This is a genomic window from Methylophilus sp. DMC16, assembly GCF_056314045.1.
Genome location: NZ_JBQUZC010000001.1, coordinates 1322629 through 1380299 on the forward strand (window position 1 = coordinate 1322629; position 57671 = coordinate 1380299).

Here is a 57671-nt window from a genome sequence, read left to right on the forward strand (position 1 = left end):
ACGGGCACATTTACCAGCAAAGGCGACGTGCGTAATGGTGAAGTCTACGATAACGGTATGTATCATAACTACCAATCAGACCTGAATGCGTTCAACAACGCTGGCACCTTTGTGCAAGATGCTTCCGGTAAACAAACATCTATTGGCGTCGCTTTTAACAACACAGGTACCGTCAATGTAAAGTCAGGTTCGCTTTACATTCAGAATCTGACTAACTACGACCAACCAACCCAAGCACTCACTGGTGGACGTTATGAGGTGCAGAATAATGGCACGCTTGCAGTCAATCTCATTAATAATCTGCAAATTAACAATGCTGAGATAACATTACGTGGCGCTAATGCGAAGTTACTCAACAGCACCAATAACACCAACGCATTAAGCACCCTCGCAAAAAACAATGGCTCAATCGCTTTAATGCAAGGTGCTGCATTAAGTACTGGCGCATTCACCAATACAGGCGCTGTGTTGATTGGCAATGGTAGTAATTTTGCAAGTACAGGCGATTACACGCAAACGTCTGGTAGCACTGTTGTCAACGGCTCACTTTCTGCAAATGAAGTGAATGTTGCAGGAGGTAGTTTGTCTGGAACGGGCTGGGTCATTGGTAATGTGAGTAATTCGGGCCTCATCGGTCCTGGTGCTTCCCCAGGCACGCTCAATATCGACGGGGACTACACGCAGCTTTCTAACGGCTCACTGTTGATGGAAATCGGTGGCAACCTGCAAGGCAGTAGTTATGATTGGCTTAACATTACTGGTAATGCTACTTTGGGTGGCACCCTTAACCTGGTATTTGCGGCTAACTACCTACCGGTTTCAAACAGTATTTACAATATTCTGACTTACGGGTCATGGAGTCAGACAACTTTTAATCTTGTTACGGTGAGTGGCCTGAACTTAAACCAGTTTAGCTATAACACCATTTATAGTGACAAAGGCGTATCCATTAGTGTGTCAGTGATTCCCGTACCAGAGCCTGACAATATTGCATTGATATTTGCTGGCTTAGGCTTGATCAGCTTTATGGCAAGACGTAAAAATAGCTAATTTATATTAGTTGGCGATCCGCTCGAAAACGCCCTACCATTTAAGAGTAGGGCGTTTTTTGTATATGAATTTAAAGCAAAATGACACTGCGATTGTGTTCCCCAGCAAGCGACTCGCAAAAACATTCATCAGTCGCTGTTTAAAGGCAAACTGTCATAAGTTACACAAGGGTTTTCACCCACATTTGTGCAGTAGACAGCGTCTTAATACAACGAGATACTAATACAAATACTTGGTATGTAATTTAAGTATTTTGGCGAATGCGGATTTGATAAAGCGGCACTTTCGTAGCCTGTTGACACCGAAATTATCTACAGTCGTAAAGACTAAATTAAATAACGCTTAACGGTGAGGTCAGTACTGATTAACGAAATAAGCCGTTAAATGCCCATTTTAAACATCTAATTCAGATTAAGAGTAACTCATGCATTTTACTCAGCATCAATTCGATGGCCTTGTCTCTTCGCTATACGAAGCAGTAGAGCATCATCAATCATGGCAGCTATTTTTTCAACGGCTGAGCGATCAAGTGGGGTGCAGCATCTATGCCTTGGCTATAGATAAAAAGCATGGTGCATTGTCTTATAGCGAAGGCGCCAATTTGCCTGATGAAGGTGAGCTTGGGTATATTCAAAAATATCAGGCGATTGACCCGCGCTTACCACTGTTGCTACCGCTCCCAGTCAACACTTGGTTACATGACCACCTTTTGCTTGATGAAGCATTCGTGGCCAGCAATACGTTCTATCAGGAATTTTTGATTCCCTTAGGCATGCGTTATGTCTCCGGGATTAAAATCATTGATGATGAAGATGTCACCCTGATATTTTCTTATTTGCGGTGCCCACAGCAAGGGCCGGTACCAGACGATATCATTGCTTTCACCAACCGATTAATCCCCCACATGCAGCGCGCAGCGCGTATGGTGGTAAAAAACTTTACTTATTCCACACAGGCCTTGGTGGGCCTTGCCTTAGTCAATAAACTGCAACAGCCTGTGATGCTCACCTCCATTAATGGCGAAGTCATACACACCAATCAAGCCGCGCAGCATTTACTCCAAGCAACCGCCCTTATTTCGATTAAAGACGGCAAATTGGTGATGCCAGCAAACTGCATGCAAGCGTTTTTGCAAGAAGCAGCCATGACCGAGAAAGCCATCAAAGAAAACAGGTTCTCAGCTGAGTCTGCATACAGCTATCAAACCCTGCAACTTCACAACAACGAGCACTCAACCACCACAGAAAAACTGTATGCTTTTTACAGTGTGCTGATTCCACAATATGTGCTGGGCACCTTTGGCTTGCGTCCGCTTATGTTGCTGATGTTTTATCATCCAAATTCGGCTCCACCTACCGATGTCGCACTCTTGGCAGCGGCATTTGATTTAAGCCCGGCCGAATGCCTGATTGCAAGCTTGCTTGCTGACGGAAATCCCATTGAGGAAATTGCGACACAATTAGGGAAAAAACAAGATACGGTTAGAAAACAATTGCAATCCATCTACCAAAAAACTGCAACTAGCAGACAACCCGAATTGATGCGTCTGCTGCAACACTTACCCGCCTACTTTGAATAAATTGCAAACATGCAAAATGCCGACTTACACTTTGATCGCCTGGTTCACCTGATTTACGAGACCATTAACGACATCAGTCAATGGGATGCCGTATTTTCAGCGTTGCGAGAGGCATTGGACTGTAAAGTCGTTCATGCCGTTGCCATCGACAAGCAACACGGCACCATGTCATTTAGCACAGGCGCTAACTTACCGGCAGATGGGGAATTAAGCTATTTACAGAAGTATCAATTTATTGACCCGCGCAGTAAGTATTGGAATGTCCTGCCATCGCAGGAATGTTTTCATGACCATGAAGTGTTTGATGATGACTACGTTGCAAAGAGCGAGTTTTATCAAGCATTCTTGTTACCTTATGGCGTACGTTATCTCACTGCGCTGAAGGTAATCGAAAGTGATGCAATCTCATTTTCAATTGGATGCTTACGAGGCCCCGAACAAGGGCCTCTTTCAAAAGCATCTGTCGAATTGGCGAAGCAGCTTCTGCCCCATTTGCATAGGGCAGTCAAAATCAATGCCAGCCATTTTACTTACTCAACCCAAGCACTCATTGGCCATTCGCTTGTCAACAAAATGAAGCAGCCGGTATTGCTCACCTCAATGAGCGGCAATATCGTGCTTGCAAATCAGGCAGCCTATACTTTATCCAATATCTGCAATTTAATCTCGCTATCCGATCAACGCCTGCAATTACCAGAGCCAGCCATGACGCAATTGCTAGCTGGCTTTGCCAAGATTGAGCAACAGATCAAGCAGGGTGAATATGCGCATGGCAAAGACTATGGCTATCAGGCGCTTAGAGTCAGTGCACCGGTTGCAGCGAAAGACTCAACAAACATGCTGGTATTTTATTTGCCACTCGTGCCGCAATTGACACTTGGCGTGTTTGGCATGCGTCCGCTCATGATGCTGATTTTTTATCACCCCAATATGCCAAACGAGATGAACGACAATCTGTTACTGAGTGCGGCATTTGACTTGAGCCCGGCCGAACTTAAAATTTCCGCCATGATTGCAGACGGGTTGACAGTAGATGAGATTGCTAAAAGGTTAAACAAGAAGCCCGACACAGTTCGCAAACAACTGCAATCTATTTACGAAAAAACTGCCACCAATAATCAAATCGAGTTGATGCGCCTGTTACAACATTTACCAGACAATCGACTCTTCACCCATCTGAATTCCAGGTTTTAGAAGAGGTAAGCATGAATATCACCCAAGAACGCTATGACCAACTTGTAAACCTCGTATACGAAACCATTGAAAATAACGCTGCTTGGGATCAACTATTTGCAGCATTGCGCGAAACGCTGGAGCTTAAGGTGCTGCAAGCCTTTGCTTTTGACAAACACCACGGCATGCTCTCATTCAGTGGTGGTGCCAATGTACCGGTTGAAAGTGAATTGAGTTACCTGCAAAAGTACCACTTTATAGACCCCCGCGCTGCAGCCATCATGGCGCTCCCCCCGCTGGAGTGGGTGCATGACCATGAAATGCTAGATGATGACTTTGTCGCCACCAGTGAGTTTTTTCAGGACTTTTTGCTGCCACTGGATTTACGCTACCTCTCAGGCTGCAAAGTGGTCGAAGATGAAACGCTGTCATTCATGATTGTCGGCTTACGCAGTCAGGCACAAGGGCCGCTTGCTAAAGAAGGGGCGGCATTTTTAAGCAGGTTATTGCCACATCTTGCCCGCGCTGCCCGTATAGGTGTGAATCACTTCATTTACTCTACCCACGCATTAGTCGGGCATGCACTCGTCAACCGCTTAAGCCAACCAGTTATTTTAACCAACACCACAGGCAAAATCATACACATCAATCAGGCAGCCAAGCATCTGCTAGATTCGACCATGCTTATCGCGGTAAATGGTAATGGTCAACTTGAAATGCCCAAACAAGTCCTTAACAGTTTTCTAAAAGACTGCGCCGAGATAGAGCGCCAAATCAAACTAAACGGTATTGCAGAGGCCGCCTCGCAACAATACAAACCACTACAAATTCACTCAGCCACGCACAACCAAAACGCAGAAAAGCTCTATGCGTTTTATACGCCCTTGCTGCCAGAAAAAGTCATGGGCAGCTTTGGCCTCCGGCCACTCATCATGCTGATGTTTTATCACCCCGAATCCACCACACCGATTGACAGCAACCTGCTTGTCGCCGCTTTTGGTTTATCCCCAGCCGAATGCAAAATTGCCACGCTGCTAGCAGAAGGCTACTCAGTGCTTGAGATCGCGCAATCTCTTAATAAAAAAGAAGACACCATCCGCAAGCAGTTGCAGTCGATTTATCAGAAAACCTCGACTAACCGGCAGCCGGAACTAATCAAGCTGCTATTACATTTGCCTACCAATCCCAACAAGCTTGCAGACAATTCGTTAAATCACCTCCTCTGAAAACTGTCCATACAAAGCTTTATTCAGATACATCCTTTGTGAGGTTGCCGCAAAAGGTAGCTCAGGTCATTCCATGTTTATGGAATATCTATCTAGTAGAGAATTAAATACACTGAGTATTCAAAATTTAATTTTCTTACATCTACCCATTGAAAGGTCTCAACATGCCTGGTCTTTATTTGTATAAATCTATCAAATTCTCTTTTTCAGGATTACTGATTTCTCTCGCAGCTTTCAGCACTAATTCAAACGCAGCACTAAAAAGCTACACTACTAACGGCGTAGATTTAGTTTACAGCTCTGTCAGTGACGTGACATGGATGAAAGATGCCAACTTGTTAAAAACCATGATGGCGTCAGATAGCAGTCTGGTGAATAAAATATTATCGGCCAGCCCCAAATTAATTTTTGAATATGGGAACTCCTCTTATTATGACCCTTTGGATGGTTTTGCCAAACTTGGCTACAAAGTCACAACAAGTGACTTTAAGGCGGATGGTCAGGCAACATGGTTTGGTGCCAATTTATTTATCAACTATCTCAACACCATTAACTATGCTGGTACAAATAACTGGCAGCTACCTACATTTTCAAATAAATGGTTGACTGGACAAGGTCCAAACTATCCCGTTCATAATGAACCATCGAACGGGACTGCAAAGGGAGATGAGTTTATCGAGCTTTTCTACAGTGAGTTAAACAGTACACCAGCATACTCAAAAGGTGAATCCCCAAGTTTTGATCCTCCAAACCCCAATGCAGGTTTTAACAACTCAAATAATATTTTTACTCTCGCCCAACAAAGCAGCTCATTCTGGAGTGGTACTGAATCACCAGCACCTGAATTCTATTGCAATAATGGCGATAACTGCTTAGCTAAAGCATTTACTGATGATGGTGGTTCTTTCGCTATGTTAAAACAAAATTTCTCTTATGTTTGGGCAAACACACAAGGTCAAATCTCCGCTGTACCCGCCCCCGCTGCTGCATGGCTGTTTGCTACTGGCCTACCTATCGTAGCGGCCGCCACTCGTCGCAAAAAACAAAGCGTTTAACTCTATTAAAGCCAGACTTGTTCTGGCTTTTTGTTTTCAACCGATCTATTCCATGTTTATGGAATAGACATTCGTCATGACCTGCATAAAACTACTAGAAAATTTATTAGAAATAACATCATGCTTGCAAGACTTTTTAAAGCCCCGCGCCAATCAATATCAAGTGCAATCACGACTGCATTCCTTTGTACACTGCTAACAGCCTGTAGTTCAACACCATATGTTGGACAACAATCGAATATGGGTAAAGCAACTTTTTTTGTTGCTTTATATTTTTTCAGTAATCAAACAACTCAAAAAAAGAAATCAATAAGTTGCTTTCATCTAATTTAGAAACTAATATGTTTCTTAAATTTAAAAAGGAAGCATATATGTTGACAAATTTGGGCTCGCTACTCGAACAGATCAAACAACGACGTTTATCGCTGCACCTTAAACAGAATGACATGATGTTACGCGTAGGCGTTTCTCGTCAGCAGTATCAAAGACTGGAATCTAAAGGGAACCCACGGCTGGATACTCTGGCGTTGATAGCAAAGGGCTTGCATTGCGAGCTGGTGCTGGTCCCCAAAGAAAAACTCAACGCTGTGTTAGCAGTGCTAGAACAGGAGGATTCAGCCTCAAACCAGACGCATGCAGTCACATCGACAAAAACAGAGGCCAATAAAAATCTTTCAGACAATCCATGGCAGGGTTTGCTTGGGGATGAAGCATGAGCATAGACCATGGAGATGAAGTCAATCTTCTCACGCTCCGCTTGCATGGCAGGCTGGTGGGTTATTTGGCTGGCAATCAAAGTGGTAGAAATGTGTTGAGTTTTAGCGAGGAATTTAAGCTGGATGCCAATCGCCCGACATTCAGTTTGACGACGCATCCAGCTTTTCCTCGTGCTGATACATTAATGGCGGAACACTGGATCAGACACCAAAGGCTACATCCTGTACTGTCTAATTTATTGCCAGAAGGTGCCCTCAGAGCGTTAATCGCACAAGGGCTAAAAGTGCATATCGACAACGAGTTTCATCTTCTCGCTTACCTTGGCGCGGACCTGCCGGGTGCCTTGGTGGCTGAACCAATGGAACCAGAGGATGTACCAGCACATATTCTTAGCGCGCATGGTAAAGCGCGAGCCATCAAATTTGACAAAATGTCATCAGAAAATAAATTCTCTCTGGCTGGCGTGCAGATGAAGTTTTCCATGAAGGAAAAAGACGGTCGCTACAACCTCTCCAACGGGGGGGTGTTGGGTGATTGGATTGTAAAAACACCTTCTACCAAACATAAAAATGTACCAGTGAACGAATATACCGCCATGAAGCTTGCGGCATTGGCTGGCATAGAAATACCCGAAATCAAACTGGTGGAATTAGACAAGCTGGATCAGCTTCCACAGATCAATTTGCCAGATGAAAAACTAGCCTTCGCAATCAAGCGATTTGATCGCAATAATAATTTTAGAATCCATATGGAAGATTTTGCGCAGGTATTGGTGAAGTACCCGCATGAAAAATACAACTCGGCAAATTATGAGCAAATAGGCAACATTATTTACACGTTTTCTGGTGATGGTTTAGCTGATGCGCAGCAGTTTGCCAGGCGATTGTTGGTCAATATCCTGCTAGCTAATGGCGATGCACACCTCAAGAATTGGAGTTTAATTTATGCTGATAAAATTACGCCAAGACTTTCACCAGCTTATGATATTGTGACCACGAGCGTATATATCGATGGTGAAAAGCATTTCGCACTGAATTTAGGCAAAACAAAAGACTGGTATGACGTTTCACCGGCAAACTTTCAGCATTGGGCAGAACATGCCGGAATCCCGTGGAGAGCCATTAAACCCCATCTGGATGATGTCATGGATAAAGCAAGGAATCTTTGGCCAGGTGAACTCAAGAACCTTCCAATGAATGAGGCACATAAACTAACACTGACAAACCATTGGCGAAATTTGCAGGATGACTTTCGAATCATATAATTGAAAGGTGACTTGAAGTGTTTGCATTTGAATTCAATAGGTACAGATTTTTCTCCTGAATCTGATGTGGGGGTTTTTTCATATTTAAAGTCATAGAGATGCTCAAAGATTGAATCTCACAAGTGCTTATCGCTATAATCAATTAAAAATATAAAAGCGATATTGTTTTGACTAAGACTGCCTTAAATAAGCTTTACTGGCTAACTGGTTGCGGATTGTGTTTACAGTCCGATTTTGCTTTATCTGAAAACATTGAACTCCCTCCTATTAGCATCACCGCACAAAAACGCATTCAGCCCGTAGATGAAGCGCCCATCGCGGTTACTGTCATTAATCAGGAAGCATTAAATCAACGGCACGCAAAAACCTTGTCAGAAACCCAAGGTTTGGCACCTGGCGTTTCGGTGATTCAAAATGGGCTCACTAAAGCAATTTCTATTCGTGGGATTGGCGGAGGAGGTAGAAATATTGGATTCGATACGCGCACAGGCGTTTATATCGATGGCGTATATGCTGGCCAGGCACCTGCGTTAGAGTATCCCATTTTTGAGATTGAGCAAATCGAAATTTTAAGAGGCCCGCAGGGCTTTTTGTTTGGGCGCAACACAGATGCAGGTGCGGTAAACATTACAACCAAGCCACCTTCCGAGTTTTTTGATGGATATGTGAGGTCCGGGATTGGCAACCTGAATTATTTTGAAAATGCCATGATGGTTACAGGGCCAATCAGGCAGGATGTGTTAGGCAAAATCACCTTAAGTTCTGAAACGCGTGATGGTTTTATTGAAAATACAGCCACAGGCAATGAATTAAAGAATATCAATCGTTTTGCGTCTAGAGGTCAGCTTAGATACCTAGCGACCGAGCAATTAACCATAGATGTAAGTGCTGATTACGCTAATATCCATCACACTGATTTTTTACCTCAAGCGACGTCCGGGTTGTTTGACGCGCCTTTATCAAGGGTTGATAAAAATAAAGTGAGTGTAAACAATCAACCATTCGCTAAAAACGAAATATTCGGTGGCGCACTTAAGGCCGAATATTTAATGGATAGAGGCCATACGCTGACTTCTATCAGTGCCATGCGCCATACAAAGAACCTTCAGCGACTGGATAACGATTACAGTACAGTCGATTTGATTCATACCGACTTTGCAGATGAGTTTACTCAAACATCTCAAGAAGTACGTATTAACTCGCCGCAGAATCAAAGCATTAGATATTTGTTTGGCATTTATGGTGAACATGAAGCTGCAAAAACGCATAGAATGGCATTTTTTGGGCAAGACACTTCCACCCTCGTTCAACTACCTGGCATAGGCCTTGTGCCATTTGATGCGGCTTTTGGAATTGCACCAAATGCCCGAGCACCTCATGTAGGCAAAGTGACAACTGACGCAATTGCACTATTTGGCTCACTTGATGCGGATATTAGCCAGTCAGTCACACTGAATCTGGGAGGACGCTATAACAGCGAACATAAACAATTAGGATTTAATAGCGATGGCACGCAAAGTGGTGCACTAAATCTGGCTACCTTAAATAACTACAAAGACCACAGGCGAGATGATTTTTTCTCGCCAACGATTGGTGCAACCATTGCTCTATCCAATCATTTAAAAGCTTATACAAAATATGCTAGAGGCTTTAAAAGCGGTGGCTGGAATGTTGACTTTTTATCTACGGCACAAGTGAATGATGGCTTTAGATTTGATAAAGAAACCGTTGATAGTGTTGAAGTTGGTCTGAAAGGTCAATCTGAAGATCACCGCTGGCAGTATGATGCCACTCTTTTTCAGCAGCGTTATCATGACTTTCAGGTGTTTCAATTTGCGGACTTAGGCACAGGCCAAACTGTTTTGCAATTGAGAAATGCAGCTCAAGCTGAAACACGCGGTTTTGAGTCAAGCTTTAGGGGATTAATTGGATCAAGCTGGCATCTATCAGGAACATTTAGCTTTCTAGATGCTCGTTTTACTGATTTCCCAAGCGGATCAAACGCAGGAAATGCAGCAGGTCAAAGATTGCCTGACGCCCCAAGATTTAGCGCAAGGGCAGCAGTTGATTACACATTGAACGCCCCTTCACTGAATGGGAAGTTTAATTTTTTTATTGAAGATGCCTACCAGACTAAAACATATAGTGGTTTAAGTAACGATCAGGAGACCAGCGAGTTGGAAAGCCGACATCTCATTAACGCCCAAGTTAAATTCATAACTAATGACCGTCATTGGGAACTCGGTCTTTGGGCACGTAACCTTTTTGACAATCATTATGCCAAAACCAAAGGCAGAGACTTCTTTGGCAACCGTATTGCATTTTACGGGGATCCAAGGTTTTTTGGCGCCACCGGACAATATAACTTCTAGTAAAACAAAAAACGATTGTATTTAAAGACGCCATTTTTAAATTAAGCCTCTTCGTTTTTAAAATGTCTGCGCACATACCAGGCAAAGAAGATCAATCCGAGGGCAGCAATCACATAATGCGACTCATGGAAGTACACCTTCAGGTCTTCCCAATGCTCGCCGGCCTTCATACCCACGTAGCCCAGCACAAAACACCAGATCAGTGAGCCGACAAAGGTGTAAGCCACAAACCGCGTCATGTTCATGCGCGCCACCCCTGCCGGGAAAGCGATAAATGTGCGCACGGCAGGCAACAGGCGGGCAATAAAAATAATGATTTCACCATGATCTGCAAACCAGCGGTCCGCCATGTCGAGGTCTTTTTTGCTGATCAGCACATATTTACCGAACTTCTCCACCAGAGGACGACCGCCGTACATGCCGAGGTAATAAGCAGGGATCGAGCCGACGACGCAACCGACAGCGCCTGCCAGCGCAATACCCCACAGCGTTAAATCGCCTTTGCTGACCAGGAATCCGGCAAACGGCATGATGATTTCAGAAGGCAAAGGAATACAGGCGGATTCAATCGCCATCAGCAACACAATGCCGCCATAGCCCATGCTGGCAATCACGGCAATAATCCAGCCCGCCACGGCAGCCACTAATTTTTCTAACATTACATAAATTCCTTCAAAAGGGTTTTCACTAATTCTACACGGTGATTGAGGTTGCCTAGCTGCACCGTGACACGTAATTTATCTGGCCCATTCATGCGGCAGCGCTTGTCGCGTTGCAGCAGATTGATCAGCTTGAGCGGATCGAGGTCGGCTTTGACATTAAACTGCAACTGAATGGCTGCGTCAGAGGCGTCGATTTTAATAATGCCCAAGGCTTTGGCGGCGATGCGCAAACGGTGGCAGGCAATCAGCGCCTCGCCGGGCTCAGGCAACAGGCCAAAACGGTCGATCAGTTCTTCCTGCATGGCATCCAGCGCGTCGTCGTCGTCGCAGTTGGCCAGGCGTTTATAAATCACCAGCCGCTCGTGCACGTCAGGACAATAATTGTTGGGCAACAAGGCTGGGGTATGCAGATTGATTTCGGTGGTCACCCCCAGTGGCGCATCAAGGTCAGGCTCTTTGCCGGCCTTGAGCTGTTTAACAGCATGATTCAGCATATCGGAATACAAGTTAAAACCGATTTCCTGCATTTCACCGCTCTGGCTGTCGCCCAGCAATTCACCGGCACCGCGGATTTCAAGGTCGTGCATGGCGAGGTGAAAGCCTGCCCCCAGGTCTTCGAGCAGTTGAATCGCGTCTAGCCGTTTTTGCGCCTGCGGCGTGATATTACGGTGCGGATCGGTCAGCAGATAGGTGTAAGCCTGGTGGTGACTGCGACCCACGCGGCCACGTAACTGGTGCAATTGCGCCAGGCCAAACATATCGGCCTTGTTGATGATCATGGTGTTGGCAGTGGGCACGTCGATGCCGGTTTCGACGATGGTCGTACACAGCAACAGGTTGGCGCGTTGCTGGTAAAAGTCGCGCATGACGTGTTCCAGCTCGCGCTCGCGTAACTGGCCATGACCGATGACGATACGGGCTTCGGGCACGATTTTCTCCAGCTTTTCCTTCATGACATAGATGGTATCCACCTCGTTATGCAGAAAATACACCTGGCCGCCACGCTTGAACTCACGCATGACCGCCTCGCGGATAATGCCGTCCGAATACGGGGTATGGAAGGTTTTAATCGCCAGCCGTTTTTGTGGCGGGGTCGAAATCACTGAGAACTCGCGCAGGCCTTCCATGGCCATGCTCAAGGTACGCGGAATCGGCGTGGCGGTCAGGGTCAGCACATCCACCTCGGCACGTAGCGCTTTCATCTGTTCTTTTTGTCGCACGCCAAAACGGTGCTCTTCATCCAGAATCGCTAAACCCAGATTCTTGAATTTGACGTCTTTCTGAATCAGCCGGTGCGTGCCAATAATGATGTCTATGCTGCCATCGGCCAGTCCCTTGATGGCTTCGGCCTGCTCTTTGGCGGTGCGGAACCGGGAAATTTCGGCAACCTTGATTGGCCACTCGGCAAAGCGGTCGACAAAGTTCTGGTAATGCTGCTCGGCCAGCAAGGTGGTCGGCACCAGCACCGCCACCTGGCGGCCACCCATCACTGCGACAAAAGCGGCACGCAGCGCGACCTCTGTTTTGCCAAAGCCAACATCACCGCACACCAGGCGGTCCATGGGGCGGCCAGATTGCATGTCTTTGATGACGGCTTCGATAGCATCGAGCTGGTCTGGCGTCTCTTCAAACGGAAAGCCTTCACAAAAGGCCTCGTAATCATGCAGGCCCAAGGTAAAGGCATGGCCTTTGCGCGCAGCGCGTTGCGCATATAGGTTAAGCAACTCGGCTGCGGTATCGCGAATCTGTTTGAGGGCTTTTTTCTTGGCTTTTTCCCATTGGCCGCTACCTAGTCTGTGCAATGGTGCACTCTCGGGCGGCCCACCGGAATAGCGTGAAATCAGGAATAATTGCGATACCGGCACATACAGTTTGTCTTCGCCAAAATACTCAATCAGCAACAGCTCAGTCTCGCCCTCGCCAAAATCGATATTGACCAGGCCCTTGTAACGCCCCACCCCGTGCTGCTCATGCACCACCGGGTCATCCAGCCGCAGTTCGGACAAGTCTTTGAGCATGCCTTCGGCATTACGCGCTTTCTCCTGATTGCGGCGGCGCTGCTGGCGCACGGTGCTGGCATACAGCTCAGCCTCGGTGACCACCGCCAACGCGCCCTCGCGCGCATCCTTGTCCACCATGCCCTGATGCAAGGGTGCCACGCCGAGCATGACCGGGAAGTTGGATTGTGCAAAGCCGGCCCAGTCTTCAGCCAGTGAAAAACTCAGGCCATGATCGCTGAACAGTTGCGCAATGGTCTCGCGCCGGCCCAGACTTTCTGCGGCAATCAGCACCCGCCCGTCAAATTGCTGGATAAAGGCTTGCAGTTTGTGCAAGGGCTGCTCGGCACGTCGATCTACATCGACAGGCGGTAAAACGGTTTGTTGGGCAATTTGCTGAGTAACCAGCGCGAAGTCATGCGTGCGCTTAAAAAATTCATCGGCTTTTTGCAGCAATGTTTCCGGGCGCAAGATGGGCTTTTCTGCATCATAAGCCATCAAGCGATGCCGTGTACTGGCATCGGCCCAGAATGTTTGCGCGGCCTTATCCAGATCCCCATGCAGGCAAAGGACCGTTTGCGCGGGCAAATAATCAAATAGCGTGGCCGTGTGTTCAAAAAACAGCGGCAAATACCATTCGACCCCACCGCTGGGCGTGCCTTTACTCACATCCTTATAGATTTTGGCGCGCTGCGGGTCGCCCTCAAAGTACTCGCGAAACTGGCTGCGGAAGCGCGTAATCGCCGCTTCATCCATGGGAAACTCGCGCGCAGGCAGCATGCGGATTTCAGGCACAGGATAGACACTGCGCTGGGTGTCGATATCAAACGTGCGTATGGTTTCGATTTCGTCATCGAACAGGTCTATGCGGTAGGGGAAGGCGCTGCCCATGGGGAACAAATCCACCAGCCCGCCGCGCACGCTGAACTCGCCCGGTGCCATCACCTGGCTCACGTGGTGGTAACCCGCCTGCGCACACTGGTTGCGCAAGGCCTCTACATCCAGCCGCTGGCCTTTTTTGAGCATAAACGAGTGCGCGGCCAGGTAAGCCACCGGCGGCAGGCGCAATAATGCGGTCGCCATCGGCACAATCACCACATTGCTCTGGTTTTGGCTCAGTTGATACAAGGTTGCCAGGCGCTCAGAGATTAAATCAGGATGCGGGGAAAACACGTCATACGGCAGCGTTTCCCAGTCTGGCAGCAAATGTACGGCAATCTCTTTGCCAAAAAACGGGATTTCGTCCATCAGCCGTTGCGCTTCAAACGCACTCGCCGTTAAAACGACCAGAGGCGTGTTTGTTGCTTTTAAACCACAAGCCAGCTCGGCTAATGCCTGGCTATCCAGGCCCTGACTTTGAAAAGAAAAGCGCTGCGGATGCCCGATCACGGGGAGTGAAACTGCCATAAAAAATTAGACTCTTATTGCTCAGGTTAGATGAGTATTTGTTGGCGAATCTGCCGAGTTTGCTATTATAACTGCAAGCGTCGATCGGCTGTCATGGAATGACACCTAAGACGCCCGAGCGAATAAAATGTATGACCCCAGCACGGAGATGATAAAGATGAATGACAAACAAGCCGTCGCGCTGGAAGCTGCCAGCTACGTCAAAGACGAGATGATCGTAGGCCTGGGCACAGGATCTACCGCCAATTACTTTATTGAAGCGCTGGCGCAACGCCAGCAGCAAGGCCTGCGGGTGACCACGGTTGCCAGCTCCACCATCAGCATGATCAAGGCGCAAAGCGTTGGCTTGACCGTGCTGGGCCTGCAACAGCTCAGCCAGATAGATCTTTATGTGGACGGCGCGGATGAAATCACGCCCGACAACACCCTGCTCAAAGGCCGCGGCTATGATCTGGTCATGGAAAAACTGCTGGCCAAGGCGGCCAAACAGTTTATTGTTGTGGCAGATAAGAGCAAGCTGGTGCCTCATATTGGCCAGAACTATCCTATCCCGATTGAAGTGATGCCTTTTGCCTGGCAAGCGGCCAAGCGCAGCATTGAAGCCATCGGAGGCACGGGAGAGCTACGGCCTAATGTAGCCAAAGACGGCTTGTGCATGACCAGCCACGGCAGTCTGGTGCTGGATATGCGCTTTGAGGCTGGCCTGGATGCACATAGCCTCAACGCAGCACTGAACAATATTCCCGGCGTGGTTGAGCATGGTATTTTTGCCAAACTAGCTACAACCATCCTGATTGCAGATCAGGGCCAGATCGCAACACGGGTTTAACTGGCGGCATTTCACTGCCGCTTTGCTGGCTCATGCGTTTTCTCTCTGCCCATTTGGTTCGCGCCGCATGGTTAACGGCCCTGCTCTGCCTGGGGCTCAGTGCGTGTAGCGATAATAGTGATACAAAGCCAGCCACACGCGCCAAACCCAAGCCGGATCCTTACACCATTCGCTTTGTCACGATCAATAGCCCCAGCACCTACTTTATCGACAGCCAGAACAATTACGCCGGACTGGAATATGACCTGGCCAAACGCTTTGTCGAGTTTTTGGGGCCGCCGTATAAACTCGAATTCGTGGTGGTAGACAGCTTTTCCAAAGTGTTCCCTACCCTGCTCAAAGGCGACGCCGACATTGCCGCCGCCGACATCAGCATCACCCCTGCGCGTAAACGCCAAGTGCTGTTTGGACCGGCGTTTAACCAGGTGCAGTCCATGGTGGTGTTTAACCGCGACAAAAACAGTGAGCCGACTCATGCCAATGCGCTTTTGAATAAACGCATTGTGCTGCCCAAAAGCACCAGTTTTGTTGAACGCATGCGCGAGCTGCAGGCCAAGTATCCGGGCCTGACCTGGAAAGAATCCGACAAAATGAGCTCAGAGCAACTGATTGAAGCCGTGGCACGCAATGAGATCGACTTTACCGTGGCAGACAATCACCTGCTGGCGATCTTGCAATATAACTATCCGCAGCTGGATGCTGGCATGATGCTGGGCCAGGCCGACAAAATCGCCTGGGCGCTAAACAAACTGCATGGCGAACCGCGGCTCAAACAAGTACAGGCTTTTTTCAAGCAGATCGAAAAAAATGGCGTACTGCGCAACCTGGTTGACCGCTATCACGGCCATACCAAACGTTTAAAACCGGTCGATGTGGTTACCTTCCTCACAAAATCGCAAACCTTGCTGCCCAGGTATATCCGCCTGTTTAAAAACGCGCAAGAAATCACCGACATCGACTGGCGACTGCTGGCCGCGCTCAGCTACCAGGAATCTCACTGGGATAATTACAGCACCTCGCCCACCAATGTACGCGGGCTCATGATGCTCACCGAACAAACCTCTAACATGATGAACGTCACCGACCGGCTCGACCCCAAGCAAAGCGTGATGGCTGGCGCCAAGTTTTTTCTATGGATGAAAGACCGCATTCCCGCACGCATCCCAGAACCTGACCGTACCTTTATGACTCTGGCTGCCTATAACAACGGCGTCGGCCACCTCGAAGATGCCCGCATCATTGCCCAGCGCCTGGGCCTCAATCCCGATAGCTGGGCAGACGTCAAACGCGGCTACCAACTGCTCAACGATCCCACCCACTACGTTAACGCCAAACATGGCTACTGTAGCTGCGGCGCGCCCGTGATCTATACCGAGCTGGTCCGAAGCTATTACCAGATCATGCAAAAATACTTCCCGCCCTACGACCCTGGCGTAGACCCATACAAAATCGCAGACATAAAAATGCCCTGGTTGTTAGCCAGGGCATCATAAAAAATTCAAACCATTAAGTTTTGTTGCATTCAACCACCAAATGGTGTTCTGTTGGCATATAAAAACCATCCCCCGCATCTGGGTGATCGAGCACATGATGTTCCACCAACTTGAAATCACTGGCGCATAGGTCTTTGGCCTTGGTTTTGCACTCCTCTAAACTGCTATTGAATTCACTGCAAGTCAATTTAAAACCTTGTTTACCATTGCCTGCGTCAAACGGGGTAGATTGCACGCTGGCGCAAAAAATGAACAATGATAAAGGGATAAAACGTAGTGATGTTTTCATGATCTCAGCTCCTGTTTAACAAATTTCATAGATTTGTCATACCAATGTCATTTTTCTGTGAATGACATGTACGTATGTGCTTAGGAGTTAAGTAAAGTTGCATGAAATTTTTGTGACATGCAGTTTCTGATAATAAGTACAATTTTCTGAGTCATTGATCGCAACAATTGATGCCATGTAACACATACTAGTTAGAAATAAAAATGCCTTGGCTATCAACCAAGGCATTTTAAAAACAGCGATTGAATCTATTAACTAAGCAGGGTCTTTCCGCCCATATAGGGTTGTAATGCTTTAGGAATATTCACCGTGCCATCAGCGTTTTGGTTATTCTCCAGCACAGCTACAAGCGTACGGCCGACGGCCAGACCAGAACCATTCAAGGTATGCAACAACTCAGGCTTGCCATTGGCATTACGGAAACGGGCCTGCAAACGGCGCGCCTGGAAGGCTTCGCAGTTGGAAACAGATGAAATTTCACGGTAGGTATTCTGTGCGGGCAACCAGACTTCGAGGTCGTAGGTTTTCGCAGCGCCAAAGCCCATATCGCCGGTGCAAAGTGAGACAACGCGGTATGGCAGTTCGAGTGCCTGCAAAATCGCCTCGGCGTGGCCGACCATGTCCTCCAGCGCCTGATAGCTGGTGTCAGGGTGCACAATCTGCACCATCTCGACTTTATCAAACTGGTGCTGGCGGATCATGCCTTTGGTATCTTTACCATAAGACCCGGCCTCTGATCGGAAGCATGGGGTATGCGCGGTCAGCTTGATCGGCAGGCTGTCCATGGCGACAATTTCATCCCGCACCGTGTTGGTCAGCGTGACTTCTGAAGTCGGGATCAGGTAGAGCTTGCTGTCATTGTGGGCGGTAGAGAACAAATCCTCTTCAAACTTGGGTAATTGGCCGGTACCAATCAGGGTTTCACGGTTGACCATATACGGCGTATAGCACTCGGTATAGCCATGTTTCTCGGTTTGGGTATCCAGCATAAACTGGGCAATCGCGCGGTGCAGTTTGGCTATCTGGCCCTTCATAAAGGTGAAACGCGCGCCTGAAAGTTTAGCTCCTGTATCAAAATCCAGCCCTAATGGCGCACCGACATCAGCGTGGTCTTTGACGGCAAAGTCAAACTGGCGTGGCGTACCCCAGCGACGCACTTCGACGTTTTGGCTTTCATCCTGCCCGACCGGCACGCTCTCATGCGGCAGGTTAGGCACGTTTTGCATAAGCGCCAGCATGCTCGCTTGTACTTCATTGAGTTGTGCCTCGGCCGCTTTCAACTCATCGCCCAAACCAGCTACCTCAGCCAGAATTGCACTGGCATCTTCGCCTTTGGATTTGGCGATGCCGATTTGCTTGGAGGCTGCATTCCGCTTGGCCTGCAGGTTTTCGGTATTGGTCTGAATGGTTTTACGGTGGGCCTCGAGCGCTTTAAACTCTTCTGCGGGGAATACAAATTTCCGTGCCGCCAGACGGGCAACCACGTTATCCAAATCATTTCTAAGCTGTTGAATGTCTAACATTATTTTTTCGCTTTGCTTTTTAAGTATTGCTGATCAAGGTCTTTAAGTTGATTGAGTTTCTCGCTTATTTTACCTTCCAATCCACGCGGTGTGGGCTGGTAAAATTGTGGCGGATCCATGTCATCAGGGAAGTATTGTTCGCCTGCGGCGTAAGCACCAGGTTCATTGTGCGCATAGCGGTATTCTTTGCCATAGTCGAGCGCTTTCATGAGTTTGGTGGGCGCATTTCTCAAATGCAAGGGCACGTTGCGGGACTTGTCTTGCGCCACAAACGCCTTGGCCTGATTGTAGGCCATATAGCCCGCATTACTTTTAGCTGCTACGGCCAGGTAAATCACAGCTTGCGCCAGGGCCAGTTCGCCTTCTGGGCTGCCCAACCGCTCAAACGTCAAAGCGGCATCATTCGCAATCTGCATGGCGCGTGGATCAGCCAATCCAATGTCTTCCCAAGCCATGCGGATAATGCGACGGGCCAGATACAGTGGCTCAGCGCCGCCATCAAGCATGCGCATGAGCCAGTACAAGGCGGCATCCGGATTGGAGCCGCGCACGGATTTGTGCAGGGCAGAAATCTGGTCATAGAACGCCTCGCCACCTTTATCAAAGCGGCGCAGCTTGCTGGCCATGGTGGACTGCAAAAAGGATTCATCTATGCGATCGACTTTGGCTGCAATGGCGCCGTTAAACAGGCCTTCAGCAAAATTAAGCAGGCGTCTGGCGTCACCATCGGCATAGGCGAGCACCTGTTCTTGCACCGCCTCATCTAGGGCAACAGCAGGTGCGACTTTTAAGCGCGCACGCTCAAGCAATTGCGCCAGCTCGTCTTCATTAAGTGCATTGAGTACAAACACCTGCGCCCGGCTCAGCAACGCGCTATTGACTTCAAATGAGGGGTTTTCGGTGGTGGCGCCAATAAAGGTGATCAGCCCACTTTCGACATAAGGCAAAAACGCATCCTGCTGCCCTTTGTTAAAGCGGTGAACCTCATCGACAAACAGGATAGTATTGCGACCCGTTTGTTGCAAGGTGAGTTCTGCACGCTCAACGGCTTCGCGGATATCTTTAATGCCGGATAGCACGGCAGAGAGCGGCACAAATTCGGTATCCGCAGTTTGCGCAATCAGGCGCGCCAATGTGGTTTTACCCACCCCTGGTGGGCCCCATAAAATCATCGAGGGCAACTTGCCGGATTCAAATGCGCGTCGCAACGGCTTGCCCTCACCGAGCAGGTGGGTTTGCCCGACCACTTCAGACAATGTTTTTGGTCGTAGCTGCTCAGCAAGTGGAATACTGGAGGGAGTTTGCGGTTCAAACAGGGATGACATGATGATTCTGGCGCGGTCTACTGGCTACTCGCCAACGACATCCACCCCTTTGGGCACAGTAAACAAAAACTGGTTGGCGTTGAGGTTGGGGTTCACTTCCACGTTTGAAAACACGATATGCGTGCTTTGACCAAACGCATCCACCAGACGCATTTCAGCCAGCTTGCCTTGGCTGAAGGAAATGATCACCACCTGAAAACCACTGTCTTTTTGAATTGGCTTGGCCTGTACCCGTTGCAAGCCCTCAAAATCGAGCAAACGCGTGAGACGGAAGCTCTCTTCGACATTAGGACCACCTGCCAGCAAAGCCGCGGGACTGGTGCCTAATACTTTATCTACCGTACGCAGGGTGACTTGCTGCAAGTCGACATCAAACAAAAATACCTGACGGCCATCGCTGATGATTTGCTGCTCGTAAGGCTTTTGATAATCCCAGCGGAATTTGTTGGGCCGCTGCAATAGCATGGTGCCGTTGACCTCTTGCAGCTTGCGGCCTTTCTGGTCAAATACGGTCTGCTTGAAGTTGGCGCGCATGGCGTGCGTGCTCTGATAGAACTGCTTTAAATCATCGATGCCATCGGCAAATGCTGTTGAAATGAGACATACGCTGCATAACGCCAGCAGCACTCGGGTAAATACTTTATTCATGGTCTCCTCCGGCTTTCACTAATACCTCACGGTTGCCATTGCTTTGCATGGCAGAGACCAGTCCGGCACGTTCCATATCTTCGATCAGGCGGGCAGCGCGGTTGTAGCCTATGCGCAATTGACGCTGCACCGATGAGATAGAGGCGCGGCGTGTTTTGAGGACAATCGCCACTGCTTCATCATACAGCGGGTCTTTTTCGCCACCCGCACTGGCCTCGCCACCTCCCAGGCTATCCAGGTCGCCGCCTTCGGTCTCATTGGTGAGAATGCCTTCAATGTAGTTTGGTTCGCCTTGCGCCTTGAGGAAGTTAACCACGTTATGCACTTCGCCATCACTGACGAATGCACCGTGAATCCGTTGCGGGTAGCCGCTACCGGGCGGCAGATACAGCATATCCCCCTGGCCGAGCAAAGTTTCGGCGCCCATTTGGTCGAGAATGGTACGCGAGTCTATCTTGCTCGATACCTGGAATGCCACGCGTGTGGGCACGTTGGCTTTAATCAGGCCGGTAATCACATCTACCGAAGGGCGTTGCGTTGCCAACACCAGATGAATGCCTGAGGCACGGGCTTTTTGCGCCAAGCGTGCAATCAGTTCTTCTACCTTTTTGCCCACCACCATCATCAAGTCAGCCAGCTCATCAATCACAACGACGATCAACGGCATTTCATCGAGTGGCTCCGGCTCGTCCGGTGTCAAACTAAATGGATGCGGGATCGAAGTACCCTGTTTTTTCGCATCGACAATTTTCTGGTTATAGCCAGCCAGGTTACGCACACCCAGCGTAGACATCAGTTTATAGCGACGCTCCATCTCGGCCACACACCAGTTGAGAGCATTGGCGGCCTGGCGCATATCGGTCACCACCGGCGCCAACAAATGCGGAATGCCTTCATATACAGACAATTCCAGCATTTTCGGGTCAATCAGGATCATGCGCACGCGGCTGGCTTCCGCTTTGTACAACAAACTCAAAATCAGCGCATTAATCGCCACCGACTTACCAGAACCGGTGGTCCCCGCTACCAGCACATGGGGCATTTTCGCCAGGTCGGCCACAATCGGCTTGCCGGCAATGTCTTTACCCATGGCAATCGCGAGCGGCGAATTTAAATCGGCATAGGCTTGGCTACCCATAATCTCGGTGAGTGACACGATCTGGCGTTTGGGGTTAGGGATTTCCAGCCCCATATAGCTTTTGCCAGGAATCGTCTCGACCACCCGCACGCTGATCACAGACAAGGCACGCGCCAAATCTTTAGACAGGTTAGTGATCTGGCTGCCTTTGACACCAGGTGCCGGATCCAGCTCATAGCGCGTAATCACCGGCCCGGGTTGCGCAGTGACCACCTTAACCTCGATGCCAAAATCCATCAGCTTGCGCTCAATCAGGCGCGAGGTGAAGTCCAGAGTTTCTGCCGATTGCAACTCCACCGACTGGTTAGGCGCATCCAGCAAATGCAACGGTGGCAGGCCTTCGTGTTCTATGGCCTCAAACAACACCGCCTGTTTCTCTTTGACCACGCGCTCGCTTGGCGCGATGGCAACCTCGGGCACAGTAATCTCCACCGGCTTGCGGTCTTCAATACGCTTGCGTTCCGCTTCGACAAACTCTTCACGCGCCTGCAACACCTGGCGGCCAACTTGACGGTCTTGCCAGTCCTGGTATTTCAATACGCTCCATTGGTAAAACTGAATGACCCACTCACCGAGCCGTTCGCTCATGGTGATCAGCGACCAGCCAGTAAACAGGCTAAAGGCCGTGGCAAATAACACAAGCAACAACATGGTCGATCCGGCAAAACCAAACATATTGCGCAGGAGATGGTCGATGCCGCTACCGATCACCCCACCCTGCTTGAGTGGAAAATCAGCAGGCAAACTCACCAGATGCCCAGACTCCAGGGCTGCAGAGGCAAGCAGCATCAAGGCAAACCCTACTGCATTCAACCACCAATCCTGTTTTTCGGCCGCATTCTGGTGCAGCCGCTGATACATGAGCCACACCACAAAAAAAGCTAACACCACAAACCACCAGGAAGAAAATCCAAAAAGAGACAGAAAAATATCGGCCATCCAGGCGCCTACCGTGCCACCTGCATTGTGAATGCGGTCACTATCGCCCACCGCGTGCGTCCAGCCTGGATCTTCATGCGAGTAAGTCAGTAAAATCACCGCCAAAAAAACACCGAGTGCCGCCAGCGCAATCCAGGCAACCTCACGGATAAGCTTGGCGTCGCGCAGCTGTTTTTCCGTCGAGACTTTTTCCAGACGGACATTAGCGGCTTTTTTCTTATTAAAAAACAATATGTTGTCTCTTTCTCTGCAAGAGTGAACTTAAATGATTATAGCAAAATCAAATTGCAGACAGGGGAACGAGGTTCTAAAATACCCTAATCACTCACAAGGAGAGCTCATGGATATCGGAATTAACAATGAAAACCGCCAGGAAATCGCGCAAGGCTTGTCCAAGCTGCTGGCAGACACTTACACGTTATATCTCAAAACGCACTATTTTCATTGGAACGTCACTGGCCCGATGTTCAATACCTTGCATTTGATGTTTGAAACACAATACACCGAGCTCGCATTGGCCGTAGACCTGGTGGCTGAGCGTATCCGTTCACTGGGCGTGTATGCGCCAGGCACTTACGCACAATTCTCCAAGTTGACTTCCATTGAAGAAACCGTGGACGTGCCTAAAGCCAACGATATGATCAGCGAACTTGTGGCTGGTCACGAAGCGGTTTGCCGCACAGCACGTAGCGTGTTCCCGGCAGCCGACAAAGCCTCCGACGAAGCCACGGCTGACTTGCTAACCCAGCGCCTGCAGGTTCATGAAAAGACAGCTTGGATGCTAAGAAGCTTGTTGGAAAAATAATTCCGAGCAGTCTTTCAGTGTAGGCTAACCTGCTGGTGATATCGGAACTAAAAAACTGAATGGATGTTACGTAGCTTATTAGAAAAATAAGCTACGGATGCAGTCTTTCGTTGTAGGCTCACTCGGCGTAGCCGATGTTAAGCAAAGCGGCCTAAGCCAAAAAACTGCTTGGATGCTAACAAGCTTGCTGAAAAAATCTTTATATATTGATCACTTGACTGGAATATGACCATTTAAAAATCGATGGTCATCCCCATCTGAATAAAAATAACCTTCCTGAATGGAATTTTCACCATGGCAACTAAACACGCCCGTTTAATGATTCTTGGCTCCGGCCCTGCCGGGTATACGGCAGCCGTCTATGCGGCTCGCGCCAACCTTAACCCGGTTTTAATCACTGGTCTCGCCCAAGGCGGCCAGCTCATGACCACCACCGAAGTCGATAACTGGCCTGCAGATGCCAACGGCGTCATGGGTCCGGAACTGATGGCGCGCTTTCAGCAACATGCCGAGCGCTTTAACACCGAGATGATTTTTGACCACATTCATACCACCCATCTCACAGAAAAACCGATTCGTTTGGTGGGCGACAGTGGCGAGTACACCTGCGATGCACTGATTATTGCAACAGGCGCTTCTGCCAAATACCTAGGGCTGCCCAGCGAAGAAGCGTTTGCTGGCAAGGGCGTGTCTGCCTGTGCCACCTGTGACGGTTTTTTCTACCGTAACCAGGAGGTCGCCGTAGTGGGTGGCGGCAACACCGCAGTGGAAGAAACGCTTTATCTGGCAAACATTGCCAGCAAGGTTACCCTGGTTCACCGCCGTGACAAATTCAAGGCCGAAGCCATTCTGGTGGATAAGCTGATGGAGCGCGTGAAAGAAGGCAAAGTGGTGCTGGAAACCTTCCAGACGCTGGATGAAGTGCTCGGTGACAACACGGGCGTGACTGGCATGCGGCTGAAAGACGTCAATTCTGGCACCACCAAGGACATTCCCCTCAAAGGCGTGTTTATTGCGATTGGTCACCAGCCGAATACGCAAATCTTTGAAGGCCAACTGGAGATGGAGGGCGGTTATATTGTCACCCAGGCAGGCCGCCAGGGCAATTTCACGGCCACAAGCATCCCCGGTGTATTTGCTGCGGGCGATGTGCAAGACCATATTTACCGCCAGGCAGTCACCAGCGCCGGCACCGGTTGTATGGCCGCCCTGGATGCCGAGCGCTATCTGACCAGTCTGGAATAAATCCAGCAGCAATCGTGAAGAAGCGCACCCCGGTGCGCTTTTTTATTTTAAAATCGGGTTATGTCACAAGAATATCCGGACAACGATGAAAATGATGTGTCACTGTTTTACGAAGCAGTCAAAGGCGCACGTCCGGTCAAAACCAACCGCGTTTCCCATGCACCAAAAAAACCCAAACCGATTCCGCGCCAACTGATCCGCGATGAAAAACAGGCACTGATCGATTCGCTCAGTGACCACTACATCCCTGCCTTCGAACTCGAAAGCGGAGAAGAATTACTGTATTTGCGCGAAGGCCAATCGCCGATGGTGTTAAGCAAACTGCGCCGCGGCCATTGGGTGGTACAAGCGCATATAGACTTGCACGGCCTGATCAGTGATGAGGCCAGGGTCACAGTCTCCGAATTTATTGCCGGCTGTAAAAAGCGGGGGCTGCGTTGTGTACGCATCGTGCATGGCAAAGGCCTGGGCTCGCGCAATAAAGAGCCTGTGCTTAAACACAAATTACGCAACTGGCTCATGCAAAAGGATGAAGTGATTGCCTATGCCCAGGCACGGGCCAATGATGGCGGCAGCGGGGCCGTGATCGTCTTGCTCAAAGCATAAACGCGCTGCCCTCTCTGGCAACGCGTCATGAGCCTCAATCAGAAACTTACCAATATTGTGGAGATGGATGGTGGCGCGGACCATGTCCTCTCATGGCGGCTGGACGGTAGACTGGTGCTGGCATCGGCTGTACCTGTGCGACATTTGGCCTCACCATCACAGCCACTTCCAGCGTTGGGCCGGGATCGCGGTCCATCATGGTAGCGTATTGGCGGCCCTGATATTCATAATTCACCAGATAGCCCGTGGTCACGGTTTGCCACTGGTCCACCATCACACATTGCTGCACGGGGCGGGTGACAACACGCTCATTGCCATAGGGATTATGGTTGTCCACGCGGTCACCGACAATGGCGCCTACCCCGGCACCAACAGCGGCAGCAGCCACACGGCCACCACCCCGGCCTATGGTGCTACCCAGCAAACCACCTGCTACGCCACCAATAATGGCGCCGGTGTTAGATCGCGCCGGCGCCTGATAAACACTTTCATTAATGTACTCAGTCCGGCACTCCTGACGTGGCTGATTGACTTGTTGCACCTGGGGCGCCACAGACAGCACCCGCGCCCGGTCTATATATTCGGCATCGGCAAATGCAGCCTGGCTGGCCAGCAACATCCAGGCACTGATTGCGATAGTTTTACGCACGTTGTTTCTCCTCTCAACATTCACACTGCATGTGGCAGTTGAGATTGATAACGTGCAGGCTGTGCAGTGCGATGACGCACAGACAGGACGCCGTGAGCAAAATTTTGTATCAGCGTGGATACAAGCAGGTTATTGATTGCTATTGGCCAGCTTGAGTAACTCGCCGCGTTGCTGGATTTCAATCACGCCGCGTCCCATGGTCAACCAGCCTTTTTGTTCCAGGCGCTTAAGCTGGCGGCTGATGACTTCACGCGCGGTGCCCAATTCGTCAGCGATCTGCTGATGGGTGCGCTGTATGGTGTTATTGCCCATGTCCAGCAACCACTTGGCCAGGCGTGCATCCAGCGTCTGAAAAGCGACTTCATCCAGCAACACAATGAGGTCGCTGATCAGTGCGCCGTAGTTCTGCATGACGTACTGCCTGAACACCGGCGAATCAATCATGAGTTTATGAAAAATGGCTTCCGGGATAATCACATCCTGAATGTCATCTTCAACCACGGTAGAGGCCGGATATTGGCTGTTGCCTAACAGGCAAGTTGTCGTGATCACACAGGTTTCACCGGCACCCACGCGATAAAGCACGATTTCACGCCCGCTGGCTGACATTTTATAAACGCGCGAGCGCCCTTTTAAACGCAGCACATAGCCGCCGCAATGGTCACCTTCGCGATAGCCAATCGCACCAACCGGCGCCTCTACAATGCGCGCATACTGCGAAACCAGTTTTTTTGCAGAGTCTTCCAATGCTTCCAGTTCTGGAAACAGACTGATCCATCCTAATGATTGCATCATCCCAATATCCCCATTCGTTCATTTTTTTGCTTGTCATACCTGCATGACAGCCACTTTTTTATGTACTGCACTTTATCACAGTTTGATTTGCATCCCTGTTTCAGATGGATTTGGCATGTGAACGTGCGATGGCAACTTGGTAGAGGTCGAGGGTCATCGTCATATGATTGACCGCAAGCTTGCCCAAAAAATATGCAAATTGGATTAAGTTGATAACGCACCCCGTCAGTCCATCATCCGCAACACACAAAAAGTCATGCCCAGATAAGTGTTAAAGCGTACACAATCTGTGACAACAGGTTTATGATTGAATTTCAACGTACAAAGAAAATAAAAATATAAATGATTATGCAAGGGGTAATATGCAAACTTCAGAAATTGCGGTGGATCTGTTTGATCAGCTAAGGGCCTCGGCCGATCAAGCCAGTCAGTTAATGAAGGCCATGGCCAATACAGACCGTTTGATGCTGTTGTGCCAACTGTCACAAGGCGAAAAATCCGTCAGTGAATTAGAAGCCTGCCTGAATCTCAGGCAGCCCAGCTTGTCACAACAGTTAACCGTGTTGCGCGAAGCGCAGCTGGTGACCACCCGCCGCGAAGGTAAAAACGTGTTTTACCGCATAGGCAGCCCCGCCGCGCTTGCGGTGATCCAAGTGTTACACCACGAGTTTTGCAAATAATCCGGCGGGGACCATGCATGATTGCCGAGGACGTCACGATGAATCTCAAACAAATCGACCAACATTACAGTATCAGCGACCAACTCACGCCTGAAGATTTAAATGCGCTGGCTGTGCAAGGCACGACCTTGGTGGTCAACTTCAGGCCTGATGGCGAGGGCGGCGAATCGCAGCCTGTCAGCCAGGCCTTGGCCTCGCAAGCAGCAGCGCTAGGCATAGCCTATGCGTACATCCCGGTAGTCCCCAACCAGATCTCAACCGAGCATGTGGCTCAACTTCAAACCTTGCTGACCATCCACCCGGGACCCGTCGTCGGCTTTTGCCGTACTGGCAACCGGGCCAATCAAGTCTACCAACTGGCCTTGCAGTCGCCCGCTGTGGCTGCCCAAAGCAAACCTGCTTGTTGCGGTGGATCAGCGGAGACCAAAGAGGGCTTACTGGATAAAGTCAAAGGCTGGTTCAAAGAATAAAATCAATAAGAGAAGACGGTTTCACACCATGCAAAAAAATAACTTTGATATTGTGATTGTCGGTGGTGGCGCGGCGGGTTGCGCTATGGCTGCCAGTCTGAAAAAGCGCGATAACACACTTGCGATTGCCATTATTGAGCCGGCTACGCAGCATTATTACCAGCCTGCCTGGACCTTAGTCGGCGCGGGCGAGTTTGACGCAGCGAATACGGTACGCCCCATGGCTGAATGCATCCCGCATGGTGTCACCTGGCTACACGCGGCAGCGACCGGCTTTATGCCTGAAGAGAAACACGTTGTCACTGACCGCCTGGGCAAGATTCAATATCAACAACTGGTGGTTGCCGCAGGCCTTAAACTGCATTGGGAGGGCATTAAAGGTTTGCCAGAAACGCTGGGCAAACATGGGGTGACCTCAAACTACCGCTTTGACCTGGCTCCTTACACCTGGCAACTGGTGCAGCAATTACAGTCGGGCAAAGCCCTGTTCACTCAGCCCCCCATGCCAATCAAATGTGCAGGCGCACCGCAAAAAGCCCTCTATCTTTCTTGTGCAGAATGGTTGGCGCAGGGTCGGCTAGGCCAGATCAAGGCCTCGTTTTACAGTGCCGCACCCGCTTTGTTTGGCGTGAAAGAGTATGTGGAGCCGCTGATGCAGTATATCCGTCGCTATCAGGTGGATTTGCATTTGAATAGCACGCTGGTAGAAGTGGACGGCCCCAACAAAACCGCCTGGTTTAATATCAAGGATGCCGACGGCAACGTGCAGCGCATCAGCGAAACGTTTGACATGCTGCATGTGGTGCCGCCACAAACGGCGCCCGACTTTATCAAGCAAAGCCCGTTAGCGAATGCGGATGGCTGGGTGGAAGTCGATCAGCACAGTTTGCAACATGTGCGCTATCCAGATATTTTCGGCGTGGGTGACTGCACCAACACCCCCAATGCCAAAACCGCAGCGGCTGCCCGCAAACAGGTAGTCATTGCCGCAGAAAACCTGTTGGCGGCGCGGGCGGGCCTGGCACTGCCCTCGCGTTATGACGGTTATGGTTCCTGCCCGCTGACGGTTGAAAAAGGCAAAATCATCCTGGCGGAATTTGGCTATGGTGGCAAAATTGTCCCTACCTTCCCTTGGGATTCAACCAAAGCCCGCCGTTCTGCCTGGTGGCTCAAGAAATACCTGTTACCAAAGGTCTATTGGCACCTGATGCTGAAAGGTCGCGAATGGCTGGCCAGATGCGGGGCGTGTGGCTAGCACGCACGCCCAAATTAACGTTTAGCTTTGCTGGCGAGAAACTGCTTGAGCCATTGCAAGGTGAGGGCCACACCAAAGCCATTCACCTCACTGGCGACCGCACCCAAACCGTCCTTGTGTGTATAAGACGATAAGTCTATGTGGCACCAATCGACCTCATGCTCGATAAACTTGCCTAAAAACCGCGCGGCAAGCATATGGTCCGCATCACTGTCGATTGTGCACTGCTTGATGTCGGCAATCTCGCTGTCCAACTCGCTGTCGTAATCTTCTGCATATGGAAACGCCACCACTCGCTCGCCACTCTCAGTACCGGCCTCGACCATCTGCTGCGCCAGGCTGGGCTGGTTGGCAATAATGCCGCTCATGCGCGACCCCAGCGCGGTTTGCATGCTGCCGGTAAGTGTGGCGTAATCAAGGATGACATCCGGTTTGCTGCGGCTGGCCAGGGTCAGGGTGTCAGCCAGCACCATGCGGCCTTCGGCATCGGTATGCACGATTTCGATAGTCATGCCATTGAGCGCCGTAACCACATCATTTTGTTTGTAAGCATTGGGGCCAATATGGTTTTGCGCCAGCGCCAGCCAGCAGTCCACATTCACAGCCAACTGTTGTGCGCTAATCGCCTGCAATACACCAACCGCCACCGCGCTGCCGTTCATGTCCTGATGCATGCCTTGCATATATTTGGCCGATTTCAAATTATGGCCGCCGGTATCAAAGCAAATGCCCTTGCCCACCAGCGCCAGCGTTTTTTTCGCCTGCGGATGGCGATAGCTCAACCTCACAATCGCGGCATCCTGCGGCTCCGAGCCTTGCGCGACGGCCACAAAAGCACCTGCGCCCAACGCCCTTAGCCTATCAATATCAAACGCCTCATATTGCCACCCTTTTTCGCTGGCCATCGATTGCAAGCACTGTTGATACAGCGTTGGCGTCAACATATTAGGCGGCGTCATGGTCAAGGCGCGGCACACGGTATTGCCAGCGACCAAGGCGGTGACTTCTTCCGTCCAGTCCAGGGCATCGACACCAAACAGGCCGATTTCTCGTAAGGACTGACCCTTGTGCTTTTTCTTGAGCATCGGCAAAGCTTGCGCATTCACCAGCGTGACATACGCCGCCTGCCGGGCCAGCACGGTGGCCTGTTTTTTTGCATACACACCAATAGCGATGCGCGCAGGATGCTCCTCCAGCAACGGCTTTACCGCACTGCGTAACAGGCTATTCAACGCAAAACGAGGACTACTGGCCTCGACCTGTACCAGACTCACCAGGCGGCCATCTGGCCATTCAAGCGTGACCGGCTTTTGTGCTAAATCAGCGGCAGTGAGGCCAGCCCGCGCCAGTTTTGCGGCTAGTGCTTCACCAAATGGCAGGGTAGAAAAGTATTTTTCTTCAAATACCAGCAAAATATGCTGCGCAAATGCGGACAACACGGTTGAATTGACTTCAGAATTTTGGGACCACTCGATGCGCATACAGTCAGAAAACACTCTTATATAAAATATTAAATAAACGTAGCAAAAGCCAGTAGACAAGCGTGTCTAGCTGATGCAAAACTTGACCAAAAGCGTCAAAAAAGAGACACTTACAGCTAATTGATAGCTTGCTGAGACTCATCACTTGAGTGCAGCAACGTGATACCATAAAAGTAGTGTCCAATTTCGGAATCCCTTCTTGGTAATCAACACTTTCTCAGCTCTAGGCATTGCTCGAAGCTAGATTATACGCATAGCGACTTAAAACTCGGAGAATCCTCACGCATGGCAACGCATTCGCAAGCACACCTCAATGAAACAGACGCACAAGAAACCCAGGAGTGGTTAGAAGCCCTCAGCGCAGTCATTGAGAATGAAGGGCCAGAACGTGCCCACTTTCTGTTGGAAGCAATGATTGATCAGGCCCGCCGTTCTGGCGGCCATTTGCCTTACAAAGCGACCACCGCTTATGTGAATACCATCCCCACCCACTTGCAGGCTAAACTGCAAGGCGATCCCGAGATGGAGCGCCGTATCCGCGCCCTGATTCGCTGGAATGCGATCATGACCGTGTTGCGTGCCAATGAAAAATCGCCCGGCATTGGCGGTCACATCGCCAGCTTCCAGTCGGCAGCCACTTTATATGATGTGGGCTTTAACCACTTTTTCCGTGCAGCCAACGAGAATTTTGGCGGCGACTGTGTGTATTTTCAGGGCCACTCCTCGCCAGGTGTGTACGCACGTGCCTTCCTTGAAGGCCGCATCACTGAAGAGCAGATGGATAACTTCCGTCAGGAAACCGGTGGCAATGGCCTGTCCAGCTACCCGCACCCGTGGCTGATGCCTGACTTCTGGCAGTTTCCTACCGTGTCCATGGGTTTAGGCCCATTGGCCGGGATTTACCAGGCACGTTTCCTCAAGTACCTGCATAACCGTGGCATTGCCGATACCTCAGACCGCAAAGTCTGGGTATTCTGTGGCGATGGCGAGATGGATGAGCCAGAATCACAAGGCGCGATCTCGCTGGCGGCGCGTGAAGGCCTGGATAACCTGATTTTTGTCATTAACTGTAACTTGCAGCGCTTGGATGGCCCGGTACGTGGCAACGGCAAGATTATTCAGGAATTGGAATCCAACTTCCGCGGCGCGGGCTGGAACGCGATCAAGGTCATTTGGGGTTCTTACTGGGATCCGCTGCTGGCCATGGATAAAGACGGCCTTCTGCGCAAACGCATGGAAGAGTGCGTGGACGGTGAATACCAGAACTTTAAACAAAAAGGCGGCGCCTATACCCGCGAGCATTTCTTTGGCAAATATCCAGAACTGCGTGAAATGGTGGCTGCGATGTCTGATGCCGATATCTGGCGTCTGAACCGTGGTGGTCACGATCCGCACAAAGTGTTCGCAGCTTACCAGGCCGCAGTGACTCATAAAGGTCAACCTACTGTCATCCTCGCCAAAACTGTTAAGGGTTATGGCATGGGCGAAGCCGGCGAAGGCCAGAATACCACCCACCAGCAAAAGAGCATGGATATTGCCTCACTGAAGGCGTTCCGTGACCGTTTTGACCTGCCATTGACTGACGAGCAGGTAGAAAACCTGTCTTACTACCGTCCGGCTGAAGACAGCCCGGAAATCAAGTACATGATGGAACGCCGCGCAGCTTTAGGTGGCTTTGTACCTAGCCGCCGCCGTAAAGGCAACGAGCTGACTGTGCCTGAACTGTCCGCGTTTGAAAACATGCTGGGCGCCACCGGTGACCGTGAAATCTCCACCACTATGGCCTTTGTGCGTATCCTGTCTACGCTGGTACGTGACAAACAAGTCGGCAAATATGTGGTGCCTATCGTGCCGGATGAAGCGCGTACATTTGGCATGGAAGGCATGTTCCGCCAACTGGGCATTTACTCTTCGGTGGGCCAGTTGTATGAGCCACAAGATTCTGATCAGGTGATGTTCTACAAGGAATCACAAAGCGGCCAGATTTTAGAAGAAGGCATTAACGAAGCTGGCTCTTTTGCCAGCTGGCTAGCCGCGGCGACGTCTTACAGCGTTACCGGCACCCAGATGATTCCGTTCTACATCTATTACTCCATGTTTGGCTTCCAGCGTATTGGCGACTTTGCCTGGGCCGCGGGCGACAGCCGTGCCCGTGGTTTCTTGCTGGGCGCGACTGCTGGCCGTACCACCCTCAACGGTGAAGGCTTGCAACATGAAGACGGCCATAGCCACTTGATGTCCGCGACCATTCCTAACTGTATCTCCTACGATCCTACCTTTGCTTACGAGCTGGCTGTGATCATCCAGGAAGGCATGCGCCGCATGGTACAAAATCAGGAAGATGTGTATTACTACATCACCCTGATGAACGAAAACTATAGCCATCCGGCTATGCCGGAAGGCAGTGCCGAGGGCATCCTCAAAGGCATGTACAGCTTCAGCAAGTCGAAAGCCAAAGGCCCGAAAGTACAATTGATGGGTTCCGGTGTGATTCTGCGTGAAGTGATTGCTGCCGCCGAGTTGCTGGAACAAGACTGGGGCGTGTCTGCGGATGTTTGGAGTGTGACTAGCTTTACCGAGCTGCGTCGCGACGGTATTGACGCCGAGCGTCACAACCTGCTGCATCCAGAAGCGAAACCTAAACTGAGCTATGTTGAAGCCTCGCTGCAAAAAGCCGAAGGCCCTGTGATTGCCTCTACGGATTACATGCGCAGCTTTGCCGACCAGATTCGTCCATTTGTACCCAACAGATTTGTGACCCTGGGTACAGACGGTTACGGCCGCTCTGACTCCCGTGAAGCCCTGCGCAGCTTCTTTGAAGTTGACCGTTACTATGTGACGCTGGCCGCACTGAAAGCCCTGGTGGACGACGGCAAACTGCCAGCCAGCAAGGCCGCCGAAGCCATTAAAAAATACAATATCGACATTAGTCGTGCCAACCCGGCTACGATCTAAGGTCACGACATAAGGAACATACACAATATGTCTATCAAAGAAGTACTGGTGCCGGATATCGGCAACTTTGACAGCGTCGACGTCATTGAAGTCCTGGTCAGCGTCGGTGACACCGTCGCCAAGGAAGATTCATTAATCACCGTAGAGTCTGACAAAGCCTCTATGGATATCCCCTCCTCGCTGTCTGGCGTGGTCAAGGAAATTCACATCAAAGTGGGCGACAAAACAAAGCAAGGCGCCCTGATTCTGACACTGGACACCGCTGGCGAAGCGGCACCGGCAGAAAAAGTGGCCCCGCAGCCGACCGCCACACCCGTGGTGGCTACTGTAACGGTGGATGAAGCCAAGGTTGCGATTCCTGAGCCTACCCGCCCGGTGGCTGAAGTTCCCCAAGTCATCCAGCCGCAAGCCACGCCTAACCCGGTGGCTGCCAGCACCGTAGCCAGCAGCGGCAAACTGGCACATGCCAGCCCGTCTGTCCGCAAGTTTGCGCGTGAACTGGGGGTGAGCCTGTCACTGGTGAAAGCCAGCGGCCCTAAAAACCGTATTTTGCAAAGTGATGTACAAGCCTACGTCAAAGGCGAACTGTCTAAACCACGGTCTGAAAGCATGAGTACTAGCGGTGGTTTAAGCACCTTGCCCATGCCGGTCATTGATTTCAGCCAGTTCGGCAATATCGAGACCAAACCACTTTCCCGCATCAAGAAGCTGTCTGGTGCCAACTTGCACCGCAACTGGGTCACCGCGCCGCATGTCACACAGTTTGATGAAGCTGACATTACCGACCTCGAAGACTTCCGTAAGTCCATGCTGGCCGAAGCCGAGAAGCGTGGCGTGAAATTGACTTTGCTGGCTTTTCTGATGAAAGCAGTGGTCAACGCCCTGCGTACTTACCCTAACTTTAACGCCTCCTTGTCCCCTGAAGGCGATAGCTTGATCCTCAAGCAGTATTACAATATTGGCTTCGCCTGTGATACACCGGACGGCCTGGTCGTGCCTGTGGTACGTGACGTGAATCAGAAAGACGTGATGGACATTGCTCGTGACCTGGCGGACCTGTCTGCCAAGGCCCGTGAGCGCAAGCTGAAAGTTGAGGAAATGCAAGGCGGCTGCTTTACCATTTCAAGCCTCGGTGGCATTGGCGGCACCATGTTTACGCCGATTATCAACTGCCCTGAAGTCGCGATTCTGGGGGTTTCCCGCGCGGCCATGCAGCCGGTGTACAACAAAGACACGGGCGGCTTTGACCCACGCCTGATCATGCCGTTGTCATTGTCATACGATCACCGCGTCATCGACGGCGCGGACGGCGCACGTTTCACCAGCCATCTGCGTGTGATGCTGAGTGATGTAAGACGCTTGTTACTCTAATTTTTAGTCGAGTAAAAAACACAAAGGGCGCTGAAAGCGCCCTTTGTGTTTTAAGCCATCTGTATCGGCTGCATAAAGTCCCCGGTCACTATCCTCGCCTCATCTGCTACAGGCCATTGGTAGAGATAAATCCATACTGGCTCAAGCAGCTGATCATCTATCGTGAGAATCTGTGTTTGAACCCGTTGATATTCCGCGGGTTGTGCATGCCGGGCACTGCATTCTTCATACTCATCCAGCATGGTCAACACACTTTGCGTATCTCGGAGGCGATATACCTCTCCATATACACGATGACAGTGGTCGTTAGAAGCCACAACGCCAGGATAGAAGCTGATCTGATACATCAGCCCCTGAAACCAGCCATAGGCGACAAAATCAGCCTGCTGAGCCAGATACAGCGCCATCGCATTAGTATTGCCCTGACGCAGGGTGCCATAGACAAACAATAAATCATTCATGCTGCGATATTAACTGCGTTTAATGCGCTGATCCATGGTCAGCCTGCATCAGGTCTTGCCTAAATTATTTAAATGCGTAATTTGCAGTCAGTAACAACATTTGCGGGTCACCGGTAAAACAAACGGATTGGCTGGAGCAGCCAGCAATATAGCGTTTATTGGCCAGATTTTTGCCGTTGAGTGCAAAACGCCATGCGTCTAGTGTGTAATAAATGCCCGCATCAAACAAGGTGTAGTCGGGAACATCAAATGTGTTGGTCTCATTGCCCGCTTGTTTACCGATATGACGCACCCCTGCTCCGACGCTTAAGCCAGGCAGAATTGCACTCAGTTTGTAATTAAGCCAGGCATTCGCCATATGATTTGCGACCAGAATGGGCCGCTTGCCCAGATTGGTCGAGTTGCTTTTGGTCACTTCCGCATCAATGTAGGTATAGCTGGCGACCAGGTTGAGATCATCAGTCACTTGTCCCGTCGCCTCCCACTCAAAACCGCGGTGGCGCTGTTCGCCTGTTTGCACACTAAAGCTGGCGCCATTAACCGGATCATTGGTGGTCACATTCTGCCGCTTTAACTCATACACAGAGAAGGTTGTGGAAAAGCGCTGATCAGGAGAGGCGTACTTAAGACCGGCTTCTTTTTGCTGTCCGGTTTCTGGCACAAAAGGTGTTCCCGCAAAGGTACTCCCAACCAAAGGCACAAACGATTCACTGTAACTGACATAAGGCGACCAGCCATTTTCAAACGCATATAGCAGGCCCAGCTTGCCAGTGGTTTTGTGTGCATTGCTTTGGCTATTGTTGCCTGTAATCCGGTTCTGATTAATCTCGGAGCGGTCATGACGCAAACCCAGTTGCAAATTCCAGCCTTCCCCAAATTTAACCAGATCTTGCCAATAAAGGCCCTGCTGAGTCAGCTCATCCGTACCAGTACTATCGGCTTTAGTCACAACATTACCCAGCACTGCTGCAGAATAATTAGGGCTGTAAAGATTTAATGGCGTCACGCTGCGATTGGCATAGTAGCGATTAAGATAGTAACGTATGTTATCAACCCCGAATAACATCTGATGCTTGAACCCAGCCAAATCAAAATTTGCTGCTAATTGGTGATCAATCGTCCACATTTGTGCGGAGAGTTGGCGAATAGAAATTGCTCGTCTGTAATCTTGCTTGTTAGCTGATAAACCCTGATTACTAGGTTCAGTAAATGTGCCATCAAGATTGAGGGTGTTATAGCGTACGTTTTGCCTAAAACTCAAATGCGCATTAAAAGCATGCGAGAACTCATAACCGAGCAAAGTTTGTTCTGTATCGTAATGGTCCAGGCCGGGCACACCGACAAAACGTTTGAAGGAAATATCGCCATTTATGTTAGGCAAGATGGTGCCATCGGCAGGTAATCCGCGTATCGGCACATAACTGCTCTTTTGATAGCTGGTCAATACCGTCAAACTGGTATTGTCACTGATATCCCAAGTCAGTGAAGGGGCCACATACTGGCGTTTTCTATCGACAAAATCGACCTGGTCATCACTGCTGGCAGTCAAGGCCACCAAGCGGTAACGCAGGGTTTTATCCTGATTCAGCGCATCAGAAATATCTGCCGTGTATTGCTGTTGCTGATAATTGCCAAAAGCCATGCCAAAACGGGCCATAGGGGTATCGGTTGGACGCTTGCTGACTAAATTGACAAAGCCGCCCGGACCGGTCTGGCCATAAAGCACAGAAGAAGGCCCTTTAAGCACTTCTACCCGCTCCAGACCGAAAGGCTCAGCTTGTATCCAGGAGAGGTCATACGCCATCCGCATCCCATCTCTGAGCACATAATCACTTTGCACAAAGCCACGAATCGAAAAGTCATCCAGCCCGCGCCGGCCTCGTTGCCCGGCATCCACACCCGCCACAAAACGTAGTGATTCTGCCAGTGTTTGTGTCGCTTGATCTCGCATTTGCTCACTGCTAACCACCGAGATGGATTGGCTGGTTTCGTTAATTGGCAGATCAGTTTTTGTTGCGGTACGTGCCTGACTGGCCCGATATTTTTTAATCGGGGCAGTGGTTGACTCTGCGATTTTGTTTGTTTTGACGGCCACTTCTGGCAAGGTTTGATGGTCGGGCTGCAACGCTTCTGCACTTGCCATGGATGTAGACAAGGTGGCTGCGACCAGGGCCGCGGTCTGGAACTTCATGGATCACTCTCTATATTAAATAATAATCATTATCATTCAATATATTAACATAAATCCAACTAACCACAGCGTAAGCGCTACTTAAATACTTTCCAAGCAATGGTTACAACATCGCCAGTGTCAACCACACGCCCACTATCAAAGAACTCCCCATCAATCCCGCCAATATCAATCTTGACTGACGCATTTTGGTCCAGAGCAATACACCCGTGATAGACAACACAATCAGCCCACCCGCCAACGTATCAGCCATAAGTACCCAACCCATACTTGCGCCCGTCCCTTTGTGCAGGTTGGTCAAAAATCCCCAGGCATTTACCTCTTCCTTGCGTACCAGCGCATATTCATTACCCACCACGTACTCTGCGGTGAGTTTTAGTTGCGGCATACGGAATTCGACTTCCCATTTTTCTGGCTGCGCTAAGGTTTTACCCATAAACCGTGCGGAAGATTGGGTCTTGAATGCAGGCTTGGCCTTCTTTTGAAAAGGCGCGTGGTCAATCTCAAATGTCTGTTGCAGGTATCGAACAAAGTCCTGCTTTGTCGCGGTATAAGCAGCAGGGACTGTCAGCTGAATTTCTTTTTGCTCGATTTGAACTGCAGGGATTTTAAGGGTATTGCGGTGATCCAGCAGAATCCCGGTGACGCCAAACAGCAACCCCAGTAATGCTCCCCATAAACCTAACCACCCATGCACCTGTCGTAACCAGCGAATGGTTTTTGCACGTTGGGCATTGGCTGAGAGTTGGCGTGGATGTTGCACTAAGCGCTTTCTGAGAATGATGAGAAAATCTCAACCAGCGACAATCGTGTCTTTCGATAAAACATTTCGGGTTGCTATTAATTGAGAATAAGACGCAATTATATCTCAATCAACGCATACCGACGATAGTGATCAATATTTTTTAGAACAATGAGAATTGCTGTTGAAGCTTAGTAGCACGCCCCCAGCTAGGATCTGCAGAGAACAAATCCGTGCGCAAATCAAGCCGCTCGCCTGACATGCCCAATTTCTGGCAACTGAGTTTAAAACGATGCGCCAGCAGGTCGGCAAATATGCCCTCACCACGCATGCGCTGACCAAAACCACTTTGATAGGTTTTACCGCCGCGGCTTTGCTTGATTAAGCTCATGACATGGTCGGCCTTGAGTGGAAAATACTGTTGCAACCACGCCTGGAATAAATCACTTAATTCATGCGGCAAGCGCAAAAACACATAGCCCGCCTTGCGTGCGCCTGCCTGATACGCCTGTTCAAGAATCTTTTCCATATCACAGTCTGTTAAGGCCGGAATCACCGGCGCCACCATCACGCCGGTTGGAATACCCGCCGCACTCAGTTTACGCAGCGTTTCAAAACGACGCTCAGGCGCGGCTGCCCGCGGTTCCAGTCGTCTGGCAATCTGACGATCTAACGTGGTAATACTCAGATAAATACTGGCCAACCCCTTGGCAGCCATAGGCGCAATCAGGTCAATATCACGCTCAACCAGTGAGGACTTGGTGACCAGGCTAAACGGATGATTGGCGTCGCTCAGCACCTGAATCACCTGGCGCGTCAGTTGATATTCACGCTCTATGGGCTGGTAGCTGTCCGTATTCATACCGATGGCAATCGGCGCACAGCGGTATTTGGGGTGTGCCAATTCTTTTTTCAGGAGCTCGGCAGCCTCCGCCTTCATAAGCAAGCGTGACTCAAAATCGAGGCCGGGAGAAAGCCCCAGATAGGCATGCGTGGGTCTGGCATAGCAATAAATACAACCATGCTCACAGCCACGGTAATGATTCAGGGTACGATCAAACGGCAGGTCTGGAGATTGAATGTAATTGATGACGCTTTTAGCCGCATCCAGCATGACTTCTGTGCGTAAGGCCGGCGCCTCTTCATCCAGACTGCCCCAGCCGTCATCAATGATTTCGCGGCGATGTGGATCAAAGCGGCTAATCTGATTGCTGCTGGCCGCACGCCCTTTGTAGATGAGGGGCTTTTCCGCCCGCTCGGGTGGAAAAGCATCAAGATGGTCTTGCGTTGCTTGGTCTACTTGCGTTCCGATATCCACTGGCATGCCAATGCACTCCAGTACGGCAGGGATTGCAGCGCCAGCATGGAAACCCACAATTGCGCATCCAGGTTGCTAAAACCGCGCGAATACAGCATGGCTGCTGCGCTGAGCAACAGAGAGATCAGAATCGTCAACTCCTCCTTGATTGGCGCGATCAGCTGCCAATTACTAAGTTTGGCTTTGGTTTTATTCGTCACGACAAAGACGCCTGCCTTGTGTGTCAGGCCACTGATGATACCCCGAGCAATGGCATGTGATAAACCCAAGCTGGCCAGTGAAGCGCCAAAGATATCCATCCAGCTGCAATGCATGGTTTTGCGGTACAAGACTGGTCCCAGAATGGCCTTGATCGCCAGGAAACACAGTATGGGAACAATCATGACCACCACTGGCAAACTGAAGTATTTAGGGAATGCCAACATGGCAATCGTCCAGCCGATAGAACCGATGGTGAATATCAGTTGCAAGGCCTCCCCAAACCAGCCAAACCAGCCAGTCAAAAAGTGGTAGCGCTGACTAAAGTTGAGTGATGATTTACCCAACAACTTTGGCATGTGATGTTTAAGTATTTGCATCGCCCCAAATGCCCAGCGATTACGTTGTGATTTCAAGGCTTTGAAGTTGGCCGGTGTTAAGCCACGCCCAAAGGTTTCATCAATATAACGCAACTCCATGTTTTTCTCGAGCAATCGCAACCCAAGTTCGGTATCCTCACAAATACACCACTCAGACCAGCCGCCCAGCGTTTGCAACGACTCACGGCGGATCAGTGTCATGGTGCCATGCTGGATCAGCGCGTTGCGTTCATGGCGGTGATGCATGCCAATGCGGAAAAAACCTTCAAACTCCCAGTTACACATGCGGTGGAAGAAATGATTTTCCCATTCGCGGTGGGCTTGTGGTGCTTGTACGACCGCCACTTGCGATTCCTGAAAATGAGGGACGAGGTCGGACAACCAGTCTGGTGTCACCACATAGTCAGCATCGACTACCCCCACCACTTGCGCATCCGGGTGGGTTTTATCCAGCGCAAAATTCAGCGCACCCGCTTTAAAGCCTGGCCAGGAAGGCAAGTGATAAAAATGGAAGTTATCCGGCATATTTGCCATATAAGCCTCAAGCGGCTTCCATTTCGCCTCATCCTTGGTGTTGTTATCCACCACGATCACCTCATAATGCGTGTAGTTCAGATTGCGCAGGCTATCAATCGTGGCAATGACCATTTCTGGCGGCTCGTTGTAACAGGCCAGGTGAATAGAGACAAATAACTCCTGATCGGCAGGTAATGGCTGGGCGCGTTTAAAGAACCGCCGCCAGTAAGGTTTAAACATGACCTCACTAAACTCGGCGGCGTAGATCATCAACACCATCGAGGTCAGTGCAATACCCAATATCAGCCCGATCAGAACCACAAAATCGCGCAAGGTGTAGTAGTAGTCACCTGGCAGATTCCAGGCAATGGTCAAGGTCGTGATACAGGCCTGAAACAACACCGCCATCGACAATACGCCCCCTATGCCCCAGTGTTTAAAGCGCCAGGCAATAAACATCATCGGGATAAATGCCAGCACCGTAGACCAAGTGGCTTTGGCAATCCAGCGCGTATTCGGTGGTACCGCGTCTTGCAGAGAGTATTTCTGGTGACGATCAGCGTTATACATGCCCCAATAGGCACCCGCCCAGCCTTCCAGCGCAACTTTCCAGGGCTGGTCAAACGCTTCCATCAGGTAAAAATCCAGATCCTCAATGGAGTTACGGGCCAGGAACTCGCGGATAAAACGCGCCTGGTTGACTTCGCTGGCGACAGAAGCGCCAATCGCTGGACCACGACTGGGCCAGCCTACCTCGGTGATCACGATTTTTTTACGGGGGTAAGCTTCCATGAGCTGGTTATAGCGTTCAATGGTGTATTGCACAGCTTTTTCAACCGGCACGCCTTCATGGTAAGGCAGCAGGTGTACCGCAATATAATCCACATGCTTCACCAACTCCGGGTGTTTGAGCCAAACATGCCAAGGCTCGGCGGTAGACACCGGCACATTGCTATGTTCGCGGACAAAATCCAGGTATTCAATCAAGGACGGAACCGGCAAATCGTTACGCAACAGCGATTCGTTGCCAACAATCACACGGTCAATATTGCTGTAGTTTTCCAGCTTTTCGAGCAAGGCAGACACTTCCCGCGTATTTTTCTGCTTGTCTGCATCTATCCAGGCCCCCGCAATCACATTCATATTGCGCTTGGCGGCCAGCGGGATCACCTCGTTCAAATCCAGTGATGAATACATACGAATGTGGCGCGTATGTTTATGCATGAGGTCGAGATCTTGCGCCAGTTCGGCGGTGTTCGGATGCTGCCCTTCGAGCGGGCTTTGGTTGGCCCGGTAACCGGTATAGGCAAATCCATTGACTTCCGGCTTGACACTGATCAGTGGCAGCGCCCGGTTGGCCAGCGTCCAGAGGCCAAAATGCAACGCTGAAAAGACTATCGCAAACGCCAGACTTGGCAGCAATTTTTTAAACCATGAAACGATCACTTCTCACACTTCCCGTTATTGATGAGTTATTGTTTTAAACTGAATGATACGCTGAATCAGCAGCGTTGGCTGTCAGCGGAATACCTACTTGTAGGCTTCTGAGAGGTAATATCAGCAAGGCAACACCGCAGACAGCAGTCCACCACCAGGCCATGGTATTCCCTGGCTCCATGATCGCCACGGCCACGGCGCAATTGGCAGCCATGACCAGCAGTGCAGCCACCAGCCAGAATCCAGCATTGACGGCCCCTGTTTGACCAGTCTGAGCGCGTGGCATCAATAAAGAAATCGTGATCGCGACCAATGGCAGGCAGACCAAGATGATAGGGAAATCCAGATAGCGCCCATTGACGGCAAGCGCGCCACTGGTCAGCAAGAATCCGACCGCCAGCAGTCGGAGCGCGGCTTGTTCCAGGCAAGCTTTTGCGTTCAACCCCAGCCATTGCCTGAGTTGCAAGCCAAGCAGGCCCCACCCCAGCACGGCAAGCCCAGCCAGCATGCTCAGCTCTAGAGAATTACGGGCCGCCAAGTGTACATATTCCAGTTGCAGATAGGCATGCAAGCCCAGCAGCATGCCGCTTAATGCGAGTACAGCCAATTGATTCGCTGGGCGATGGCGATAAAATCCATAGGCAACGAATAGCAGCCCCAGCCCGAGCGCGGGCAGATAGGGTTGCAAGCCATCTGCACGCTCAGCCATCGCTCCCTGCAAGCTGAATTTGGGTTTTAGGTCCGTATCAAGCACGCCCCAATACCCCCCGACCGTGCCCTCCAGCTCACGCTTCCAAGGCTGATCCACGGCTTCAATCACGTTATATTGCCATTGACTCTGCTTGGCGGCCTGCAAAAAACCACGCATATATTTGGCTTGATTGATCGCGCTCGGCTTGGCCCAGAAACGTTGACGACCTTGCGATGGCCAGCCGGTTTCACCAATCAAAATAGGTTTTTTAAAGACTGTGCCCAAATGTCCCATCACCGAGGCGGTATGGGCAACCGCCTGATCAATGGCAACCGGCTTATCTTCCCAATAGGGCAGAATATGCACGGTGACGAAGTCCACGTCCTGCTCTAAAGTAGGATGCTTGAGCCAAAACTCCCACACATCGGCATACGTGACTGGCACCTTGGTATTGGCTTTCACCCATTGCAGGTAGCCATGCATCTTGGGCTCGGACTGCTCGCCGCGCAACAAGACCTCGTTCCCTACCACAATGCCACGCACGGTCTCCGGATACTGGTTCGCTTGCTGCACCGCTAGCTTGAGCTCTGCCTGGTTGAGATCTTCCAGCCAACCGATCCAGACGCCAAGAATGACTTTCATGCCCAGTTTTTGCGCAGCCTTGGGCACATAATCCATCCCCTGGCCGACGGAATAAGTGCGCACACAGCGCGTGACTTTGGACAAGGCTTGTAAATCCTGCTCAATCTGCAGCGGATCGACATGCATATCCTTGACCAGCGGACTCATGCCAGGCTTGTAATAAGGCGAATAAGAGATGCATTGCAGGGGCAACGCATCCGCATCCACCTCAAGCAACACTTGTGGTTGCTGCAATCGCCAGACGTAGTAAACGGAGCCAAGTAAAAACAAGGTCAGCCAGACGATGGGTGAAATTCTTGATAACAAACGCTGCAATATGGTCACCTTGTCACGAGGTTGCTAAAAATAGCGGCTATTCTCTCATAAATCACCTAGGCTTGCGCCCTGCTTTTACAAGCTGCAAGCGACAAAAACACTAAAAGAGACTTGGTAAATTATGTAATTGCAATTATGATGAAATGTATTCAAAAGTCTCGCAAAAAACTCAGGCTTTTAAACTTTCTCACGCCAAAAATTTATTTCAGAAGTCATATGAACGTTAAATCCTGTTTAATCACCTTTAGTCTGTTCGCAATCTTTTCATCCACTGCGTTTTCAGCCCCTGCCGCGTCACCGGATTACAGTGGTGAATATTTGTGCAAAGGCAACAATATTGCTGTCGGCGATTATGAAGTGACCATTTATCTCAAAAAGAACCGCCGCAACAGCACAGCACAAGTTTCCGTCTACGAGCTGGCAACACACACGGAAAACAAGCAAAGCTACACTGGCCAGGCCATTACCCGTGGCAAACAGTTGGCAATGACCTTTAAACTGTCTGATGCCAAATATGCAGAATTCTCCACCGGCATGGGTCAATTCAGCAAAGTGGGCAAGGCCGGCTGGACCTTTAAAAACGATTATTACGAACCAGATGATACGGGCGGCAATTACGGCCATGAAACCTGCACCATGAAGCCAGCCACAGCGGTTAAACCGGTCACAACCGCCCCCGCCAAACGCTGATGCACGATGTGATTGAAACATCTATCGGGACAATCAAGCAGTGACAAGCCAAAAGTGCGGTTGTTCTTTTGGTGATAAAATAGCAAAACTAACGCATACATAAGGTTTTCATGAGTCAAATGGTTGAAATAGTGGTGCCGGATATCGGCAATTTTGACAGTGTCGATGTGATTGAAGTGCTGGTCGCCGTCGGCGATACCGTGGCCAAAGAAGATTCCCTCATTACCGTGGAGTCTGACAAAGCTTCCATGGACATTCCCTCCTCACATGCTGGCGTGGTCAAGGAGTTAAAAATCAAGGTGGGTGACAAAGTCGCCAAAGGCAGCCTGATCTTGCTGCTGGAAAGTGCTGAATCAACCACGACCGCAGCACAACCTGCCGTAGCACCTGCTGCTACACCCGCCACACAAACCACCGCCACGGCGGCGCCCGCTGCCCCAGTTGCGGCAGCCCCTGCCCCAGCGGTACCGACAGGTAATCATGATGTCACCTGTCAGGTCATGGTATTGGGCTCCGGGCCTGGCGGCTACACTGCCGCCTTCCGTGCAGCCGACCTGGGCCTGAAAGTGGTTCTGGTAGAACGCTATCCAACACTTGGTGGTGTTTGCCTCAATGTAGGCTGCATCCCTTCCAAAGCCTTGTTACACACGGCTAAAGTCATCACTGAAGCGCAAGAAACCGAACACCATGGCTTGCGCTTTGGCAAACCGGACATTGATCTCGACAAACTGCGCAACTGGAAAGCTAACGATGTCGTCGGCAAGCTGACTGGTGGTTTGGCCCAGATGGCTAAGGCGCGTGGGGTCACGGTGGTCAATGGCGTCGGTAAATTCACCAGCCCACACCAGATTGCCGTCACCGGCGCCGATGGCAAAGTCACCCTGGTCGGTTTTGAGAATGCGATTATTGCCGCAGGTTCACAAGCCACCAAATTTCCGGGGGCGCCTGAAGATGAACGCATCATGGACTCCACTGGCGCACTCGCTTTGGCCGATATCCCAGGCCGTATGCTGGTGATTGGCGGCGGCATTATCGGCCTCGAAATGGGGACGGTCTACGACGCGCTGGGCTCTAAAGTGAGCGTGGTGGAATTTATGGACGGCCTGATTACCGGTTGTGACCGCGACCTGGTGCGTCCACTGCAAAAACGCATGGAAAAACGTTTTGAAAGCATTATGTTGTCAACCAAAGTCACCAAGATCGAAGCCAAGGCGGATGGGATTTATGTAGACTTTGAAGGTGCTAATGCGCCGCAAGAGACGCAAAAATATGACCGCGTGCTCGTTTCTATTGGTCGCCGCCCGAATGGTAAAAATATTGGTGCCGAAAATGCTGGTGTGGCCGTCGATGACCGCGGCTTTATTAGCGTGGACAAACAAATGCGTACCAATGTCCCACACATTTTTGCGATTGGTGATATTGTTGGCCAACCCATGCTGGCCCATAAAGCCACGCATGAAGCGAAAGTAGCCGCAGAAGTGATTGCCGGTCACAAGGTCGAATTTGTCGCCAGTGTTATCCCTTCCGTCGCCTATACGGATCCCGAAGTCGCCTGGGTAGGCCTCACTGAAACCGAAGCCAAAGCCAAAGGCATTGAGATCGAAAAAGCCAGCTTCCCGTGGGCTGCCAGTGGCCGCGCCTTGTCTATCGCGCGTACCGAAGGCGCAACCAAACTGATTTTCGACAAAGACACTCACCGTGTGATTGGTGCCGGAATCGTTGGCGTCAATGCTGGCGAATTGCTGGCAGAAGCCGTGCTGGCGATTGAAATGGGCGCCGATGCGCATGACCTGGGTCTGACCATTCATGCTCACCCCACCTTGTCTGAAACAGTGTGCTTTGCCGCTGAACTCAAGGAAGGCACCATTACGGATATGCTGCCACCGAAAAAGCGATGAACATACCAGTACTTATTAATTATTAGCAGTCATCACCATCAAAAAACCCGCGAATGCGGGTTTTTTGATGTCTATCGTTTTAACGCCTTGTGAATTTTAATTACAAGGTATTTCTTTAAGCACGGCATCTGGAAACTGCGAACGCGCTTTTTGTAAACCGGCAAGTTGTTGTGGCGAGACCTGTTGCATTTTGATGACCGCCTGACCGCCATTACGGGTCGCTTTAATCAACAATTTTACCCCCTTATTTTTGAGGTCTAGCATGAGCTTATCGGCCAGTTTTTCATCACGAAAAACTCCGAACGAGATTGCGTGGCGCCATTTGGGGTCGTCTTGCACAACAAAGAAATCCTCCACACCGAGTTTACGCAATTCATCGGCTTTGATTTGCGCAGCCTCGGCAGTAGGTAGCGGCGGTTTATAAATCCAGTAACGCACATTATCCTGCGGACTGCCGATCAGATTGGTATGAGTCTTGATATTGAGTTGCTGTGCCAGGCTCAAGGCTTCATTCAAGCGCGCCGTGTTGAAGCTGCTCCACTCATAGCATGCGCCAGCCGTCGCGGTATGTTGTTCTGCGGGCTTAGCCGACGGGGCTTTTTCTGCCTGCTTTGCTTCAGCGGGTCTCGCTTCCACCAGGTTGGAGCTCACGGGCTTGTTAGGCTCAGGAGATTTTTGCTCAGATGGCTTGGTTTCAGGCAATTTAGCTTCAGCACCTTGGGCATCTGGTTTTGACACTGGCTCACTGGCAGGCACATGGCTATCAGCAGGCTGCACTGCCGAATCGGAAGGCTCGTTTACCGCCGCCTCTGGAGCGCGTGTGGGGTAAGCCAGCAATGACTGCTCGGTGAGGATTTTAATTTGCTGTGGCTGGAGCTCTGGTTTAAGGCTACTGACGGCAGGTGACAGGGCATCGCGCTCAAAATAAGCAAACACCACCACATTCAGCAATACCAATATCCAGAATATTTTTTTCATTCTCTTATACTTTTCATTCGTCTGAACACTCAGCCAGGCAGGCCAATCCCTTTAATACCAGATTATCCACAATAATCGCCTGTGCTGACAATGCGTGCGGCAGATATCTGGCGATTAAATCTGCATCACCGCCACTCATGAACAATAAAGGCACATGATCCAGCTGCTGGCACAAGCGCGCATATTGGGCAGCCACCGAAGCAGCCAGCGCCTGCACGCAGCCCACCCACATGGCATGCTGGCTATTTTGCGCAAAGCCATCGGTACCAGTTTCAAGGTCGGGATAGACATAATCGAGTTGCGCCGCCCCTTGTTGCAAACTTTGCCACATTAGTCGCAACCCCGGCTGGATACTGCCGCCAGCAAACATCGCCTGTGCTTGTTTGATTACTAGCGCATCCATCGTCATTGCGGTACCCGCGCTGACGACCAATGCTGATTTGCCCTCGCTACGCCATACCGCTAACAGGCTGCACCAGCGGTCACTACCCAGTTGCGAAGGTTGACTGTAGCTGTTTTGCAAGCCCAAGGCTAAAGAGGTGGCGACAATAGCTTGCAAACGTTGATCCCGCTCGGGCAAGGCTTGCAGCCAGCGCTCGCCCGCCACATTGCTTAAATAGATCCGGCTCGCCTTAGCAATTGCGGCGTGCAAGGCTTGCGCCTGTGCGGCGCCCTCAAACCAGTCTTGATTATCCAGGGTATTGATCTGCAGCGCTGTCGGCTGGCTCGATTGCTCAGGACACCAGGCCCATTTGGTGCGGCTATTGCCAGCGTCAATCAGCAGTTTCATGCCGCACTCCGCACGCTGATTTCGCCTGCGTTAAAGCGCTGAATACCGGCAGCGGTTTCTACCAGCAAACTGCCCTCTTCAGCTACGCCAACCACACGACCGGGAACCGACTGGCCATTGGCTAACAGCAGATTCACAGCTTGCTGCTCAAAAGCATGGTACGCCGTCCACTCGGGCTGAAAATAGGCAAAACCATGCTCGGCAAACAGGCTTAAGTGTTGCGCCAACTGGTTCAAGCAGTGGCCGAGCAACTGGTTAGGGTCTACAGGCGCACCCGCCAACTGATTTAGGCCCATCGCCGCCTGGTCAATCTGCTGTTGTAAGTCAGCCTCCAATTCCAAATTGAGGCCTATGCCGATCACCGCTGCACTCGGGCCTTCCATATCCCCTTGCAGCTCAATCAGAATCCCGCCCAACTTGTGCCAACTGCCCGCTTGCAACACCAGCAAGTCATTCGGCCATTTTAAGCGCACGCTGGTTAAGCCCATCGCGTGCAACGCCCGTACTAAAGCCAAACCGACCACTAGGCTCAAGCCAGACAAGCCAGCCGCGCCACATTGAAAGCGCCAGAGCAATGAAAAAGTCAGGCTACCCCCCAATTGAGAATGCCAGGAACGGCCGCGTCGACCGCGCCCGGCTGTCTGCATATGCGCCGCCACACAGGTCGCATGGGCAATACCGCGCGCACTCTCCTGCATTAAATAGCGGTTAGTTGAATCCACCTGCGCCAGCACTTGCACATGAAACCAGGGCGCATAGTCACCACAGGCCTGGGTAATTTGATCCGCATCGAGCAAGGTCAGCGGCTTGGGCAAGCGATATCCGCGTCCACGGACTGAAAACACCTTGATGCCTAGCTGCTCAGCAGATTGAATCGCGTTATATACCGTGGCGCGCGTGACGCCAAAACGCTGGGCCAAGTCTTCACCAGAGTGAAATTTGCCATCCGCCAGCACGGCCAGAATAGGAAATGCCAGCTTGTTCATAACAACAGGTGAGTGGCGATAATCATGCGTATATTCATAGCCCGCAGTGTAGCATACCCGCCCTGTCAGGCCGGGCGATAAAAGCCCGAAACGCCCTGTATTAAGCGTTTTGGGTCAGGTCGCTAACCGTGTAAAATAAGCACACTTTAGCAACTTCAAGAACCGCCATGTCTACACAAAAAGAACCGATCCCCGCCGCCTCCAATTTTATCCGCGCTATTGTTGATAGAGACCTTACCGAAGAAAAATATGCCGAAAAGAAATGGGCTGGTACGCCAGGCGATGCCGCGCATCACGCCACCGGACAAACCGATTTTGCTAAAATTCGCACCCGTTTTCCGCCCGAGCCGAATGGTTATTTGCACATCGGCCATGCCAAATCGGTGTTTCTCAACTTTGGGTTAGCGCGTGATTATGGCGGCATCTGTCATATGCGTTTTGACGACACCAACCCAGAAAAAGAAAGCCAGGAATATGTAGATAGCATCACTGAGATGGTGCGGTGGCTGGGCTTTGACTGGGACAATACGCGCCCGGATGGCAGCAAAGAAGACAATCTCTACTTTGCCAGCGATTATTTTGACTTTATGTATGCCGCTGCCGAGGCCTTGATTCAACGCGGACAAGCCTATGTCGATGCGCAAAGCGCCGATGAAATGCGTATCAACCGCGGCACGCTGACCGAGCCAGGTAAAAACTCGCCATTCCGCGACCGCAGTGCAGAAGAAAATCTGCGCATCTTCAGAGAAATGCGCGATGGTAAGCACGCCGATGGCAGCATGGTGTTACGCGCGAAAATTGATATGGCCTCGCCCAACATCAATATGCGTGACCCCGCGATTTACCGTATCCGCCGCGCCCACCACCACAACACCGGTGACAAATGGTGCATCTACCCTATGTACACCTTCGCGCATCCGATTGAGGATGCCCTGGAAACCATAACCCACTCCATCTGCACGCTAGAATTTGAAGACCAGCGCCCTTTCTACGATTGGCTGATGGACAATCTGGCTGATGCCGGAATGATTAACAAACCGGTGCCTTACCAGTATGAGTTTGCACGCCTGAACCTGACCTATGTCGTGCTCTCCAAGCGCAAGCTGATTCAGTTAGTCGAAGAAAAACATGTGACTGGCTGGGATGACCCACGCCTGCCGACGCTGGCCGGTGCTCGCCGTCGCGGTTACACGCCAGAAGGCTTTAAGATGTTTACAGACCGTATCGGCGTCTCCAAGGCAGACTCCTGGATTGATTACAGCATCCTCGAAGACTGCATGCGCGAAGTCCTCAACGAATCCGCACCGCGCAAAATCGGCGTACTCGACCCGATCAAACTGGTGATTGATAACTACCCAGAAGGCCAAGACGAAGATTGCTACGCCCCTAACCACCCGCAAAACCCTGAACTCGGCAAACGCGTGGTCAAACTCTCCAAAGAGCTATGGATTGAGCGCGAAGACTTTATGGAAGAACCTTCCAAAGGCTACTTCCGCCTGTTCCCAGGCAATATGGTGCGTTTGCGCTATGGTTATGTGGTCAAATGCCTCAGCTGTGAAAAAGACGCTGCCGGCAACGTGACTACCGTGCATTGTGAATACCTGCCAGACACCAAGTCCGGCACGCCGGGGGCTGATAGCGTCAAAGTCAAAGGCAATATCCACTGGGTCAGCGCTAAGCACGCTTACACTGCCGAAATCCGCCTGTACGACCGCCTGTTTAAAGACCCACACCCAGGCAGCGGCGACAAAGACTTTTTAGAAGACATTAACCCGGACTCAGTCAAAGTCATCACTGCCCAGCTGGAACAAAGCGCCCAGGAAGCCAACCCAGGCGACAGTTACCAGTTTGAGCGTCACGGCTATTTTGTCGCCGACCGCAAAGATAGTGTGGCTGGCAAGCCTGTGTTTAACAGGACGGTGACGTTAAAGGATACTTGGCAAAAGTAAAATGACATTCCGTCACTATTACAAAAGACTTAAAGGATTTTTCGTATTAAGCAAAAATCTAATTATTAAAACGATTGAAATAGTTTTGAGTATTATTTCTAAAGCTCTTAGAGACACAGCAACTTATGGTATTCCAGCTGCAATAATCTATGTCACAACGGAATCATTAATATTAAATTCTAAAGTTGAGTCTACGGGAATTTATATTTTAGGGCCCTTAGCTACGCTTATTGCATTAACCAGTTTGCTTTATAGTAGAGCTCGTGCTGTCCCAACTGAAAATCATGCAGCTAGTTTGTTAGCAGCTGATCGAGCCTTTAAAGCAACGATTTATTATGGAGTTGCAGTTTTATGGGGCGCATTACTTACTGCTTTTAAAATGATATTAACTAATGATGGAGTAAATGTATCCATTTACAACCAAATATTATTCTTAGCATATTTGCCTTCAATATGGTTTTTAATGATTAGCTATCTTGATATCTTCAAAACAGTTAAAGACGTCTTTAAAGAATTAAGAAATTAATTGTGAGTAGACTCTCATTATCACTAGCCACTAAGTTAATAAACCACGGTCCCACAACCATCATCACAGCTGCCCATGCCGGCCAACGTAACATCATGGCCGCCGCATGGGTCTGCGCGTTAGACTTCAATCCACCCAAAGTCACTGTCGTGATTGACAGCAAAACTTACACTCGCGAACTGATGGAAGCAGAAGGGACTTTTGCGATTAACCTGCCCTGCGTAAAACAAATCGAGATGGTGAAAAAGGTAGGGAGTATCAGCGGCCGCGATTTGGCAGGCACCGACAAGTTTGCAGAATATGGCATTGAGACCTTTGCCGCACAAGAGATCAGCGCGCCACTGGTGAAGGATTGCGTGGCGTGGCTGGAGTGCAAGATTATCCCCGAGCCGCATAACCAGAACACTTACGATTTATTTATTGCGGAAGTGGTGGCGGCACATGCCGATGCGCGTGTATTTAGTGATGGCCAATGGCATTTTGAGGGGCATGACGAGTTACGCACCATCCACCATATTGCGGGTGGCGTATTCTTTGCCACAGGCCAAGCCTACTAGCCTCTAACTCATGCAAAAAATCAGCCCTGCCCTGTTAGTCGGGGCTTTTTTATTGCCTGCGATCTTGTTAAAAATTGAAACTTTTCACCTTACATTGATGTCAATTTAATAGCCTGTAGTTGAAATAGGGGTATTACAGGCCTGATATCCCGCTTATTTCCCTTGCGGAAAACATGGATGCAAGCAGCATCTTTCAATCTAATGGACGTGAAGTCCTGCAGCATTTTTCATCATAAACAGTGGCAGTTGCCAGGCCTGAGATGCAGTTGCCTTGCTTTGTGGTGAGCCAGTGGAGGTAGCCATGCGTGTGAATAAAAAAGAACCCTCAGAATCCTTGTACGTGTTGCTAATCAGCGTACATGGTTTGATTCGTGGCCAGCAACTTGAGCTGGGCGTGGATGCCGATACCGGTGGACAATGCACTTATGTACTGGATTTGGCAAATGCGTTGGCGGAGCATCCGCAAGTCGGCAAGGTCGACCTGATGACGCGGTTGATCGACGACCAGCAAGTGGCGAGCGATTATGCGCAGCCTGAAGAGAAACTTAGCGATAAGGCGCGTATTATCCGCTTTCCATGCGGGCCCAAGCGCTATATCCGCAAAGAGTTGTTATGGCCACATCTGGATCAGATGGTGGACCGTTGCCTACACTATTTACGTCAACAAGGCCGCTTGCCAGATGTGATCCATTCCCACTATGCCGACGCCGGCTATGTGGGCCGTCAGCTATCCATGTTACTGGGCATCCCACTCATTCATACCGGCCATTCGCTGGGCAAACCCAAGCAGGCGCGGCTGCTTTCCAGTGGCCGCAAGGCAGACAAGATTGAAAAGCAGTTTAATTTTGAGCGCCGCATTGCCGAGGAGGATGCGCTGATTCAGCATGCCTCGATGATCGTGACCAGCACACGCCAGGAGGTTGAGCTGCAATATGGCATGTATGCGCAAGCCGATCATCAGCGCTTCCGCGTCATCCCGCCCGGCACAGATACATCGCGCTTTTCGCCGCCAGGCCGCCGGACAATACCGGCAACGCTGGAGCAGAGTATTCATCGCTTTTTGCAGGACCCGAAAAAACCGATGATTTTGTGTATTTGCCGGCCCGAGGTGCGCAAAAACATCAAGGGTTTGCTAGCCGCCTATGGCAGCCACCCGGCGCTGCAAAAGAAGGCTAACCTGGTGCTGGTCGCCGGTAGCCGAGAGCGCATCCGTGATCTGGAAAAATCGCAGGCACAGGTGTTGAATGAATTGCTGCTGGATATTGATGCCTATGACTTATGGGGCAAAGTAGCAATTCCCAAAAGTCATGCGCAAGAAGATATCCCAGAGCTGTACCGCATGGCGGCCAAAAGCCGTGGCGTATTTATCAACGCCGCCTTTACCGAGCCGTTTGGGCTGACCTTGCTCGAAGCCGCGGCTTGCGGCCTGCCGGTGATTGCGCCAGATGATGGCGGCCCGCGCGATATTCTGGCCAATTGTCATCATGGCCTGCTTGTAGACACACTCAATAGCGATGCGATTGCAGACGCACTGCTCTCAGCCCTCACGGATAAAGCACGCTGGCACAAATGGGCCAAGAGCGGCGTCTTGAACGTCAAACGCCATTACACCTGGGCGGGTCATGTGAACAAATATGTCAGAGAGGTACACCAACTGCTAAGAAAACAACGCAAAAATCTGCGCAAGCAGCAAGTCGCGCTGCATCAAGGCAAGTCACCGATCCCGCTGGCAAAATATGCATTTATCACAGACATAGACAACACCTTGCTTGGCAACCAACAGGGGCAGCTTGACCTGGTGGAATGGCTGGTGGCCAATGTCGGCTATAACATTTTTGGCATCGCCACCGGCCGCCCACTGGAGAGTGCGATTGAGATATTGCGTAAAAACAATATTCCTATCCCGGATGTGCTCATTACCTCCGTCGGCTCGGAAATTCACTATGGGCTCAACCGCACGCCAGATATCGGCTGGGCTAACCATATCCGCCATTTATGGCGACGTGATGACTTGCTAAAAGCGTTAGCGGAGTTGCCTGGGCTACGTCTGCAATCTGCTGAAAACCAGCGTGAATTCAAAATTTCTTATGTGGTGGATGCCAGCAAGATGCCGCCTGTGAAAAAAATCCGCCAGCATCTGCGCAAGCAGGGGCTGCACGCGCAAATCATTTATTCACACGGTGAGTTTCTGGATATCTTGCCGGTTCGCGCTTCCAAAGGCCATGCCATTCGCTATTTGTCTTACAAATGGGATTTGCCACTGGCCAACTTCTTGGTGGCAGGCGACTCTGGCAATGATATTGAGATGCTGATGGGCGACACCATGGCCGTCGTAGTGGGTAACCATAGCGAAGAACTGGCACATTTAAAAGGCATGCCACGGATCTTTTTTGCCGAGGCCACGCATGCGCACGGCATTCTGGAGGGCATGCGCCATTATAAATTCGGCAGCGCAACAGCCTGAAATAATCAGATCAACAAGGACCTTGATACATGTACGAACAAATTTCCCACGCGGTGTTGAACGAGATTCTGTCTTCGTTCAAACAACCGGCTGGCAAAGACTGGCACTATTTTTATACCCGGCTGGGCGCTAACTTTTACGCCATTTATTCGCTGTTTCAGCATCTGTATGGTCAGCGCGAAGACTTTAAGCCACAACTGGGGCGGCTGGTGGAAGTGCTGGCGACACAATATGCACAGCGCGCGCCACATTTGCGTGCAAAAGACCTGGAGCGCGAAAAAAACCATGACTGGTTTATGCAGCAAAAGTGGGTGGGTATGGCGCTCTACAGCCAGGGCTTTGCGGGCAGCCTGGCAAATATGCGTGACAAGCTGCCCTATATGCAAGATCTCGGCATCAACCTCGTCCATATCATGCCGATTTGTGACTGCCCCCCACATGAGAATGATGGCGGCTATGCAGTACGCGACTTCAGGAAAGTGGATGCGCGCCATGGCACGATGGAGGATTTGGAACAGTTGATTGCCGCCATGCAGCAGTGCGGAATCCTGCTAACGCTGGATGTGGTGGTCAACCATACCTCAGATGAGCATGCCTGGGCGCAACAAGCCAAACAAGGCAACCAGACCTATCAGGATTATTACTTCATGTATCCTGACCGCACGATGCCTGACTTATTTGAAAGCGCCATGCCGGAAGTGTTTCCTGAACAGGCCCCAGGCAGTTTTACCTTTAACGCAGACACCGGCAAATGGGTGATGACGGTCTTTAATCATTACCAGTGGGACCTCAACTATACCAACCCTGCCGTATTCATTGAGATGGTGGACATCATCCTGTTTTGGGCAAACAAGGGCGTAGATATTCTACGGCTGGATGCCGTAGCGTTTTTGTGGAAAAAAATCGGTAGCAGCTGCCAGAACGAGCGCGAAGCCCACCTGATTTTGCAATTGCTCAAGGATTGTTGCCAGATTGCAGCCCCCGGTGTGATCTTTATTGCCGAAGCGATAGTTTCGCCAACAGAAATTATCAAATACTTTGGTGAAGATGCCATTAACGCCAAGGAATGTGAAATTGCCTATAACGCCACGTTTATGGCACTGCTTTGGGATGCAGTCGCCACCAAACGGACCGTATTACTGACCAAGGGCGTGGAGGACTTGCCGGAAAAACTGGACCGCGCAACCTGGCTCAATTATGTGCGCTGCCATGATGATATTGGTCTTGGCTTTAGTGATAAAGCCATTATCGAAGCCGGATTTGAACCGGTGTCACATCGCCGCTTTTTGGTCGATTATTACACCGGACATTACCCTGAATCGAATGCACGCGGCTTTGCCTTTGGCGTCAACAAAAAAACCGGCGATGCCCGTATTTCTGGCGCACTGGCCTCACTCGCCGGGCTGGAAATGGCCCTGCAAACACAGGATCCGCTGGCGATTGAAAATGCGATCAAAACCATCGTCTTGTTGCATAACCTGATTTTGTCGTTTGGCGGAATCCCGCTGATTTACTATGGCGATGCGGTTGGTACGCTTAATAACGACAGTTATCTGCAAGATGAAAACAAAATGCACGACAACCGCTGGGTACACAGACCGACACTGGACTGGGAGGTGATGGCACGCCGTCATCAGCCAGGCACCGTCGAACAACGGATTTTCAGCCAGATTAAGCAACTGATTGCGATCCGCAAGGAGACTTCAGCCTTTGCCGATTTAAACAACCGCGCGCTGATTACACAAGACAATCCGCACCTGTTCGCCTTCCACCGCTATGTGCCATCGGGCATGCATGCCAACGTGGTGGTAATTGCCAACTTTGCCACACAAGCGCAACAGGTCAACCTGCAGCCATTTAAGCAACGCGGCCTGTTTAAAGCCAGGATGATGACGGATTTATGCAGTGGCTCAACGATCTCCACCGAGCAGGAGACTCTAGAAATCCCGACCCTGACCGCTTACTGGCTCTCCAGTTAGTGCATTTACTTTATTGATCGAAAGGAGTGTTTGACACCATGTCTTGGTTTACATACTTAGGAATAGAGCAACCTGCGGAAATACTGGCGCTGGTAAAAACCCTGCTGCGTATTTTTTTCATTATTGGCGTGGCTTATTTTCTCAACCGGCTGAGCAAAAGCCTGATTGTGAAACTCAGGGATAAGCTCAACTCCAGGCAAGTAGATAATCTGGAAGAGATCAAGCGTCTCAACACGCTCAGCATGGTGCTGCGGTATATCGTCACCACCGTGATTCTGGCGATTACCGTGGTTGAAATCCTGCATGAGCTTGGGATTTCGATTGCGCCGGTACTGGCGGCAGCCGGGGTCGTTGGTTTGGCAGTGGGTTTTGGCGCACAGAGCTTGGTCAAGGATTATTTTAATGGTTTTTTTCTGCTACTCGAAAACCAGATTCGCAAAGATGATGTCGTGGAAATTGCCGACAAAGCTGGCTTGGTGGAAGAAATTACGCTGCGTTATGTGAAGATGCGCGATTACGAAGGCAATGTGCATTATGTGCCCAATGGCCAGATCAGCACGGTAACCAATCGCTCGCGGGATTTTGCTTATGCGGTAATGGATATTGGTGTAGCTTACAAAGAGAATGTGGCACGCGTCATACAAGTCATGCTTCAAGTTGGAGCAGACTTATGTATGGACGACGAATTTAAACCTATTATTTTGGATAATCTGGAGATGGCTGGAGTCGATAATCTTGCAGACTCTGCTGTTGTCATTCGCTGTCGTTTAAAGGTACTTCCTTTACAGCAGTGGACCATCAAACGTGAGTACCTGAAACGGATCAAGAATGCCTTTGATGCAGAAGGTATTGAGATTCCCTTTCCACACCTTACGGTTTATCAAGGCAAACAGGCCGCATGATAAAAAGTGGAAAATCTTCCGCTTTCTTGTGGCTACCAAAGTGATATTTGGACAACGCAGGTA

45 protein-coding genes are annotated in these 57671 nt (G+C 50.5%); 26 read left to right on the plus strand and 19 right to left on the minus strand.

The window, feature by feature from the left end:
* The 8 genes from ACT53D_RS06280 to ACT53D_RS06315 form a co-directional block, all read left to right on the plus strand.
* On the plus strand, positions 1–1050 hold a 1050-nt coding region (locus tag ACT53D_RS06280), incomplete at its 5' end, for a PEP-CTERM sorting domain-containing protein (RefSeq protein WP_476155113.1).
* A 424-nt stretch (positions 1051–1474) separates the two neighbouring features.
* Positions 1475–2629, plus strand: coding sequence for a helix-turn-helix transcriptional regulator (locus ACT53D_RS06285; RefSeq protein WP_476155115.1), 1155 nt, complete (start codon positions 1475–1477; stop codon positions 2627–2629).
* Positions 2630–2638: 9 nt separating this feature from the next.
* Positions 2639–3823: a helix-turn-helix transcriptional regulator gene (locus ACT53D_RS06290; protein WP_476155117.1), complete on the plus strand. Its 1185-nt coding sequence runs from the start codon at positions 2639–2641 to the stop codon at positions 3821–3823.
* 11 nt (positions 3824–3834) lie between these two features.
* Positions 3835–5028, plus strand: a complete 1194-nt coding sequence (locus tag ACT53D_RS06295; RefSeq protein ID WP_379077680.1) for a helix-turn-helix transcriptional regulator — start codon at positions 3835–3837, stop codon at positions 5026–5028.
* Between the two features lie 164 nt (positions 5029–5192).
* Positions 5193–6083: a VPLPA-CTERM sorting domain-containing protein gene (locus ACT53D_RS06300; RefSeq protein ID WP_476155119.1), complete on the plus strand. Its 891-nt coding sequence runs from the start codon at positions 5193–5195 to the stop codon at positions 6081–6083.
* Between the two features lie 371 nt (positions 6084–6454).
* Positions 6455–6799 (plus strand): helix-turn-helix transcriptional regulator, encoded by a 345-nt coding sequence (locus ACT53D_RS06305; protein WP_476155121.1) that lies wholly within the window; start codon positions 6455–6457, stop codon positions 6797–6799.
* Positions 6796–8064, plus strand: coding sequence for a type II toxin-antitoxin system HipA family toxin (locus ACT53D_RS06310; RefSeq protein ID WP_476155123.1), 1269 nt, complete (start codon positions 6796–6798; stop codon positions 8062–8064). The genes ACT53D_RS06305 and ACT53D_RS06310 overlap by 4 nt, the downstream gene beginning before the upstream one ends.
* A gap of 167 nt (positions 8065–8231) precedes the next feature.
* Positions 8232–10436 (plus strand): TonB-dependent receptor, encoded by a 2205-nt coding sequence (locus tag ACT53D_RS06315; protein ID WP_476155125.1) that lies wholly within the window; start codon positions 8232–8234, stop codon positions 10434–10436.
* 41 nt (positions 10437–10477) lie between these two features.
* Here ACT53D_RS06315 and ACT53D_RS06320 read toward each other — a convergent pair whose 3' ends face one another.
* Both ACT53D_RS06320 and mfd read right to left on the minus strand, forming a co-directional pair.
* On the minus strand, positions 10478–11095 hold the full coding sequence (locus ACT53D_RS06320; RefSeq protein WP_379077659.1) for a DedA family protein: 618 nt from the start codon (positions 11093–11095) through the stop codon (positions 10478–10480).
* Positions 11095–14502 (minus strand): transcription-repair coupling factor, encoded by a 3408-nt coding sequence (mfd, locus tag ACT53D_RS06325; RefSeq protein WP_476155128.1) that lies wholly within the window; start codon positions 14500–14502, stop codon positions 11095–11097. The genes ACT53D_RS06320 and mfd overlap by 1 nt, the downstream gene beginning before the upstream one ends.
* A gap of 157 nt (positions 14503–14659) precedes the next feature.
* On the opposite strand from mfd, the gene rpiA reads away from it, so the two are divergent.
* Both rpiA and mltF read left to right on the plus strand, forming a co-directional pair.
* On the plus strand, positions 14660–15331 hold the full coding sequence (rpiA, locus tag ACT53D_RS06330; protein WP_194747083.1) for a ribose-5-phosphate isomerase RpiA: 672 nt from the start codon (positions 14660–14662) through the stop codon (positions 15329–15331).
* Between the two features lie 32 nt (positions 15332–15363).
* Positions 15364–16824: a membrane-bound lytic murein transglycosylase MltF gene (gene mltF / locus ACT53D_RS06335; RefSeq protein ID WP_476155130.1), complete on the plus strand. Its 1461-nt coding sequence runs from the start codon at positions 15364–15366 to the stop codon at positions 16822–16824.
* Positions 16825–16837: 13 nt separating this feature from the next.
* On the opposite strand, the gene ACT53D_RS06340 is transcribed toward mltF, so the two are convergent.
* From ACT53D_RS06340 to ACT53D_RS06360, 5 genes are all read right to left on the minus strand, one after another.
* Positions 16838–17113, minus strand: coding sequence for a hypothetical protein (locus tag ACT53D_RS06340; RefSeq protein WP_338657219.1), 276 nt, complete (start codon positions 17111–17113; stop codon positions 16838–16840).
* Positions 17114–17364: 251 nt separating this feature from the next.
* Positions 17365–18636, minus strand: coding sequence for a serine--tRNA ligase (serS, locus tag ACT53D_RS06345; RefSeq protein ID WP_476155132.1), 1272 nt, complete (start codon positions 18634–18636; stop codon positions 17365–17367).
* Entirely contained in the window at positions 18636–19961 is a 1326-nt protein-coding gene (locus ACT53D_RS06350; protein WP_476146190.1) for a replication-associated recombination protein A, read from the minus strand. The genes serS and ACT53D_RS06350 overlap by 1 nt, the downstream gene beginning before the upstream one ends.
* A 24-nt stretch (positions 19962–19985) precedes the next feature.
* Positions 19986–20609 (minus strand): outer membrane lipoprotein periplasmic chaperone LolA, encoded by a 624-nt coding sequence (gene lolA / locus ACT53D_RS06355; RefSeq protein ID WP_275356893.1) that lies wholly within the window; start codon positions 20607–20609, stop codon positions 19986–19988.
* Positions 20602–22917 carry a DNA translocase FtsK gene (locus ACT53D_RS06360; protein ID WP_476155135.1) on the minus strand — a complete coding sequence of 772 codons (2316 nt, stop codon included), beginning with the start codon at positions 22915–22917 and terminating at the stop codon, positions 20602–20604. The genes lolA and ACT53D_RS06360 overlap by 8 nt, the downstream gene beginning before the upstream one ends.
* 109 nt (positions 22918–23026) lie before the next feature.
* Between ACT53D_RS06360 and ACT53D_RS06365 the strand changes: the two genes are divergently transcribed.
* The 3 genes from ACT53D_RS06365 to ACT53D_RS06375 all read left to right on the plus strand — a co-directional run bounded on the left by ACT53D_RS06365 (position 23027) and on the right by ACT53D_RS06375 (position 25342).
* A complete protein-coding gene (locus tag ACT53D_RS06365; protein WP_275356895.1) occupies positions 23027–23491 on the plus strand; it encodes a Dps family protein in 465 nt (154 codons plus the stop codon).
* Positions 23492–23785: 294 nt separating this feature from the next.
* Entirely contained in the window at positions 23786–24736 is a 951-nt protein-coding gene (gene trxB, locus ACT53D_RS06370; RefSeq protein ID WP_194747091.1) for a thioredoxin-disulfide reductase, read from the plus strand.
* A 60-nt stretch (positions 24737–24796) separates the two neighbouring features.
* Positions 24797–25342 (plus strand): Smr/MutS family protein, encoded by a 546-nt coding sequence (locus ACT53D_RS06375; RefSeq protein WP_476155137.1) that lies wholly within the window; start codon positions 24797–24799, stop codon positions 25340–25342.
* Positions 25343–25388: 46 nt separating this feature from the next.
* On the opposite strand, the gene ACT53D_RS06380 is transcribed toward ACT53D_RS06375, so the two are convergent.
* Together ACT53D_RS06380 and ACT53D_RS06385 are read right to left on the minus strand one after the other, a co-directional pair.
* The gene (locus ACT53D_RS06380; RefSeq protein WP_476155139.1) at positions 25389–25991 is read right to left on the minus strand and encodes a glycine zipper 2TM domain-containing protein; all 603 of its coding nucleotides are present in this window, start codon (positions 25989–25991) and stop codon (positions 25389–25391) included.
* Between the two features lie 129 nt (positions 25992–26120).
* On the minus strand, positions 26121–26786 hold the full coding sequence (locus ACT53D_RS06385) for a Crp/Fnr family transcriptional regulator (RefSeq protein WP_194747094.1): 666 nt from the start codon (positions 26784–26786) through the stop codon (positions 26121–26123).
* A 362-nt stretch (positions 26787–27148) separates the two neighbouring features.
* Between ACT53D_RS06385 and ACT53D_RS06390 the strand changes: the two genes are divergently transcribed.
* Genes ACT53D_RS06390 through ACT53D_RS06400 form a run of 3 tightly spaced genes read left to right on the plus strand, consistent with a single transcriptional unit; the run spans position 27149 to position 29191 of the window.
* Positions 27149–27466 carry an ArsR/SmtB family transcription factor gene (locus ACT53D_RS06390; protein ID WP_194747095.1) on the plus strand — a complete coding sequence of 106 codons (318 nt, stop codon included), beginning with the start codon at positions 27149–27151 and terminating at the stop codon, positions 27464–27466.
* A 38-nt stretch (positions 27467–27504) separates the two neighbouring features.
* On the plus strand, positions 27505–27936 hold the full coding sequence (locus ACT53D_RS06395; protein WP_476155142.1) for a protein tyrosine phosphatase family protein: 432 nt from the start codon (positions 27505–27507) through the stop codon (positions 27934–27936).
* A gap of 28 nt (positions 27937–27964) precedes the next feature.
* Positions 27965–29191 carry an NAD(P)/FAD-dependent oxidoreductase gene (locus ACT53D_RS06400; protein ID WP_476155144.1) on the plus strand — a complete coding sequence of 409 codons (1227 nt, stop codon included), beginning with the start codon at positions 27965–27967 and terminating at the stop codon, positions 29189–29191.
* A 14-nt stretch (positions 29192–29205) separates the two neighbouring features.
* Here ACT53D_RS06400 and ACT53D_RS06405 read toward each other — a convergent pair whose 3' ends face one another.
* A complete protein-coding gene (locus ACT53D_RS06405) occupies positions 29206–30672 on the minus strand; it encodes a M17 family metallopeptidase (RefSeq protein ID WP_476155146.1) in 1467 nt (488 codons plus the stop codon).
* Positions 30673–30957: 285 nt separating this feature from the next.
* Here ACT53D_RS06405 and aceE point away from each other — a divergent pair, with 285 nt between their 5' ends.
* Both aceE and aceF read left to right on the plus strand, forming a co-directional pair.
* A complete protein-coding gene (gene aceE, locus ACT53D_RS06410; RefSeq protein WP_476155148.1) occupies positions 30958–33627 on the plus strand; it encodes a pyruvate dehydrogenase (acetyl-transferring), homodimeric type in 2670 nt (889 codons plus the stop codon).
* Between the two features lie 27 nt (positions 33628–33654).
* The gene (gene aceF / locus ACT53D_RS06415; RefSeq protein ID WP_313983974.1) at positions 33655–34998 is read left to right on the plus strand and encodes a dihydrolipoyllysine-residue acetyltransferase; all 1344 of its coding nucleotides are present in this window, start codon (positions 33655–33657) and stop codon (positions 34996–34998) included.
* Positions 34999–35048: 50 nt separating this feature from the next.
* Here aceF and ACT53D_RS06420 read toward each other — a convergent pair whose 3' ends face one another.
* From ACT53D_RS06420 to ACT53D_RS06445, 6 genes are all read right to left on the minus strand, one after another.
* Positions 35049–35459, minus strand: coding sequence for a gamma-glutamylcyclotransferase family protein (locus tag ACT53D_RS06420; RefSeq protein ID WP_275356903.1), 411 nt, complete (start codon positions 35457–35459; stop codon positions 35049–35051).
* Positions 35460–35523: 64 nt separating this feature from the next.
* Complete coding sequence (locus tag ACT53D_RS06425) at positions 35524–37650, minus strand: TonB-dependent siderophore receptor (protein ID WP_476155151.1); 2127 nt, start codon at positions 37648–37650, stop codon at positions 35524–35526.
* A 103-nt stretch (positions 37651–37753) separates the two neighbouring features.
* A complete protein-coding gene (locus ACT53D_RS06430) occupies positions 37754–38413 on the minus strand; it encodes a PepSY-associated TM helix domain-containing protein (RefSeq protein ID WP_476155153.1) in 660 nt (219 codons plus the stop codon).
* Between the two features lie 142 nt (positions 38414–38555).
* Entirely contained in the window at positions 38556–39710 is a 1155-nt protein-coding gene (locus tag ACT53D_RS06435; RefSeq protein WP_476155603.1) for a PA0069 family radical SAM protein, read from the minus strand.
* The gene (locus ACT53D_RS06440; protein ID WP_476155155.1) at positions 39689–42250 is read right to left on the minus strand and encodes a glycosyltransferase; all 2562 of its coding nucleotides are present in this window, start codon (positions 42248–42250) and stop codon (positions 39689–39691) included. Before ACT53D_RS06440 ends, ACT53D_RS06435 begins: the two co-directional genes overlap by 22 nt.
* A 34-nt stretch (positions 42251–42284) precedes the next feature.
* On the minus strand, positions 42285–43898 hold the full coding sequence (locus ACT53D_RS06445; RefSeq protein WP_368667884.1) for a hypothetical protein: 1614 nt from the start codon (positions 43896–43898) through the stop codon (positions 42285–42287).
* A gap of 207 nt (positions 43899–44105) precedes the next feature.
* Here ACT53D_RS06445 and ACT53D_RS06450 point away from each other — a divergent pair, with 207 nt between their 5' ends.
* Both ACT53D_RS06450 and lpdA read left to right on the plus strand, forming a co-directional pair.
* Entirely contained in the window at positions 44106–44579 is a 474-nt protein-coding gene (locus ACT53D_RS06450) for a hypothetical protein (RefSeq protein ID WP_194747104.1), read from the plus strand.
* A 110-nt stretch (positions 44580–44689) separates the two neighbouring features.
* Entirely contained in the window at positions 44690–46477 is a 1788-nt protein-coding gene (gene lpdA / locus ACT53D_RS06455; RefSeq protein WP_476146215.1) for a dihydrolipoyl dehydrogenase, read from the plus strand.
* A 96-nt stretch (positions 46478–46573) separates the two neighbouring features.
* Here the strand turns inward: lpdA and ACT53D_RS06460 are convergent, their stop codons facing one another.
* Genes ACT53D_RS06460 through ACT53D_RS06470 form a run of 3 tightly spaced genes read right to left on the minus strand, consistent with a single transcriptional unit; the run spans position 46574 to position 49231 of the window.
* A complete protein-coding gene (locus ACT53D_RS06460; protein ID WP_476155157.1) occupies positions 46574–47455 on the minus strand; it encodes an SPOR domain-containing protein in 882 nt (293 codons plus the stop codon).
* Positions 47456–47468: 13 nt separating this feature from the next.
* Complete coding sequence (locus ACT53D_RS06465) at positions 47469–48245, minus strand: type III pantothenate kinase (RefSeq protein ID WP_476155159.1); 777 nt, start codon at positions 48243–48245, stop codon at positions 47469–47471.
* Positions 48242–49231, minus strand: a complete 990-nt coding sequence (locus ACT53D_RS06470; RefSeq protein WP_476155161.1) for a biotin--[acetyl-CoA-carboxylase] ligase — start codon at positions 49229–49231, stop codon at positions 48242–48244. The genes ACT53D_RS06465 and ACT53D_RS06470 overlap by 4 nt, the downstream gene beginning before the upstream one ends.
* Positions 49232–49398: 167 nt before the next feature.
* Between ACT53D_RS06470 and ACT53D_RS06475 the strand changes: the two genes are divergently transcribed.
* The 6 genes from ACT53D_RS06475 to ACT53D_RS06500 all read left to right on the plus strand — a co-directional run bounded on the left by ACT53D_RS06475 (position 49399) and on the right by ACT53D_RS06500 (position 57608).
* The gene (locus ACT53D_RS06475; protein ID WP_476155163.1) at positions 49399–51180 is read left to right on the plus strand and encodes a glutamine--tRNA ligase/YqeY domain fusion protein; all 1782 of its coding nucleotides are present in this window, start codon (positions 49399–49401) and stop codon (positions 51178–51180) included.
* A 1-nt stretch (position 51181) separates the two neighbouring features.
* Complete coding sequence (locus ACT53D_RS06480; protein WP_476155165.1) at positions 51182–51706, plus strand: hypothetical protein; 525 nt, start codon at positions 51182–51184, stop codon at positions 51704–51706.
* A 2-nt stretch (positions 51707–51708) separates the two neighbouring features.
* Positions 51709–52263, plus strand: a complete 555-nt coding sequence (locus ACT53D_RS06485) for a flavin reductase family protein (protein WP_476155167.1) — start codon at positions 51709–51711, stop codon at positions 52261–52263.
* A 301-nt stretch (positions 52264–52564) separates the two neighbouring features.
* Positions 52565–54727, plus strand: a complete 2163-nt coding sequence (locus tag ACT53D_RS06490; RefSeq protein WP_476155169.1) for an HAD-IIB family hydrolase — start codon at positions 52565–52567, stop codon at positions 54725–54727.
* 29 nt (positions 54728–54756) lie between these two features.
* Entirely contained in the window at positions 54757–56706 is a 1950-nt protein-coding gene (locus tag ACT53D_RS06495) for an alpha-amylase family protein (protein ID WP_194747115.1), read from the plus strand.
* A gap of 38 nt (positions 56707–56744) precedes the next feature.
* The gene (locus tag ACT53D_RS06500; protein ID WP_379077586.1) at positions 56745–57608 is read left to right on the plus strand and encodes a mechanosensitive ion channel family protein; all 864 of its coding nucleotides are present in this window, start codon (positions 56745–56747) and stop codon (positions 57606–57608) included.
* Positions 57609–57671 lie beyond the last annotated feature (63 nt).

Excerpts from the sequence above, each read along its gene's own strand:
- ACT53D_RS06285 (WP_476155115.1), top strand. The coding sequence starts at position 1,475 with ATGCATTTTACTCAGCATCAATTCGATGGCCTTGTCTCTTCGCTATAC.
- ACT53D_RS06290 (WP_476155117.1), top strand. The coding sequence starts at position 2,639 with ATGCAAAATGCCGACTTACACTTTGATCGCCTGGTTCACCTGATTTAC.
- ACT53D_RS06295 (WP_379077680.1), top strand. The coding sequence starts at position 3,835 with ATGAATATCACCCAAGAACGCTATGACCAACTTGTAAACCTCGTATAC.
- ACT53D_RS06300 (WP_476155119.1), top strand. The coding sequence starts at position 5,193 with ATGCCTGGTCTTTATTTGTATAAATCTATCAAATTCTCTTTTTCAGGA.
- ACT53D_RS06305 (WP_476155121.1), top strand. The coding sequence starts at position 6,455 with ATGTTGACAAATTTGGGCTCGCTACTCGAACAGATCAAACAACGACGT.
- ACT53D_RS06310 (WP_476155123.1), top strand. The coding sequence starts at position 6,796 with ATGAGCATAGACCATGGAGATGAAGTCAATCTTCTCACGCTCCGCTTG.
- ACT53D_RS06320 (WP_379077659.1), bottom strand. The coding sequence starts at position 11,095 with ATGTTAGAAAAATTAGTGGCTGCCGTGGCGGGCTGGATTATTGCCGTG.
- mfd (WP_476155128.1), bottom strand. The coding sequence starts at position 14,502 with ATGGCAGTTTCACTCCCCGTGATCGGGCATCCGCAGCGCTTTTCTTTT.
- rpiA (WP_194747083.1), top strand. The coding sequence starts at position 14,660 with ATGAATGACAAACAAGCCGTCGCGCTGGAAGCTGCCAGCTACGTCAAA.
- mltF (WP_476155130.1), top strand. The coding sequence starts at position 15,364 with ATGCGTTTTCTCTCTGCCCATTTGGTTCGCGCCGCATGGTTAACGGCC.
- ACT53D_RS06340 (WP_338657219.1), bottom strand. The coding sequence starts at position 17,113 with ATGAAAACATCACTACGTTTTATCCCTTTATCATTGTTCATTTTTTGC.
- serS (WP_476155132.1), bottom strand. The coding sequence starts at position 18,636 with ATGTTAGACATTCAACAGCTTAGAAATGATTTGGATAACGTGGTTGCC.
- ACT53D_RS06350 (WP_476146190.1), bottom strand. The coding sequence starts at position 19,961 with ATGTCATCCCTGTTTGAACCGCAAACTCCCTCCAGTATTCCACTTGCT.
- lolA (WP_275356893.1), bottom strand. The coding sequence starts at position 20,609 with ATGAATAAAGTATTTACCCGAGTGCTGCTGGCGTTATGCAGCGTATGT.
- ACT53D_RS06365 (WP_275356895.1), top strand. The coding sequence starts at position 23,027 with ATGGATATCGGAATTAACAATGAAAACCGCCAGGAAATCGCGCAAGGC.
- trxB (WP_194747091.1), top strand. The coding sequence starts at position 23,786 with ATGGCAACTAAACACGCCCGTTTAATGATTCTTGGCTCCGGCCCTGCC.
- ACT53D_RS06375 (WP_476155137.1), top strand. The coding sequence starts at position 24,797 with ATGTCACAAGAATATCCGGACAACGATGAAAATGATGTGTCACTGTTT.
- ACT53D_RS06385 (WP_194747094.1), bottom strand. The coding sequence starts at position 26,786 with ATGATGCAATCATTAGGATGGATCAGTCTGTTTCCAGAACTGGAAGCA.
- ACT53D_RS06390 (WP_194747095.1), top strand. The coding sequence starts at position 27,149 with ATGCAAACTTCAGAAATTGCGGTGGATCTGTTTGATCAGCTAAGGGCC.
- ACT53D_RS06395 (WP_476155142.1), top strand. The coding sequence starts at position 27,505 with ATGAATCTCAAACAAATCGACCAACATTACAGTATCAGCGACCAACTC.
- ACT53D_RS06400 (WP_476155144.1), top strand. The coding sequence starts at position 27,965 with ATGCAAAAAAATAACTTTGATATTGTGATTGTCGGTGGTGGCGCGGCG.
- ACT53D_RS06405 (WP_476155146.1), bottom strand. The coding sequence starts at position 30,672 with ATGCGCATCGAGTGGTCCCAAAATTCTGAAGTCAATTCAACCGTGTTG.
- aceE (WP_476155148.1), top strand. The coding sequence starts at position 30,958 with ATGGCAACGCATTCGCAAGCACACCTCAATGAAACAGACGCACAAGAA.
- aceF (WP_313983974.1), top strand. The coding sequence starts at position 33,655 with ATGTCTATCAAAGAAGTACTGGTGCCGGATATCGGCAACTTTGACAGC.
- ACT53D_RS06420 (WP_275356903.1), bottom strand. The coding sequence starts at position 35,459 with ATGAATGATTTATTGTTTGTCTATGGCACCCTGCGTCAGGGCAATACT.
- ACT53D_RS06425 (WP_476155151.1), bottom strand. The coding sequence starts at position 37,650 with ATGAAGTTCCAGACCGCGGCCCTGGTCGCAGCCACCTTGTCTACATCC.
- ACT53D_RS06450 (WP_194747104.1), top strand. The coding sequence starts at position 44,106 with ATGAACGTTAAATCCTGTTTAATCACCTTTAGTCTGTTCGCAATCTTT.
- lpdA (WP_476146215.1), top strand. The coding sequence starts at position 44,690 with ATGAGTCAAATGGTTGAAATAGTGGTGCCGGATATCGGCAATTTTGAC.
- ACT53D_RS06460 (WP_476155157.1), bottom strand. The coding sequence starts at position 47,455 with ATGAAAAAAATATTCTGGATATTGGTATTGCTGAATGTGGTGGTGTTT.
- ACT53D_RS06465 (WP_476155159.1), bottom strand. The coding sequence starts at position 48,245 with ATGAAACTGCTGATTGACGCTGGCAATAGCCGCACCAAATGGGCCTGG.
- ACT53D_RS06470 (WP_476155161.1), bottom strand. The coding sequence starts at position 49,231 with ATGAACAAGCTGGCATTTCCTATTCTGGCCGTGCTGGCGGATGGCAAA.
- ACT53D_RS06475 (WP_476155163.1), top strand. The coding sequence starts at position 49,399 with ATGTCTACACAAAAAGAACCGATCCCCGCCGCCTCCAATTTTATCCGC.
- ACT53D_RS06480 (WP_476155165.1), top strand. The coding sequence starts at position 51,182 with ATGACATTCCGTCACTATTACAAAAGACTTAAAGGATTTTTCGTATTA.
- ACT53D_RS06490 (WP_476155169.1), top strand. The coding sequence starts at position 52,565 with ATGCGTGTGAATAAAAAAGAACCCTCAGAATCCTTGTACGTGTTGCTA.
- ACT53D_RS06495 (WP_194747115.1), top strand. The coding sequence starts at position 54,757 with ATGTACGAACAAATTTCCCACGCGGTGTTGAACGAGATTCTGTCTTCG.
- ACT53D_RS06500 (WP_379077586.1), top strand. The coding sequence starts at position 56,745 with ATGTCTTGGTTTACATACTTAGGAATAGAGCAACCTGCGGAAATACTG.